Origin of the sequence: Flavobacterium sp., assembly GCF_032153895.1 — a bacterium.
Lineage (GTDB): Bacteria > Bacteroidota > Bacteroidia > Flavobacteriales > Flavobacteriaceae > Flavobacterium.
In genome coordinates this window covers 57,672-115,342 of the sequence record NZ_JALDYN010000003.1, presented here as the reverse complement: position 1 = coordinate 115,342, position 57,671 = coordinate 57,672, and the positions used below count along the sequence as shown (strand labels likewise).

At 38.9% G+C, this 57,671-nt stretch carries 54 protein-coding genes and 1 riboswitch (2 of these 55 cut by a window edge); of the genes, 19 read left to right on the top strand and 35 right to left on the bottom strand.

Annotation, left to right across the window (positions count from 1 at the left end; genetic code table 11):
* The 3 genes from aat to RUH60_RS02540 all read right to left on the bottom strand — a co-directional run.
* Positions 1-280, bottom strand: the beginning of a protein-coding gene (gene aat / locus RUH60_RS02550; protein WP_409559645.1) for a leucyl/phenylalanyl-tRNA--protein transferase. Its footprint begins 377 nt before the window's first position; 280 of the gene's 657 nt are visible here — the first part of the coding sequence; its start codon is at positions 278-280; its stop codon lies beyond the left edge, outside the window.
* 181 nt (positions 281-461) lie between these two features.
* Positions 462-839, bottom strand: coding sequence for a DUF3127 domain-containing protein (locus tag RUH60_RS02545; protein ID WP_313804935.1), 378 nt, complete (start codon positions 837-839; stop codon positions 462-464).
* 5 nt (positions 840-844) lie between these two features.
* On the bottom strand, positions 845-1,720 hold the full coding sequence (locus RUH60_RS02540; RefSeq protein WP_313804932.1) for a flavin reductase family protein: 876 nt from the start codon (positions 1,718-1,720) through the stop codon (positions 845-847).
* A 138-nt stretch (positions 1,721-1,858) separates the two neighbouring features.
* On the opposite strand from RUH60_RS02540, the gene RUH60_RS02535 reads away from it, so the two are divergent.
* Positions 1,859-3,019, top strand: a complete 1,161-nt coding sequence (locus tag RUH60_RS02535) for a HAMP domain-containing sensor histidine kinase (RefSeq protein ID WP_313804928.1) — start codon at positions 1,859-1,861, stop codon at positions 3,017-3,019.
* Here RUH60_RS02535 and RUH60_RS02530 read toward each other — a convergent pair.
* From RUH60_RS02530 to greA, 3 genes are read right to left on the bottom strand one after another with little or no spacing between them, the layout of a single operon-like run.
* Entirely contained in the window at positions 3,008-3,736 is a 729-nt protein-coding gene (locus RUH60_RS02530; RefSeq protein ID WP_313804926.1) for an FkbM family methyltransferase, read from the bottom strand. The two genes, RUH60_RS02535 and RUH60_RS02530, sit on opposite strands and share 12 nt — an antisense overlap.
* 22 nt (positions 3,737-3,758) lie before the next feature.
* Positions 3,759-4,148, bottom strand: a complete 390-nt coding sequence (locus RUH60_RS02525; protein ID WP_313804924.1) for an HIT family protein — start codon at positions 4,146-4,148, stop codon at positions 3,759-3,761.
* An 18-nt stretch (positions 4,149-4,166) separates the two neighbouring features.
* Entirely contained in the window at positions 4,167-4,643 is a 477-nt protein-coding gene (greA, locus tag RUH60_RS02520) for a transcription elongation factor GreA (RefSeq protein ID WP_313804921.1), read from the bottom strand.
* A gap of 163 nt (positions 4,644-4,806) precedes the next feature.
* Between greA and RUH60_RS02515 the strand changes: the two genes are divergently transcribed.
* Complete coding sequence (locus RUH60_RS02515) at positions 4,807-5,232, top strand: hypothetical protein (protein ID WP_313804918.1); 426 nt, start codon at positions 4,807-4,809, stop codon at positions 5,230-5,232.
* Positions 5,233-5,291: 59 nt separating this feature from the next.
* Here RUH60_RS02515 and RUH60_RS02510 read toward each other — a convergent pair whose 3' ends face one another.
* The 5 genes from RUH60_RS02510 to RUH60_RS02490 form a co-directional block, all read right to left on the bottom strand.
* Entirely contained in the window at positions 5,292-7,451 is a 2,160-nt protein-coding gene (locus RUH60_RS02510) for a TonB-dependent receptor domain-containing protein (RefSeq protein WP_313804915.1), read from the bottom strand.
* A gap of 91 nt (positions 7,452-7,542) precedes the next feature.
* Positions 7,543-7,637: riboswitch (TPP riboswitch) on the bottom strand.
* Positions 7,638-7,685: 48 nt separating this feature from the next.
* The gene (arfB, locus tag RUH60_RS02505; RefSeq protein WP_313804912.1) at positions 7,686-8,087 is read right to left on the bottom strand and encodes an alternative ribosome rescue aminoacyl-tRNA hydrolase ArfB; all 402 of its coding nucleotides are present in this window, start codon (positions 8,085-8,087) and stop codon (positions 7,686-7,688) included.
* 1 nt (position 8,088) lies between these two features.
* Positions 8,089-9,630: a DUF4301 family protein gene (locus RUH60_RS02500; protein ID WP_313804909.1), complete on the bottom strand. Its 1,542-nt coding sequence runs from the start codon at positions 9,628-9,630 to the stop codon at positions 8,089-8,091.
* Complete coding sequence (pnuC, locus tag RUH60_RS02495; protein WP_313804907.1) at positions 9,600-10,214, bottom strand: nicotinamide riboside transporter PnuC; 615 nt, start codon at positions 10,212-10,214, stop codon at positions 9,600-9,602. Before pnuC ends, RUH60_RS02500 begins: the two co-directional genes overlap by 31 nt.
* A 3-nt stretch (positions 10,215-10,217) precedes the next feature.
* Positions 10,218-10,937 carry a geranylgeranylglyceryl/heptaprenylglyceryl phosphate synthase gene (locus RUH60_RS02490; RefSeq protein ID WP_313804905.1) on the bottom strand — a complete coding sequence of 240 codons (720 nt, stop codon included), beginning with the start codon at positions 10,935-10,937 and terminating at the stop codon, positions 10,218-10,220.
* Positions 10,938-11,031: 94 nt separating this feature from the next.
* Between RUH60_RS02490 and RUH60_RS02485 the strand changes: the two genes are divergently transcribed.
* Positions 11,032-11,388 carry a hypothetical protein gene (locus RUH60_RS02485; RefSeq protein WP_313804902.1) on the top strand — a complete coding sequence of 119 codons (357 nt, stop codon included), beginning with the start codon at positions 11,032-11,034 and terminating at the stop codon, positions 11,386-11,388.
* Here the strand turns inward: RUH60_RS02485 and RUH60_RS02480 are convergent.
* Positions 11,385-12,017 (bottom strand): 4'-phosphopantetheinyl transferase family protein, encoded by a 633-nt coding sequence (locus RUH60_RS02480; RefSeq protein ID WP_313804899.1) that lies wholly within the window; start codon positions 12,015-12,017, stop codon positions 11,385-11,387. The genes RUH60_RS02485 and RUH60_RS02480 overlap by 4 nt on opposite strands.
* A gap of 141 nt (positions 12,018-12,158) precedes the next feature.
* Between RUH60_RS02480 and ahcY the strand changes: the two genes are divergently transcribed.
* Positions 12,159-13,475 (top strand): adenosylhomocysteinase, encoded by a 1,317-nt coding sequence (gene ahcY, locus RUH60_RS02475; RefSeq protein WP_313804896.1) that lies wholly within the window; start codon positions 12,159-12,161, stop codon positions 13,473-13,475.
* 119 nt (positions 13,476-13,594) lie between these two features.
* Positions 13,595-13,990 (top strand): hypothetical protein, encoded by a 396-nt coding sequence (locus tag RUH60_RS02470; protein ID WP_313804893.1) that lies wholly within the window; start codon positions 13,595-13,597, stop codon positions 13,988-13,990.
* Positions 13,991-14,057: 67 nt separating this feature from the next.
* On the opposite strand, the gene rpmA is transcribed toward RUH60_RS02470, so the two are convergent.
* Both rpmA and rplU read right to left on the bottom strand, forming a co-directional pair.
* Entirely contained in the window at positions 14,058-14,318 is a 261-nt protein-coding gene (gene rpmA / locus RUH60_RS02465; protein ID WP_026980284.1) for a 50S ribosomal protein L27, read from the bottom strand.
* A 26-nt stretch (positions 14,319-14,344) separates the two neighbouring features.
* A complete protein-coding gene (gene rplU, locus RUH60_RS02460; protein ID WP_313804887.1) occupies positions 14,345-14,704 on the bottom strand; it encodes a 50S ribosomal protein L21 in 360 nt (119 codons plus the stop codon).
* A 187-nt stretch (positions 14,705-14,891) separates the two neighbouring features.
* Here rplU and RUH60_RS02455 point away from each other — a divergent pair, with 187 nt between their 5' ends.
* Complete coding sequence (locus RUH60_RS02455) at positions 14,892-16,217, top strand: pitrilysin family protein (protein ID WP_313804884.1); 1,326 nt, start codon at positions 14,892-14,894, stop codon at positions 16,215-16,217.
* 18 nt (positions 16,218-16,235) lie between these two features.
* A complete protein-coding gene (locus tag RUH60_RS02450; protein ID WP_313804881.1) occupies positions 16,236-18,290 on the top strand; it encodes an insulinase family protein in 2,055 nt (684 codons plus the stop codon).
* 44 nt (positions 18,291-18,334) lie between these two features.
* On the opposite strand, the gene RUH60_RS02445 is transcribed toward RUH60_RS02450, so the two are convergent.
* Complete coding sequence (locus RUH60_RS02445; RefSeq protein ID WP_313805055.1) at positions 18,335-19,201, bottom strand: DMT family transporter; 867 nt, start codon at positions 19,199-19,201, stop codon at positions 18,335-18,337.
* A 98-nt stretch (positions 19,202-19,299) separates the two neighbouring features.
* On the opposite strand from RUH60_RS02445, the gene RUH60_RS02440 reads away from it, so the two are divergent.
* The gene (locus tag RUH60_RS02440) at positions 19,300-19,677 is read left to right on the top strand and encodes a heavy metal-associated domain-containing protein (RefSeq protein ID WP_313804878.1); all 378 of its coding nucleotides are present in this window, start codon (positions 19,300-19,302) and stop codon (positions 19,675-19,677) included.
* 83 nt (positions 19,678-19,760) lie between these two features.
* On the opposite strand, the gene gldD is transcribed toward RUH60_RS02440, so the two are convergent.
* The 3 genes from gldD to mutY form a co-directional block, all read right to left on the bottom strand.
* Positions 19,761-20,333 carry a gliding motility lipoprotein GldD gene (gene gldD / locus RUH60_RS02435; RefSeq protein WP_313805052.1) on the bottom strand — a complete coding sequence of 191 codons (573 nt, stop codon included), beginning with the start codon at positions 20,331-20,333 and terminating at the stop codon, positions 19,761-19,763.
* Positions 20,334-20,413: 80 nt separating this feature from the next.
* Positions 20,414-20,860: a single-stranded DNA-binding protein gene (locus tag RUH60_RS02430; RefSeq protein WP_313804875.1), complete on the bottom strand. Its 447-nt coding sequence runs from the start codon at positions 20,858-20,860 to the stop codon at positions 20,414-20,416.
* Between the two features lie 42 nt (positions 20,861-20,902).
* Complete coding sequence (mutY, locus tag RUH60_RS02425) at positions 20,903-21,943, bottom strand: A/G-specific adenine glycosylase (protein ID WP_313804872.1); 1,041 nt, start codon at positions 21,941-21,943, stop codon at positions 20,903-20,905.
* Positions 21,944-22,031: 88 nt separating this feature from the next.
* On the opposite strand from mutY, the gene RUH60_RS02420 reads away from it, so the two are divergent.
* Together RUH60_RS02420 and RUH60_RS02415 are read left to right on the top strand one after the other, a co-directional pair.
* Positions 22,032-22,370, top strand: a complete 339-nt coding sequence (locus RUH60_RS02420; RefSeq protein WP_313804870.1) for an HU family DNA-binding protein — start codon at positions 22,032-22,034, stop codon at positions 22,368-22,370.
* 405 nt (positions 22,371-22,775) lie between these two features.
* Positions 22,776-24,326 (top strand): ribonuclease E/G, encoded by a 1,551-nt coding sequence (locus RUH60_RS02415; RefSeq protein WP_313804868.1) that lies wholly within the window; start codon positions 22,776-22,778, stop codon positions 24,324-24,326.
* A 143-nt stretch (positions 24,327-24,469) separates the two neighbouring features.
* Here the strand turns inward: RUH60_RS02415 and RUH60_RS02410 are convergent, their stop codons facing one another.
* Complete coding sequence (locus tag RUH60_RS02410; RefSeq protein ID WP_313804866.1) at positions 24,470-24,910, bottom strand: nucleoside deaminase; 441 nt, start codon at positions 24,908-24,910, stop codon at positions 24,470-24,472.
* A gap of 132 nt (positions 24,911-25,042) precedes the next feature.
* On the opposite strand from RUH60_RS02410, the gene RUH60_RS02405 reads away from it, so the two are divergent.
* Positions 25,043-26,812, top strand: coding sequence for a 1-deoxy-D-xylulose-5-phosphate synthase (locus RUH60_RS02405; protein WP_313804864.1), 1,770 nt, complete (start codon positions 25,043-25,045; stop codon positions 26,810-26,812).
* A 40-nt stretch (positions 26,813-26,852) separates the two neighbouring features.
* Positions 26,853-27,806 carry a DUF3078 domain-containing protein gene (locus RUH60_RS02400; RefSeq protein WP_313804861.1) on the top strand — a complete coding sequence of 318 codons (954 nt, stop codon included), beginning with the start codon at positions 26,853-26,855 and terminating at the stop codon, positions 27,804-27,806.
* A gap of 57 nt (positions 27,807-27,863) precedes the next feature.
* Here RUH60_RS02400 and RUH60_RS02395 read toward each other — a convergent pair whose 3' ends face one another.
* The 9 genes from RUH60_RS02395 to RUH60_RS02355 all read right to left on the bottom strand — a co-directional run bounded on the left by RUH60_RS02395 (position 27,864) and on the right by RUH60_RS02355 (position 38,372).
* Entirely contained in the window at positions 27,864-30,551 is a 2,688-nt protein-coding gene (locus RUH60_RS02395; RefSeq protein WP_313804858.1) for a T9SS-dependent M36 family metallopeptidase, read from the bottom strand.
* 78 nt (positions 30,552-30,629) lie between these two features.
* Positions 30,630-31,970 (bottom strand): deoxyguanosinetriphosphate triphosphohydrolase, encoded by a 1,341-nt coding sequence (locus tag RUH60_RS02390; RefSeq protein WP_313805050.1) that lies wholly within the window; start codon positions 31,968-31,970, stop codon positions 30,630-30,632.
* Positions 31,971-31,985: 15 nt separating this feature from the next.
* A complete protein-coding gene (locus RUH60_RS02385) occupies positions 31,986-32,432 on the bottom strand; it encodes a GNAT family N-acetyltransferase (protein ID WP_313804855.1) in 447 nt (148 codons plus the stop codon).
* 1 nt (position 32,433) lies between these two features.
* A complete protein-coding gene (locus tag RUH60_RS02380) occupies positions 32,434-33,138 on the bottom strand; it encodes an ATP-binding protein (protein WP_313804852.1) in 705 nt (234 codons plus the stop codon).
* A 27-nt stretch (positions 33,139-33,165) separates the two neighbouring features.
* Positions 33,166-33,393: a hypothetical protein gene (locus RUH60_RS02375; RefSeq protein ID WP_313804849.1), complete on the bottom strand. Its 228-nt coding sequence runs from the start codon at positions 33,391-33,393 to the stop codon at positions 33,166-33,168.
* Between the two features lie 101 nt (positions 33,394-33,494).
* Complete coding sequence (locus RUH60_RS02370; RefSeq protein WP_313804846.1) at positions 33,495-33,998, bottom strand: RDD family protein; 504 nt, start codon at positions 33,996-33,998, stop codon at positions 33,495-33,497.
* Between the two features lie 87 nt (positions 33,999-34,085).
* Positions 34,086-36,488: a ribonucleoside-diphosphate reductase subunit alpha gene (locus RUH60_RS02365; RefSeq protein ID WP_313804843.1), complete on the bottom strand. Its 2,403-nt coding sequence runs from the start codon at positions 36,486-36,488 to the stop codon at positions 34,086-34,088.
* Between the two features lie 72 nt (positions 36,489-36,560).
* Positions 36,561-37,538: a ribonucleotide-diphosphate reductase subunit beta gene (locus RUH60_RS02360; protein ID WP_313804840.1), complete on the bottom strand. Its 978-nt coding sequence runs from the start codon at positions 37,536-37,538 to the stop codon at positions 36,561-36,563.
* Between the two features lie 267 nt (positions 37,539-37,805).
* The gene (locus RUH60_RS02355; protein WP_313804837.1) at positions 37,806-38,372 is read right to left on the bottom strand and encodes a DUF3109 family protein; all 567 of its coding nucleotides are present in this window, start codon (positions 38,370-38,372) and stop codon (positions 37,806-37,808) included.
* Positions 38,373-38,501: 129 nt separating this feature from the next.
* On the opposite strand from RUH60_RS02355, the gene RUH60_RS02350 reads away from it, so the two are divergent.
* From RUH60_RS02350 to RUH60_RS02340, 3 genes are read left to right on the top strand one after another with little or no spacing between them, the layout of a single operon-like run.
* Positions 38,502-39,077, top strand: coding sequence for a MarC family protein (locus tag RUH60_RS02350; RefSeq protein ID WP_313804834.1), 576 nt, complete (start codon positions 38,502-38,504; stop codon positions 39,075-39,077).
* A 47-nt stretch (positions 39,078-39,124) separates the two neighbouring features.
* On the top strand, positions 39,125-39,322 hold the full coding sequence (locus RUH60_RS02345; RefSeq protein ID WP_313804831.1) for a hypothetical protein: 198 nt from the start codon (positions 39,125-39,127) through the stop codon (positions 39,320-39,322).
* 39 nt (positions 39,323-39,361) lie between these two features.
* Positions 39,362-39,970, top strand: a complete 609-nt coding sequence (locus RUH60_RS02340; protein WP_313804829.1) for an FAD-dependent oxidoreductase — start codon at positions 39,362-39,364, stop codon at positions 39,968-39,970.
* 1 nt (position 39,971) lies between these two features.
* On the opposite strand, the gene RUH60_RS02335 is transcribed toward RUH60_RS02340, so the two are convergent.
* From RUH60_RS02335 to fbp, 4 genes are all read right to left on the bottom strand, one after another.
* The gene (locus RUH60_RS02335) at positions 39,972-41,543 is read right to left on the bottom strand and encodes a S41 family peptidase (protein WP_313804827.1); all 1,572 of its coding nucleotides are present in this window, start codon (positions 41,541-41,543) and stop codon (positions 39,972-39,974) included.
* Positions 41,543-41,971 carry a dCMP deaminase family protein gene (locus RUH60_RS02330; protein WP_313804825.1) on the bottom strand — a complete coding sequence of 143 codons (429 nt, stop codon included), beginning with the start codon at positions 41,969-41,971 and terminating at the stop codon, positions 41,543-41,545. The genes RUH60_RS02335 and RUH60_RS02330 overlap by 1 nt, the downstream gene beginning before the upstream one ends.
* 3 nt (positions 41,972-41,974) lie before the next feature.
* Entirely contained in the window at positions 41,975-42,568 is a 594-nt protein-coding gene (locus tag RUH60_RS02325) for a HupE/UreJ family protein (protein WP_313804823.1), read from the bottom strand.
* Between the two features lie 153 nt (positions 42,569-42,721).
* A complete protein-coding gene (gene fbp, locus RUH60_RS02320) occupies positions 42,722-43,729 on the bottom strand; it encodes a class 1 fructose-bisphosphatase (RefSeq protein WP_313804820.1) in 1,008 nt (335 codons plus the stop codon).
* Between the two features lie 144 nt (positions 43,730-43,873).
* On the opposite strand from fbp, the gene RUH60_RS02315 reads away from it, so the two are divergent.
* The 4 genes from RUH60_RS02315 to RUH60_RS02300 all read left to right on the top strand — a co-directional run bounded on the left by RUH60_RS02315 (position 43,874) and on the right by RUH60_RS02300 (position 50,392).
* Positions 43,874-44,347 carry a GNAT family N-acetyltransferase gene (locus tag RUH60_RS02315; RefSeq protein ID WP_313805048.1) on the top strand — a complete coding sequence of 158 codons (474 nt, stop codon included), beginning with the start codon at positions 43,874-43,876 and terminating at the stop codon, positions 44,345-44,347.
* Positions 44,348-44,383: 36 nt separating this feature from the next.
* A complete protein-coding gene (locus RUH60_RS02310) occupies positions 44,384-45,637 on the top strand; it encodes an aspartate kinase (protein ID WP_313804818.1) in 1,254 nt (417 codons plus the stop codon).
* Between the two features lie 3 nt (positions 45,638-45,640).
* Complete coding sequence (gene chrA, locus RUH60_RS02305; RefSeq protein WP_313804816.1) at positions 45,641-46,741, top strand: chromate efflux transporter; 1,101 nt, start codon at positions 45,641-45,643, stop codon at positions 46,739-46,741.
* A gap of 246 nt (positions 46,742-46,987) precedes the next feature.
* Positions 46,988-50,392 carry a hypothetical protein gene (locus tag RUH60_RS02300; RefSeq protein WP_313804813.1) on the top strand — a complete coding sequence of 1,135 codons (3,405 nt, stop codon included), beginning with the start codon at positions 46,988-46,990 and terminating at the stop codon, positions 50,390-50,392.
* Positions 50,393-50,457: 65 nt separating this feature from the next.
* On the opposite strand, the gene RUH60_RS02295 is transcribed toward RUH60_RS02300, so the two are convergent.
* The 3 genes from RUH60_RS02295 to RUH60_RS02285 all read right to left on the bottom strand — a co-directional run.
* Positions 50,458-52,317, bottom strand: a complete 1,860-nt coding sequence (locus tag RUH60_RS02295) for an OmpA family protein (RefSeq protein WP_313804810.1) — start codon at positions 52,315-52,317, stop codon at positions 50,458-50,460.
* A 24-nt stretch (positions 52,318-52,341) separates the two neighbouring features.
* The gene (locus RUH60_RS02290; RefSeq protein WP_313804807.1) at positions 52,342-53,274 is read right to left on the bottom strand and encodes a type IX secretion system membrane protein PorP/SprF; all 933 of its coding nucleotides are present in this window, start codon (positions 53,272-53,274) and stop codon (positions 52,342-52,344) included.
* 72 nt (positions 53,275-53,346) lie between these two features.
* A protein-coding gene (locus RUH60_RS02285) for a choice-of-anchor J domain-containing protein (RefSeq protein ID WP_313804804.1) crosses the window boundary here: on the bottom strand, positions 53,347-57,671 show its 3' portion. Its footprint extends 2,194 nt past the window's final position; 4,325 of the gene's 6,519 nt are visible here — the last part of the coding sequence; its start codon lies beyond the right edge, outside the window; it ends in the stop codon at positions 53,347-53,349.

Genomic DNA, 57,671 nt, shown 5'->3' with positions numbered 1-57,671 from the left:
AATTCTGATTGAACGTCACTTGGAAAAGATTGCGATTCAAAATATTCCGCATGCTTTTGGAAGGTTTAAAATCTTGCGGAAAAAGTACCATACGCCATTCGGGTGCCCACCAAGTAATCGGTTCGCCGTCTTCAAACCACGGAAAAATCCCAGAATTGTACGCTAAGAGCAAACGTTCTGTAGACAAATCACCGCCAATAGCCAATATTCCCGAATCGTGGGTTTCGGAAACGGGTGGAAACCAAAGTTCCTCATTGAGCATGTAGATTGTTCCAGACATTCTTCTTCGAAAGTTTACAAAGATGCGAAAAGTTTTTCCAATAGCCCCGGGTGAAGCAACTACCTTGTAGTGCGGAACACGGGAACACGGATTCCAAAAAAGCCCGAGCCCTTCGCTCCAACAAAAAAATCAGAAATTCAAGTTGCCTCAAACTTCTGATTTCTAAATTCTAAATTTTATATTAGAACGGTAAATCGTCGTGCTCTTCTTCATTAAAATTCGTAGCCGGTTCGAACGCCTGACTTGCCTGCATTGGCGGCATTTGTGGCGCTGCCGGTGCTTCTGCCTGCATTTTCTCGATTCTCCAACCTTGGATAGAGTTGAAGTATTTGGTTTCTCCTTGCGGATTCACCCACTCTCTTCCTCGTAAGTTGATGGAAACTTTTACAGCTTCTCCCGTGCGGTAGTTGTCCAACAAATCACATTTGTCCTGCGTGAACTCAATCATGATGTGCTGCGGATATTGCTCTTCCGTAGTTACTACCAACTCTCTCTTTTTAAAACTCGCACTTACTTGTTGCGCAGCGTTAATCACTTTAATTTTCCCTGTAACTTCCATACTGTTTACTGTTTTGCTAGAAGGACTTTCCATGCGGTGGTCACTTCGTTGTTGTCTAAATGTTCTTTGGCTTTTATGAATTGTTTTTCGATATCATCGGCGCTTAAAACGGCTTTAATCGCGAAATCTTCTTTTACAAATATAGCAATTTCTTCGTCGGTTGGTAAGGCTTCGACATTTCCTAATTTCCCTAAATCATTCCCGTCGAAAATTGGGCTTTCTTTTACAAAATCCGGTATAGCATCTACCCCGATTCCTAAAGTTGTAAGTGGTTTTTCGACCTCGAACAAGCCCTGATTTGCTCTGGAATACCAATTCCCACCCATACGCGCTACCAAGTCGATTTTGTGCTGGTCGATGGTTCCGTTGGCATCTAAAACAGCTTCACTAACGTGCAATTTTACCACTTCACAAATGATTAGGTTTCCGGCTCCGCCTTCTTTTCCTAACGCAACAATATCATTTACTTTGCATTCGAATTGCACCGGACTTTCTGCCACACGAAATGGTTTTATTTTATCCGAAGGCAACATGGTTAACCCCGATTTTACAAATTCGTTTACACCATCGCCATATTCGGTGCTCGATAACGAAGCTTGCTGCACGATATCATAATTCACAACATTGATAACTACTTCTCGAGTTTTATCAGCATTGATTAATGTATGCTTTATCGTATTATCTCGCACCCGACGCGCCGGTGAAAAAATTAAAATCGGCGGGTTGGAACTGAACACGTTAAAAAAACTGAAAGGCGATAAATTCGGATTTCCTTCTTCATCCATCGTACTGGCAAAGGCAATTGGTCTTGGTCCAATCGCACCTTGTAAATAGGCTTGTAATTTTACGGGCGTTACCTCTTTCGGATCAATGCTAATCATGATAAAATTCGTTTTGACAAAGATACTTGATTGCCAAGAAAATTGTAGCCGAAAAAGCATTTTAAATTATGAAAGTTTGAGCATCCGAATAAACTTACTACCTTAGCTACTTAGTAACATCGCTACTCAAAGCCAACTATGACTTTTTCTTCCGACAGACGCAATTTAGTACGCTGGGTGGTTATCCTTGCCGCGTTCAATTTATTGGTACTCATTCTGTGGAACACCTATACTTTTTTTCAGACCTTCAAAAACGAAGAGCGTTTGAAAATGGAACTTTGGGCAGCCGCCTCCAAAACCCTGAACAATGCAGATGAAAATACCGATGTGGAATTGCCATTTCAGATTTTGAGCAATAACACTACCATTCCGATTATTCAAACTACGGAAAAAGACAGCATTCTGAACATGACCAATGTGGAAGAGGAAATCGCGAAAGACAAGATCAAAACACTTGCTTTTTTCAATCGGTTAAAATCAGAAAACCAACCGATTGTTATGAATATTGGCGGAAAGAAACATTTGTACTATTACGGCAACTCTTCTTTACTAACTAAACTAAAATACTATCCGTTGGCACTTGTTTTAGTCGCTCTGTTTTTCAGCGGCATGATTTTCAATTTTTACCGCGCCAGCAAAATGGCTACGCAAAATCGCTTGTGGGCCGGAATGGCAAAAGAAACCGCACATCAGATTGGAACACCATTGTCTTCGTTAATTGGCTGGTTGGAAATCCTAAAACTGGAAAATGTAAACGAAAGTATGGTGGAAGAAATCGAAAAAGACATCAACCGCTTGCAAACCATCACCGATCGTTTTTCTAAAATTGGTTCGGAACCGGTATTAGAAGAACGAGATTTGGTAAAAGAAACCGAACAATCCTTCGAATATTTAAAATCAAGAACCTCCAAACAGGTGGAATTCTCTTTTACGGCACCTCAACATCCAATCCCTATCAAATTGAACCCAATTTTGCACAGCTGGACTATCGAAAATCTGGTAAAAAATGCCATCGATGCTATGAAAGGAAAAGGAAAATTGGCCGTTAGCATTGAAGACAACGAACGCTTTGTCAAAATAAAAGTAAGCGACACCGGAGCCGGAATTCCGAAAAATCAGTTTAACAGTGTTTTTGAACCCGGATTTACCACCAAAAAACGCGGTTGGGGATTAGGTTTGTCACTAACCAAAAGAATTGTAGAAGAATATCACGATGGTCGCATAAAGGTCGCCCATTCCGAAGTTGGGAAAGGCACTACGATGCAGGTGACGTTTAAAAAGTCAGCATCAATAACTTAATCCTTTTTTTAGAAAAACACCGTTAAATTGTATCATACGCCCAGAACGAACGCTCTCTGGTTCTACATATACTAAATCGTAATCGTATTTTTTTAGTAAATTACAAATAAACAAGTAGTCTTCCTGCTTATCATATAGTTTAACCAAGGATAATTCAATATAAAAACCTACAATATTATAATTAACTTTATCAAGCATTGATAAAACAAAATGCTCAAATCCTTGAATATCCATTTTAACAAAAACATTTTTTGCTTTTATTAGATCTTCATCGGTATTCAAAGTAGCTAATGTGATTTGTTTTACAGTTTCTTTAGCAACATAATGACTGTTTTTAACATTAAAATCTGTCGATTTAATATCTAATACAGAACTATTACCGACTAAATTAGAAACATTAATTACGGATTCCCCTTCATGATCTCCAATACAGCATTGTTCATAAACCCTCCAATTAGGATTTATTTTTGCAGCCTCATTCAGTTTTTCATAAACCGAAGAAACAGGTTCAAAAGACATTATTTTTCCTTTATATCCAATAACACCAAGTGATTTTCCAAATTGGCCTTTATTGGCCCCTACATCCAGTATTAAATCAACTTTCGCTTCATTTAATATAGCGCTAAAACGTTCAGCAAATGAATTCTTATGAGGATATCTAATTACATCAAAACCATAACCTCGAATCAGGTTTCTTATTCTTTTCTTTAAACTCATACTTTTGAAACTACTAGACAAATTAAATATTTAGGCTTATAGCTTTGGCCAACTCCTCAAATTCTTCTTTAGAAAGACTGGTTTTGCGCTGAAAACGCATATCATCCATATCATGTAATGGAATCAAATGTACATGAACGTGTGGCACTTCCAAACCAACAACGGCAACTCCGATACGTTTGCACGGAACGGTTTTCTCAATCGCTTTAGCTACTTTTCTGGAGAATTGCATTAAGCCTAAATAATGCTCTTCTTCCATGTCGAAGATTTTATTGATTTCTTCTTTTGGAATACAAAGCGTGTGGCCTTTCGCATTCGGATTTACATCCAAAAAAGCCAAATAGTTGTCATCCTCAGCAATTTTATACGCCGGGATTTCTCCGTTTACTATTTTCGTGAAGATGGAAGCCATACTAAATCAGTTTACTAGTTAATCGCGGGAAATTTCAAGAATCTCGAATTTCAAGGTTCCGTTCGGCACATTGATTTCAGCAGTTTCACCTACACTTTTTCCTAACAATCCTTTCCCAATTGGAGAAGTCACAGAAATTTTACCGGTTTTTAAATCGGCTTCGCTTTCGGCTACCAAAGTGTACTTCATTTCCATACCGTTGGTCTGATTTTTTATCTTAACCGTAGACAACACCAATACTTTGGAAACGTCCAACTGTGATTCGTCAATTAAACGGGCGTTGGCAACCAAATCTTCCATTTTAGAAATTTTCATCTCTAATAAACCTTGTGCTTCTTTCGCCGCATCGTATTCTGCATTTTCAGACAAATCTCCTTTATCACGAGCTTCTGCAATGGCTTCAGACGCTTTCGGACGCTCTACACTTTTTAAATAATCTAATTCTTCCTTCAGTTTTTTCAACCCCTCAGCAGTGTAATAGGATACTGTACTCATAATTTTATCGTTTTTATATAAATAGAAAGAATCCCATCGAAACGGGATTCTTTACAAAAAGATATTGTTTTTTACTAAATTCGCTTTTCAGATGCACGGATGCATTTGTCAAAGTTAAATAATTTAATTTTGTTTATCAATTCTTTTATCAAAAATATCATTCATGAAAAAAATATTGTTTTTACTGCTTTTCGGACTACTATTAGCCTGCAATAAGGATGACAGTGTCGCCAACGACAACAATCCATATCTTCCGAATTATCCGGTTAACAAGACCATCAACATGAGTTTACCTTCATACAGTCAATTACAATTCGCAGGAAATTCGGTTTATGTTTCGGGTTCTGATGCGGGTATACGTGGTATCATTGTATTTAATACTGGAAGCGGTTATACGGCTTTTGACGCAGCTTGTCCAAACCAAGAATTAAGCAGCTGCTCTACGATGACCAACAATGGTGCAATTGCCACTTGTCCTTGCGATGACAAAGACTACAATTTATTCTACGGAACTGCAGAAGGTATGACTTACACCATGCGAAGATATAATGTCGAAGTAAACGGAAGTTATATTACGATATTCAACTAAAAAATCCCTGTCGAAAGTTCCGAACAGGGATTTTTGGCATTCTATATTAACTAAACATTTTAAAATTTAAGGGTTACCCCAGCGAGGAAATTAATTCCGGCTTGCGGATAAAACCCGGCGCCTTCTATCGTAGTAACGCTTCCTGGATTTGACCAATCATCATCGTAAGTATAGAAATATCCGTTGGACTCGTATTCTTTATTGAAAATATTGTTTACTAATGCCGTAAAGACTACTGACTTCAGCCCTTTATTCAGTTTCCATTCGTAGTTGGCATTAAAATCACAAACATTATAGGCTTCCAAAGCCGATTGTTCCGAATCAATATTCCCCATATACTGTTTTCCAACATACTTCCCTAACAAGCTCATTTGAAGTGCTTTCACAGGACTAAACGTAACATTGGACGCTGTAATCAAACTTGGCGAAAAAGCGATATCTGTATTTCCAAGGTTTTTCAATTCTCCATCACGTTGAAAATAAAAGTCTTTGTTTTTATTCTGACTCACGGTTACATTTCCACTCAAGGTCCATTTTTCATGCGGTTTTACCATAACATCGGCCTCCAAACCAACTCGGTAACTTTTTCCGCTATTGGTAAACACAGGTGCTCCCACGTCATTTAAAGCACCAGTCATCACCAATTGATCTTTATAATTCATGTAAAAAGCATTCACATTCATTCTGATATCTTTCACTTCATAACGCCAACCTAACTCATAATCAAACAAACGCTCCGGCTTTGTACTTCCGTTCTCGTAATCGTCACGACGCGGTTCTTTATTAGCCACTCCGAAATACGCATAAAAAGCATTTTTAGCATTCAACTGATAATTCAAACCTACTTTTGGGTTGAAAAAACGGAAAGTATCGTTAACATCATCGGCTTGCACACCTGTGGCTTGATAATAAACCAATCGGTATTGCATGTCTGCAAACGCACTGATTTTATCATTTATTTTTTGGGTCGCTTTGGCATAAAAGTTGACATCATCTTTGTTACCATAATTGCTATAATAACGGTTGAAATCTGGCGTATAATATTGCGTCCAAATCACTTCCCCATAATGATCTCCCAAATAACGATTGGCTGCTCCACCGAAGATAACCGTAGCATTTGCCGTAGTGTAATTCATCGAAAAAGTGGCTCCAAAAAAATCATTGTCCAACCATCTTCTACGCACCAAATCCGTAATAGTATTTCCACCAAAAGTGGCTAATCCGTAGTCTGCAAAAGCCTCATCCTCTTTGTATTGCTCGTAATACCCTTTTCCTAAAGTATAATGTAAGGCCGCGTTGGAAGTCCAATTCGAGGTCCATTTTTGACTCCAATGCAACTGGAAATGGTTTTGCCAGTAATTATCTGATTCATTATCATAAAAGCGCATGGTTCCATCGGCATCAAAATACATTCCTGCCGGATTGAACGTTCGGTCGTTTTGTAACTTCTCCGGATCCTCCAAACCATACCAAGCCTGATACGTTCTTTCTTTTCCGCCAAAGGCAATCAATTTAACCAAGGTTTTCTCGGTTACATAATTGGCATTGAAGAAATAACCGAACATTTGCGAAGTGGCGCGGTCAATATAGCCGTCGGAATTTAATTGCGACAATCTTCCGTTGAATTCAAAATTATCGTGAAGACCTGTTCCGAAAGACAAAGTGTGTTTTCTAGTAGCAAAACTTCCGAAAGAATTGGCAATTTCAGCATATGCTTTCTCCTGATACGCTTTGGTTTGCATGTTCAAACTCGCTCCAAAAGCACCAGCTCCGTTTGTAGAAGTTCCAACACCGCGTTGCAACTGAAGGCTTTCCAAGGAAGAAGCAAAATCCGGTAAGTTCACAAAAAACGTTCCTTGACTTTCACTGTCGTTAAAAGGAATTCCGTTTAAAGTTACATTGATACGAGAACCATCGGCACCACGAACGCGCATCGAAGTGTATCCTACTCCATTTCCGGCATCTGTGGTCGAAACAACTGAAGGCAAATAATTCATCAAAACAGGAATGTCTTGACCTAAATTGCGAGGTGCAATCTCTTGTTTACTCATATTGGTAAACGTTACTGGCTGTTTAGAACCTGCTCGCACCGAAGAAACCACAACTTCTTCAAGTTCATTAACTTTAACCGAGTCCTGAACTTTGACTTCCTGTGACAATGCTGTAACGGACATTTGCAGACAGGAAACCACAAGTACCGTTTTGAATAAAGTTTTCATTCGTAAAAAACATTACGAATAAAAGGGGCAATTATTCTTTGTTAATAATTAAAAATAATGATTGCAATGACTTTTTACGGCGTGCACTCCGTTACTTCTGTCATCTCTCCCTAAACAGCATTACCTGTTCCAGGTTCATTGGGTATGATCTCAGCTCGTTATTTAGAGCACCCCTTTGAGACGGGGCAAAGGTAGTATTATCGTTTGCAATTATCCAAGCAAAACGAGAATTATTTACAATTTCGGTTTTTGACGGGATTGTTTGATGTCCGATTGACTTCGTTTTGCTTTCAATCGTTTCTCGATGACTGCTTTGGGAATTTTGGTTGCTTTTCTACTTTTAGGCACTTCCAATGCAGCTTCCATTACTTGAAAAAAACGAGCGATTACCAAAGTTTTATTGTTGATTTGGCTTCGACTTTCATCACAACTTAGGGAAAGCAATCCGTCTTTGGAAAGTTTTGGTTGAAGTTTGTTGACAAGTCTATCCTTTTCTTCCTCCGAAAAAGCTTCTGAAGCAGGCAAATCAAAAGTCAACACCACTTTGGACGACACTTTGTTGACGTGTTGTCCTCCGGCACCGCCACTTCGTACGGCTTTAAACTGTAGTTCCGTTAGCAGTTTTTCCTTGTTCATCTTATTTTTCTAATTCGCTTGGCTGATGCGCTGGTTTTAGCAAATCGTTTATGGTTTTCACCGGATTGAAAGTGGAAAGCGGCACTTCAACAAAAATAGTACTCCATTTGGCCATGGCACCATTCCAAAGTCCGGGTAACTCAAAGGCCTTGATGGGTTTGCCCAATTTGGTTTTCTCTGTGATAAAAGCAGCTTCCGGATCGACGAATTTCGTTAAATCGAATTTGTTACCTTTAAAATCTTTAACGCCGCAAACGATATCGACCGGATTAAAATGGGTTGCATTACTGAAAATCAGTTTCTGATTCTCGTTTTGTAAGTCAATTTGAGAAGATTCCACAATTTGAAGTGTCAAACGTCCTTTTTTATCTTTTACCCAAAACGGTCCTCCACCAGGTTCTCCTTCGTTTTTCACCATACCGCACACCCGAATTGGACGGTTTAACAACTTGATGAAATATTCTTTCTGATAACTTTTTTTGAACATGGCAAATTCATCCGGTAACAGAAAATTGAGTTTGTTTTCCGCAAAGCTTTTGATTTCATCCAATTTCTCCTGATTGACCTCATCGGTTTGCAACAAATTCAAATAGTTAAAAACCTGATATTGAGTTTGCAACAAAACACCGCCCAACATTTTTTTGTAAGCTGCCAGCACCTTTTTTTCGTTTTGAGCAACATTATCAATGTTTTTAACAAATATGATATCCGAAGTAAGATGGTTTAAATTATCAATTAATGCGCCGTGTCCACCAGGCCTGAAGAACAACTCGCCATTTTCCAAACGGAAAGGTTTATTATCACTGGCAACTGCAATGGTGTCACTGGTTAAATCCTGATAGGAAAAAGAGGCTTTGATATGCGGATAACGAGCCAAAACAGCTTCGAAATCTTTTTTAAATTCTTCCGTTATGGTGAAATGGATTTTGGCTTCGCCGTTTGCATTTGTATAAAAATCGGCTTCGGAAACATGTTCGTCAATGGGGGTCAAAATCGCTTCTCCTTTTTTATGAAATGGCAAAATTCCTTTGGGTTTGCTAGCAAAGTTCAACCCATCAACCGTTAACAATGTAGCAATGATGGCGTGAATTTTTCTGTCGGAAGTATAATTGGCATAGTCGGGAAACAAGAATTTGGTCTTCTCTTTCAGTTCAGCATGAAACGGAAAATTGCGAATTCCTACCACAAACACATTGATATTCGCATCGTTGTATTTGTTGACATAACTGGTAATCGTATCGGTTTCGGGATTAAAACGGTCTAAAAATTCGTTCAAAAACTGAAACATTCGCGTTGCCGCACCCGAAGCCGGAACAAATTTCTCAATTTCGTACTTCGATTTGTACTTGTCAAAATAGGCTGCAATTTCCTGAACTTCTTCTTTCGAAAAAACTAAAATTCCGTCGTTTTTGGTCGCCGAACGCTCCAAGTTCATTTTGGAAATTCCATTGCTGAAATAATGCAGTTGCTGCTGAATTTTATCCAACGAATTCCCTCTTGCTTTTATATAGGCTAAATCCTGTTCTGTAAATGCTTTCTCCATTCTAAATATGCCATTGTCGCTAATACCGTGAAAATCAGATACTGTAAGGCCAGCATTCCTAATCCGCGGTACGCATAAATTGGGGTTACAATAAAATCCCCGATAATCCAAAGTGTCCAGTTTTCAATTTTTTTCAAAGCCATGTACCACATTCCTGTAAAAAAGATGCCAGACGCTACTATGTCGATATAATTTTCTTTTTTAATCTCCTGACCAAAAAACTTATAGACGCCGAAAACTACAACAATTGTGAGTAAGAACAATACGATTCCGATTATTTTTTCTTTAACATTGGTTCGGGTGATGGGTAACTCGGTTTGGCCTTCTTTCTTTCTTCCCCAATTCCACCAACCATAAACACTCATGATGGAAAAATACAGGTTAATCATCATGTCGCCCAAATAACCGGCTTTCCACAAAAGAAAAGTACTGAGTAGTGTCGCCAAAAGTCCTGTCGGATAGACTAAAATATTTTCTTTTTTAGCGTACAGTACACTGGCAATTCCAAACACAAAAACGATAGCTTCAATAACAATCTGATATAACGGCGCATTTTTGTAGGCGTTCAGAAAAAAATCAATCATGGCTTATAGGGTAAAAAAACTGTTATCATTTTCAAAAGCGGTTCCGATGACCACCAAATCGGCTCCGGCTTGATAGGCTGCATCGATTCCTTCTTTAGAACGGATTCCGCCACCCACAATTACCGGAATGGTTACATTTTGTGAAACTTTTGCAATCATTTCAATTGGTACCGATAATTTAGCACCACTTCCGGCTTCCAAATAAATCAATTTGTTCCCGATAAATTCTCCAGCTTGAGCAGTTTGCACTACATAAGCTGCGTTATCACGATTTAACGGCTCGGTTTTACTCACGCGTTCTACCGCTGTTTGTACGCCACTTTCGATTAAAATATATCCGGTGGAAATGATTTCCAAATTGGTCTTTTTTAACATCGGAACGGCATTCACCTGATGTTCAATCAGATAATCAGGATTTCTTCCGGAAAGTAAGGTCAGAAATAAAATCGCATCCGCTTCAGCAGAAATTTGGGACGGATTACCCGGAAATAAAACCACCGGCAAATCGGTATCCTTTTTAAGCTGCACAATCAATGTATCAATGATGTTGGTTTCCACGATACTTCCTCCCACAAAAATATGCGTAGCCGGCGACTGCTTGATTTTCTGAATCAAAACAGGCAAGTCGTCCAGCGTGATTTTATCCGGATCGAGCAAAATGGCTAAAAGCTTTCGCCCTTCTCTTTTGGCAGTTACAATATCGTGATAATACATCGGTTTCATTTGATTCGGTAAAAATAGGCTTTTATTTTTTCTGTAAAAACCCTGATTGTCTGAAAATGCATCAAAAGTATCTGAAAATCTTTTTTAGCAGAACATGATTTTTATCATAAAACCATCGCTGTTCACCACCGTAAATTTGTACTATAAAACCATAGAAATCATGACATTATATCAAAAAACATTAGAGGATTTTCAAAAAGGATATTTAGGATTTGCTACGTTAGCCATCATCGGGCAAAGTTGTTTGGGCGGCGCTGCAGCGATGTATATTTTACAAAAAGGAACGTCATTTTTTCAGATGTTTCAACTTGCCTTGGTTGTAATTGCGTGTAGCTTTGTAAACGGCGCCATTTTATCACAACAAAAACCGAAACTGGTCTTCAATTTAATTTGGACAAGTGTATTTATTAGCTGTTTTGCGATTATTTTGAATCAGTTCATTTTAAGCTAACTGAACAACTCTTTAACACAAACCAACATGTAATTCTCAACTTCTTCGAAGAAAAACGAATACTGTTCAATTGTATTATTAAAGTGCAATTGGGCAGTTCCTTCTTTATCGGTCAACTGAAATTGATCTTCAAAAATATGTTCTGGGAAACTGATACCAACTTCGTTTTTGAGTTTAAAAACAGCTTCTTTTACACCCCAGACTACCGTGGCTTTTCTCATTTGTTCAGCTTCCGATAAATTTTCCAAATGGGAAACATCCATAAATCGAGGCGCAATTCGAAGTACTTTTTCTTTAATCTGCTCGATATCCAATCCGATGTTGGCATCACTCAAAACAATCGCCGAAAAATCGAAAGAATGGGAAATAGAAATATGTGTTCCGTCATTTAAATGTGGCTTACCTAATTCGTCATAATACAAGTCAAAATCCGTGTAACCGCAATGTTGCAACAGCATCCGAACACAAATAAATCCTTTCTGATGACTTTCGGATTTCATTCCTTCTAACCTAGCCAGCGAAACATCTTTCAAAGAAACCGCGCGAAATAGCACGTTAAAATCTTCCTCGATTTTCCAGAGTAAAACCCGAGCACAACCGTCGATGATAATTTCTTTAAAAAAAGGCATTTGGTATCGTCTTGTTTATCAAAAGATTATAATCTTAAACTTTTCAAAATTAAGTAAAAAGCAATAGGAAAATAAAAGGAAATCCGTAAATTTGCAATCCGAAATTCATCGGACAATTATTAAATCAAATATACAAAATAGATGAGTACAACAACCATTCCATTTGTAGCCTACAAAGTAAAAGACATCAATCTTGCGGCTTGGGGAAGAAAAGAAATTGAATTAGCAGAAGCTGAAATGCCAGGATTAATGGCGCTTCGTGCAGAATATGGTGCAAGCCAGCCTTTAAAAGGAGCGCGTATTGCAGGATGTTTGCACATGACTATCCAAACTGCGGTTTTAATCGAAACATTAATCGCTTTAGGAGCTGAAGTTACTTGGTCTTCTTGTAACATTTTCTCTACGCAAGATCAGGCTGCTGCTGCGATTGCTGCTGCCGGAATTCAGGTTTATGCTTGGAAAGGTCTTGATGAAGAGTCTTTTGACTGGTGTATCGAGCAAACTTTATTCTTTGGTGAAGACAGAAAACCATTGAACATGATTTTGGATGATGGTGGAGACTTAACCAACATGGTTTTTGACCGTTACCCAGAATTAATTCCTGGAATTAAAGGTTTATCAGAAGAAACTACTACAGGAGTTCACCGTTTGTACGAAAGAATGAAAAACGGAACTTTGTTCATGCCGGCTATCAACGTAAACGATTCAGTTACGAAATCGAAATTTGACAACAAATACGGTTGTAAAGAATCTGCGGTGGATGCCATCCGTCGTGCTACTGACGTAATGTTAGCAGGTAAAAGAGTTGTAGTTTGTGGATACGGTGACGTAGGTAAAGGTACAGCGGCTTCTTTCCGTGGTGCTGGTTCTATCGTAACGGTTACTGAAATCGACCCAATTTGTGCTTTACAAGCAGCTATGGATGGTTTTGAAGTTAAAAAATTAGATACTGTTGTAGGTAATGCTGATATCGTTATCACTACTACAGGAAACAAAGATATCGTTGTTGGAAAACACTTCGAGGCAATGAAAGACAAAACTATTGTTTGTAACATCGGTCACTTCGACAACGAAATCGACATGGCTTGGTTGAACAAAAACCACGGTGCTTCTAAAATCGAAATCAAACCTCAGGTTGACAAGTACAACGTTAACGGTAATGACATCATCATCTTAGCTGAAGGACGTTTAGTAAACTTAGGTTGCGCTACAGGGCACCCATCTTTTGTAATGTCTAACTCGTTCACAAATCAAACTTTGGCGCAATTAGAGTTATGGAATAACAGTGCTGCGTACAAAAACGAAGTATACATGTTACCGAAACACTTAGATGAGAAAGTAGCTGCGTTACACTTGGCGAAATTAGGCGTTGAATTAGAGACTTTAAACAACGAACAAGCAGCGTACATCGGTGTAGAAGTTCAAGGTCCGTTCAAACCGGAATATTACAGATACTAATTCTGAAGTTAGAATTTAGAATAGAGAAACCCTTGCAGTGATGTGAGGGTTTTTTGTTTAGATTTAATACATTTGAAAAAAGATAAATAATGCTGAATTACTAAGCAAAAAACCTCATAATGAGTCATCTTGAAAAACTTAAGTCCTATTTAGAAGAGTATGGAAAATATATAATTATAGCAGCCTTCCTCCTAATAACAGCATCTATTATCAAACAGTTTTTTTATTTTAAAGAGATAAAAGAGAATAAAAAAGAAACAGTAGGAACCATTGAGAAGTTCGAATATAGTAGCAGAGGCTCATATTCGCTCTATTTTAAATATAACATAGACGGAAAAACCTACTCAAACAGCATTGGAACTAACGGTTTTTACGGCTTCAATAAAAGAAAAGGGTGTGTAGGTTGTGAATTCAAAGTTTTATATTCTTCGAAAGACCATCGTAAAAGCAGTATAAGATTAGGCAAATATGAAAAACATAAAAGAACTGTAGAATTTGTCAATTTAGATGAATAATCCATTCTAAAAACAAAAAACCCATCCTGAATCAGAATGGGTTTTTCAATATTATTAAGAGTATTTCTTATGCTTCGAATGGAATTACAGAAACGAAAGACTTGTTGTCTCCTTTTTTCTGGAATTTTACCACACCGTCAACTTTTGCATGTAAAGTATGATCTTTACCCATGTAAACGTTTTCACCGGCATTGTGCTTAGAACCTCTTTGTCTTACGATAATGTTTCCTGCGATAGCAGCTTGACCACCATAAATCTTAACGCCTAAACGTTTCGATTCTGATTCTCTACCATTCTTGGAACTACCGACACCTTTCTTGTGAGCCATGACGTATTGGTTTTAAATGTTAATAATTATTCTTCTGTAGCTTCCGCTTTTTTAGTCGCTTTTTTCTTTGCTCCACCACCAACGATGTTCTCGATAACGATTTGAGTCAAAGCTTGTCTGTGACCGTTTTTCTTTTGGTAACCTTTTCTACGTTTCTTTTTGAAAACGATTACTTTGTCACCTTTTAAGTGTTGTAACACTTTGGCTTCTACTGAAGCACCTTCTACAGCTGGGGCGCCTAAAGTAACGTTTCCGTTATCGTCTAACAAAAGAACTTTGTCGAAAGAAATTTTCGCACCTTCTTCTGCAGCCAAACGGTGAACATACACCTTTAAGTCTTTGCTTACTTTGAATTGTTGCCCTGCTATCTCTACGATTGCGTACATAACAATAATGTTTAATTAATTTTTTAAGTGTACAAATATACAACTATTTCTTTAGTTCGCAACTTCTTTCGTGAAAATATATCGTAAAATTCTAAATATCAGCTTATTTGAAAAAAATTTATGCTATTTGTAACAAAATCACGAAATTGCACACTCATTGATGAATTATAAACAACTATTAATCCTTATGAAAAAATCTTTAATGGCTTTGAGTACAGCGTTAATGCTAGGAAGTGTTGCTTCAGCTCAAAAAGTAACCTTTGAAGAGTACAATCTGGACAACGGCTTGCATGTAATCTTACACCAAGACAAATCTGCTCCGGTTGTAATCACTTCCGTAATGTACCATGTGGGTGCTAAAGACGAACAGCCAAACCGTACTGGTTTCGCTCACTTTTTCGAACATTTATTATTCGAAGGAACTAAAAATATCGCTCGTGGTGATTGGTTTAAACTTGTAACTGCTAATGGCGGAAACAACAACGCTAACACTACTGACGACAGAACGTATTACTATGAAGTTTTCCCTTCTAACAACTTACAACTTGCTTTATGGATGGAATCGGAGCGTTTAATGCACCCGGTTATCAACCAAGTTGGTGTTGATACGCAAAATGAGGTTGTAAAAGAAGAAAAACGTTTACGTGTTGACAATCAGCCTTACGGAAACTTAATCAAAGCCGTAAAAGAAAACATGTTCAAAGTACACCCGTACAAATGGACAACTATTGGCGAAATGGAACATTTGGATGCCGCTACTTTAGAGGAATTCCAAGCGTTCAACAAAAAATTCTACATTCCGAACAATGCGGTTTTAGTAGTAGCAGGAGATTTCGATTCAGCACAGGCTAAAACTTGGATCAGCAATTATTTCAGTGCAATTCCAAAAGGAACTCCGGTAACGCGTCAGAAATTTGAAGAAGCGCCAATCACGTCGCCAATCAAAGCAACATGGCAAGATCCGAACATCCAGATTCCGATGATGGTAGCTACATACAGAACACCATCAATGAAAACTCGTGATGCTCGTGTATTAGACATGATTTCTTCGTATTTATCAGACGGTAAAAGTTCTAAATTGTACAAAAAAGTAGTAGATGACAAGAAAATGGCGTTGCAAATCGGAGCGTTCAACTATTCTCAGGAAGACTACGGAATGTACATTTTATACGGACTTCCAATGGGGCAAAACACTACTGAAAGTTTGTTGAAAGAAGTGGATGAAGAAATCGTGAAAATCCAAACAGAATTAATTTCTGAGAAAGATTTCCAAAAACTTCAGAACAAATTCGAAAACCAATACGTAAACAGCAATGCAAGCGTAGAAGGTATTGCAGAAAACTTAGCTTCTTACTATTTGTTGTACGGTGATGTAAACTTAATCAATACTGAAATTGACATCTTCCGTTCTATCACAAGAGAAGAAATCAGAGAAGCCGCTAAAAAATATCTAAACCCGAACCAACGTTTGATTTTAGATTATGTTCCAGCGAAAGACAAAGCACAAAACTAAGCGTAACGGATCAAGAATATGAAAAAATACATTTATATAGCAGCAAGTTTATTTTTAGCAATAACCATGCAAGCACAAGACAGAACACAACCAAAACCAGGACCTGCACCTGTTGTGAATGTTGGAAAACCAACTACGTTCACGCTTAAAAACGGTTTAAAGGTATTGGTAGTGGAAAACCACAAATTACCAAGAGTTTCTTACAACCTTACCATCGACAATGCTCCTTATGCAGAAGGCGATAAAAAAGGGGTTGCCGATTTAGCAAGCGCTATGATTGGTAACGGAACTAAAAAAATGTCGAAAGACGCTTTCAACGAAGAAATCGATTTTTTAGGAGCAAACATCAGCTTTAATGCTAATGGTGCATTCGCGAGCGGATTGTCTAAATATTCCGGAAGAATTTTAGAATTGATGTCAGACGGAGCCTTAAACCCTGTTTTCACTCAGGAAGAATTCGACAAAGAAAAAGCAAAACTTATTGAAGGCTTAAAAGCTGACGAAAAAAGCGTAACTTCTGTTGCGGGTCGTGTAGAAGACGTTTTGGCTTTCGGTAAAAACCACCCTAATGGTGAATACTTAAGCGAAGGTACTATCAACAACGTAACGTTGAACGATGTGGTTTTAAACTACAACACCTACTATGTGCCAGGAAATGCTTACTTAGTTATCGTAGGTGATGTTAAAGCAAAAGATGTTCAGAAAATGGTTGAAAAACAATTCGGTTCATGGAAAAAAGCTACAGCTCCAGCTTTAACGTACTCTGACCCTAAAAACTTACAGTACACGCAAATTAACTTTGTAGATATGCCAAATGCGGTTCAATCTGAAATCGCTTTAGTAAACACTGTTAATTTAAAAATGACTGATAAAGAATATTTCGCTGGTATCTTAGCCAACCAAATTCTTGGTGGTGGTGGAGAAGGTCGTTTGTTCTTAAATTTACGTGAAGCACACGGATGGACATACGGAGCTTATTCTTCTTTAGGTTCTGGAAAATATGTTTCTAAATTCCGTTCTGGAGCTTCAGTTCGTAATGCAGTTACGGATAGTGCTGTTGTGGAATTCTTAAGCGAATTGAAAAAAATCAGAACCGATTTAGTTTCTGCTGAAGAATTGACAAATGCTAAAGCAAAATACGTGGGTAACTTCGTAATGCAAATCGAAAAACCAGCAACTATTGCTCGCTATGCGTTAAACACGGAAACACAAAAATTACCAGCTGATTTCTACGAAAACTACTTGAAAAACATCAATGCGGTAACTGCAGAAGAAATCAAAGCGGTGGCTAACAAATATTTCTTAGCCGATAACACTCGTATCGTAATTGTTGGTAAAGCTTCTGAAGTATTGCCAAACTTAGAAAAAATGAGTGCTAAACAAAAATTACCAATCATGTATTTCGACAAATTCGGTAATCCAACTGAAAAACCAAAAGTTAGCATTCCAATTCCTGCAGGAGTAACAGCTAAAACAGTTTTCACAAACTACATCAACGCAATTGGTGGTGAGAAAGCTTTGAAAGCAGTTAAATCGGTAATGACGGTTTCTTCAGGAACTATTCAAGGAACTCCGGTTGAATTGACCACTAAAGTTACTTCAGACAAGAAAATGGCTTCTGAAATGAAAGCTATGGGAATGTCTGTAATGAAACAAGTAATCGGCGACAAATCGGGTTATGCTGTAATGCAAGGACAAAGAAAAGATTTCACTGCAGATGAGTTCAAAGAGCAGAAAGAAGGCGCTATGCCATTCGAAGAGTTAACTTTGGCTTCAAACCCTAACGCTAAGTTGGAAAGTATCGAAACCATTAACGGAAACGATGCTTATGTGGTGAAAAATGACAAAACAAAATATTTCTTCGATGTAAAATCTGGTTTAAAAGTTGCAGAAGCTAAAGAAGTAGAACAAGGTGGTCAGAAAATGACACAAACAACTTACTACAGCAACTACAAAGAAGTAAAAGGAATTAAATTCCCACACGAAATCGACATGAACATCGGAATTGACCTAAAATTGATGACTACAGACGTAAAAATCAACGAAGGTATTTCTTCTGAAGACTTCAAATAAGATTTTCTGAAAATTATAAAGAAAGGCTGCCTTCGGGTGGCCTTTTATTTTTTGGAGGAAAGATAGACGCCTAATAAAATAATAATTCCGCCCACAAGCTGAATCCAACCCAAATCTTCTCCATCCAATACACCCCAAAAAATAGCCACTACGGGAAACAAATACGCAGAAGAAGCAGCAAAAACCGGCGACGTCATCTGGATCAGTTTGAAAAACAAAATGTTGGCAATTCCGGTTCCGACTATTCCTAAAATCGCAATAAACATAACGGAATGCTGCACATTACTTTCAGAAATCTGACCAAAAAAACCTGTTCCGCTCAAAATAACCAAAGCCGGAATCGCTAAAACCGCAAAATTCCCTGTCGTGATACTGATGGGATTTACATCGGATAAATATTTTTTAATAAAATTGACATTCGCTGCATAACATAAAGTTGCTACAACCACAAAAAGTGCATAAAAATAATTCTGATCCGGATTGTGGGATGCACCACTCAAAATCAACAGTAAACTTCCGGCTAAACCAATCACAACGCCAACAAACTGATTCCGCTGAAAAGCCAATCCGAAGAACATCACTCCTAAAATTAAGGCATTTAGCGGCGTGAGTGAATTTAGAATGGCACTAATCGAACTATCAATTTCACTTTGCGCAATCGCAAATAAAAAAGCCGGCACAAAGGTTCCGGTAAGAGCCGTCAGTGCAATATATTTCCATTTGTTTCGCGGAATCTGAGCCAGACTTTTAAAACAAAATAGCAAGAGAAAAGCAGCCGCAAACAACATCCGTAGCGAACCTACCTGAAACGGATTCAAACCTACCAAACCGCGTTTGATTAAAATGAAAGAACTTCCCCAGATTAAAGCCAAGGCAGCTAACAAAAGCCATTTCGTGTGTTTGGATTCCATATCGTTGAATTTGTTTGCCAAAATTCTGTTATTTAATTGAAATTCCGGATTTTTTTTAAATAATTTTGTCGGAAACAGGAAAAAATAAAATACACAATATGACTTTTTCAAAATCACTTTTCACAGTTATGCTGGCTGGTTTATCGTTAACCGCTTGCAAAAAGGAAGAAAGCAAAACAACTGAAACGGCTTCAGTAGCAACTCCTGTCGCTAAAAAAGAAATCGCTCCGGAAAATCTAGCTACGGCAAGTTTCCAAATCGAAGGAATGACCTGCGCTATGGGTTGTGCGGCTACTATCGAGAAAAAAATTACTGAAACCGAAGGAATCAAAGAAGCGAAAGTAGATTTTGAATCGAAAACTGCCACGGTTTCTTTCGACAAAACTATCAACAACGAAGCCTCGCTAACCAAACTAGTTGAAGGTGTAGCCGATGGTAAAACCTATAAAGTTGCCAATTACAAATCTGCTATTTGAACACAAAATGCACCAACTGATTGTTGGCCAGAACTAAAAAAGGAACTCAAATGAGTTCCTTTTTTTATAATTATTTTCAAAAATTACTTCCAGCGAATGCTCTCCATAATTTTACGCATATCGTTTTTAATATAAGCCGCAGCAGGTAAAATAGAATCGTAATTGGGTTTAGCATAAAAATAAACCGAACCAACAATGAAATTTCTCGTACTGTCAGTTACATAAAACTGGGCGTTGGTTGCCGCGTTTCCGCCGACCTGATAAAACATTCCGTATACTTTGTTAGCTGGGTTTAAGAACGGTTGTTCCGCTATATCATCGGCTTTCACTACGTGTTCATACGTTAGCTTTTGAGCATCGCGCAACAAATGGTCAATGTTTCCATTAACCGGTTTGTAGTTCAGATAAATGGTTGCTTTCATCTTCGGATATCCAATTTCCATCGAACAATCCTGTTTCATTTTCACTTTCGAGCTTTCATTTACTTCAAACGTAAACGAGCAGTTTTGCGAACTATTGGAAAACGAACTGTATTTTGCCATCGGATAATCCAAACGCAAATGACTTTCCGGTTTCGGAACAGTGTCGCCTTTACAGCCTATCATAGTCATCGCAAACAGAAAACCTGAAAAAATTAAAAATCTCTTTAAAATCATCATCTAAAACTTTACACGAATTGCGGGCAAAGATACAGTAGGAAACGGCGTTTCAGCAAGTTTATTTTCAACGGATTGTGTTAAAACGGCAAATCGTCACCTTCTAGATTGGTTGGTGGCGCATCATAAGACGAACCTCGCGACATATCACCCGATTGTGAAAAGCCAGAAGACTTGTTTTCCACTTCTTTTTTCACAGTTAAAAAAGTGAATTCGGTCACCTGAATTTCGGTAGTGTATTTGGTTACGCCTTCGTCGGTTTGCCATTGGCGGGATTTGATACGGCCTTCCACATAAATTTTATCACCTTTGGATAAATATTTTTCACAGATTTCAGCCGCTTTATTGCGCACAACCAAATTGTGCCATTCTGTAGAAGTAATCTTCTCTCCTGTAGTTTTATTGATATACACTTCGTTGGTCGCTAATGGAAAACGTCCGATGCAGTTGCCACCTTCGAAATAATGCATTTTTACGTCGTCTCCCAAATGTCCGATCAAAATTACTTTGTTTAAGGTACCGTTCATGGCTTGTAGATTTAAGTTTACTCAAATGTAATCATTTTCCTTTCAATTTGTCCAATATTGCTCCATAAAATTATGAATCACGATAGGAAAGGGAAATTCCTGAATCGCCGATAAACGCAAAGCCGACGGAAGAACCGCGTCGGTTTCCACTTCCCAAAACCGAATTCGCAGATGTTGATGTGATAATTTGTGTACGATAACTTCGTGATGCAATGGTTTGATATGCTTTACTTTAAATCCGAAATCGTAGTTTTGAATTAAGGCTTCAGTTGTCTCAAAATCAGTCTCGTTATCGGTTTCAAGCAACGGAAATTCGTAAAGATTATACCAGATTCCTTTTGCCGTGCGTTTCTGAATAATCGACTTCCCTTCACCATCTTTAACAATCAAATAGTTGAAATACCGATTGGTGACTTTTGTTTTTTTGGATTTAACCGGAAGTTGCGACACTTTTCCATCTTTCAAAGCTGAACAACTTCCATTAAAAATACACTCAGTACAATTCGGGTTTTTCGGAACACATTGCAAAGCGCCAAATTCCATCATAGCCTGATTGAATTCCGACGCTTTCCCTTTTGGCAACAACGAAGCTGCCAATTCAAAAAATTCTTTCTTAGCACCTGATGAGGCGACATCGGTTTCTATTCCAAAATAGCGCGACAAGACGCGAAATACATTTCCATCAACAACCGGAACACTTTCACCAAAAGCAATCGACGCAATGGCAGCAGCAGTGTATTCACCAACACCTTTCAACTGCTTCAAATCTTGAAAATTATCCGGAAAGCTTCCTTTGTTTTCAAAAGCAACATATTTAGCTGTGGCATGCAAATTTCGAGCACGAGAATAGTAACCCAAACCTTGCCATAATTTCAGTACTTTTTCTTCATCGGCAGTCGCTAAATCGTGCACTGTTGGAAAGGCTTCTCTAAATGCAAAATAATACGGCATTCCTTGTGCAACTCGCGTTTGTTGCAGCATAATTTCGGAAAGCCAAATATGGTATGGATTGTTCGTTTTTCGCCAAGGCAAATCGCGTTTATTCTGTAAATACCATGAAATTAACGAGTTAGCAAAATTCATGTTAAAAAAATTGGAAAACAAAAATAAAACTTTATGTGACTAAATTTTAATCATTTAGCTTGAAAATTTGTTTTTTTAATTGCTATATTTGCACACTCAAAAAAATACACATTATTCTAAAATAAAAAGAAAGAAAATGACGAAAGCAGACATCGTAGCTAAAATTTCAGAGAAATTAGGCTTAGAAAAAGGAGACGTACAGGCAACAGTTGAGTCTTTTATGGACGAAGTAAAAAGCTCACTAGAAACTGGAGACAACGTATATTTAAGAGGTTTCGGAAGTTTTATCATCAAAACAAGAGCTGAAAAAACAGGAAGAAACATTTCTAAAAATACTACTATTAAAATTCCGGCGCACAACATTCCTGCTTTCAAACCAGCAAAAATCTTTGTTGACGGAGTAAAAACTAACACTGAAGTAAAATAATTATTTATTAATCACTAAACACGTACACTATGCCAAGTGGTAAAAAAAGAAAAAGACATAAGGTAGCGACGCACAAACGTAAAAAAAGAGCGAGAGCTAACCGCCATAAAAAGAAAAAGTAGTCTAAAGCTACTTTTTTCTTTTTAAATTAAAAAGTTCATTGACAACGGAAAATCAGTTTCCAGTCTCAGTCTCAGTCAGCATTCTGGCTAAAAAACTGAAAACTGCGACTGCCAACTGAATATCCTTCGGGTAAAAATACCTGTAAAAAATGTTTAATCCATCTGTACAATTCAGGAATAAGGGATAAGAAATAAGGGATAAGTCATTCTTACTTTAAGAAACACCACTTTTCACTTTTCACTTTTCACTTTTCACTTAAAAGTATGGATAAAAATGTACCGCATGAACAAAGAATTAATTATTCGCTCGGGTTCAGACGCTGTAGATTTTGCCTTATTAAAAGATGGAAAACTGATTGAATTACACAAAGAAGAAGGCGGCGACGAAAAAGCCGGATTTTCAGTAGGTGATATTTTCATCGCTAAAATCCGTAAACCAGTGCCGGGACTGAATGCTGCGTTTGTTAACGTAGGTTTCGAGAAAGATGCGTTTTTGCACTATCACGATTTGGGTCCGAATCTTTCTTCAGTGATGAAATTCATCAAACTTGTAAGCGCAGGTAAAATAAAAGATTTCACTCTCAAAAATTTTCCTTTCGAACCGGAAATCAACAAAGACGGCGCCATCAGCGATGTGTTGAGTGCCAACCAGTCAATTTTAGTTCAGGTTGTGAAAGAACCAATTTCCACCAAAGGTCCCCGAATCAGTTCGGAATTATCCTTGGCCGGAAGATATGTGGTTTTAGTACCTTTTTCAGATCGTGTTTCGGTTTCTCAGAAAATCGATTCCAAAGAAGAAAAAGACCGCTTGAAACGCTTGGTTCAATCCATCAAACCGAAAGGATTCGGCGTTATTGTCCGTACAGTAGCCGAAGGCAAAAAAGTAGCCGAACTGGACAGAGACTTGCAGAATTTGCTCGACAAATGGTCAGCAATGTGCAAACGGATACCAACCGCTCATCATCCTTCGAAAGTATTGGGAGAAGTCAACAAAGCTTCTTCGATATTAAGAGACGTTTTCAACGATACCTTTACCGGTATTCACGTGGATGATGAGGATTTGTATTACCAGACCAAGGACTATTTGCAAGAGATAGCTCCTTCAAAAGTCAACATCGTCAAACATTATCAGTCGAAAGAACTTCCTCTTTTTGAGAAATATCACATTGAACGACAAATTAAAACGTCTTTCGGAAAAACGGTTTCGATGAGCAAAGGAGCATATCTGATTATCGAACATACCGAAGCTTTGCACGTTATCGACGTAAACAGCGGTAACCGTTCTAACAAAGCTACCAATCAGGAAGACACCGCTTTAGAAGTGAACATGATTGCCGCGGCAGAAATTGCCCGACAGTTACGACTTCGCGACATGGGAGGAATTATTGTAGTCGATTTCATTGATATGCAAAATCCGGAGAACCGTAAAACCCTTTACGATTTTCTGAAAGAAGAAATGAGTGACGACAAGGCCAAACACAAAATCTTGCCTCCTAGCAAATTTGGATTGATTCAAATTACTAGACAAAGAGTCAGACCGGAAGTATCGATCAACACAAGAGAAGAAGACCCTAACGAAAAAAACGGGGAAATCGAAGCTCCAATCTTGATTGTCGACAAAATAGCGGCTGATCTTGAACGCATTATCCGCGAACACAAAAAAGTCATTTTAAATGCACACCCTTTTGTGGCCGCTTACCTTACCAAAGGTTTTCCATCCTTACGTTCGAAATGGTTTTTCGAGCATAAGAAATGGGTGAAAATCATACCTCGTGACGCTTACACGTACTTAGAGTATCATTTCTTTGACAAAGAAGGAAATGAAATCAAATAACCTAAAACCGCCCGTTGTGAAATGAGGCGGTTTTTTTTATGCTTTTATGTTTCAGGAGCTTGTTCCCGCTGTACGCTATATCTTTTACGAAGCCTTCGGAAAACTCAGTCATCGTAAAAGGATGACGCTTCCATCGGGGCTAGTTACCGTCTTTTTTTGAAGAATTCTTTCATTAAAGCAGCACATTCTGTTTCGAGCACACCACTCACCACAACCGTTTTCGGATGCAATTGCGTTCCCATTTTTTTATAGCCGCGTTGTTCATCACTGGCGCCATACACAATTTTCGAAATCTGTGACCAATACAAGGCTCCCGCACACATCTGACACGGTTCTAAAGTCACATACAACGTGCAGTCTTTCAAATATTTTCCACCTAAAAAATTCGCTGAAGACGTAATCGCCTGCATTTCCGCATGAGCTGTTACATCGGTTAGCATTTCGGTCAAATTATGCGTTCGGGCAATTACCCGATTATCAATAACTACAACCGCGCCAACAGGAATTTCGCCTTTTCCAAAAGCTACTTCTGCTTCCTGCAAGGCTTTCTTCATAAAATATTCGTCAGTGAAAATATTTTCCATAAAAACAAAAATACAATTTCATATGCAAAGATTTCATTTTTTATAGGTGCATATGGTATCGCATATTCGTTTATTGATGTTTGCTTAAACAAACAATTTGCTAGTAGCGATTTCAAATCGTACATTTGCAGTATGTCGGAAAAACTCCTGCAAAATATCAACACTCCCAGCGATTTACGGAAACTCACTCCGGAACAATTGCCTTTTTTAGCCCAGGAACTCCGCGATTTTATCATCGATATTGTTTCGCAAAAAGAAGGGCATTTGGGCGCAAGTTTAGGAGTTGTCGAATTAACCATTGCTTTACATTACATTTTCAACACACCGCACGATTTATTGGTTTGGGATGTCGGTCATCAGGCTTACGGGCATAAAATCCTAACCGGACGAAAAGACAATTTTCACACTAACCGTCAGTTAGATGGAATCTCTGGATTTCCGAAACGCAGCGAAAGCGAATTCGATACTTTTGGTGTAGGTCACTCTTCCACTTCAATTTCAGCGGCTTTAGGGATGGCGATAGCTTCCAATTTAAAAGGCGAAACCGAAAAACAGCATATTGCCGTAATTGGCGACGCTTCGATTGCCTCCGGAATGGCTTTTGAAGGCTTGAACCATGCTGGTGTAACCGACGCTAATTTATTAGTCATCCTAAACGATAACGCTATCGGAATTGACCCCAGTGTTGGCGCTTTGAAAGATTATTTGACTTCGGTTAAAGAAGGTAAAAATCCGAAAGACAATAACATCATCAAGTCGCTTAATTTTGATTATACCGGTCCGATTGACGGTCACGACCTCAATGCCCTTTTAAAAGAATTAAAACGTTTAAAAAGCAAAAAAGGACCAAAATTCTTGCATATCATTACCACCAAAGGAAAAGGTATGCAGTTGGCCGAAGAAGATCAGGTAAAATACCATGCACCGGGAAAATTCAACCCTTCAACAGGAGAGATTTTACCCAAATCGGAAGCTAATTTACCGCCTAAATTTCAGGATGTTTTCGGATATACTTTAGTGGAATTGGCGAAACAAAACGATAAAATCATCGGTATTACTCCAGCCATGCCAACGGGTTCATCCATGAAATACATGATGGAAGCTTTCCCAGACCGAGCAATTGATGTGGGTATCGCCGAACAACATGCCGTAACCTTGGCTGCTGGAATGGCAACGCAAGGCGTGGTGGTTTTCTGCAATATCTATTCAACTTTTTTGCAACGTGCTTACGATCAGGTGATTCACGATGTTGCCTTGCAAAACCTACCCGTTATTTTCTGTTTGGACAGAGCCGGATTAGTGGGCGAAGACGGCGCAACACACCACGGGGTTTACGATTTGGCGTATCTGAATTGCATCCCAAATCTTATTCTTTGTGCCCCAATCGACGAAATTGAACTTCGCAATATCATGTTTACGGCGCAACTTGGACTTGAACATCCTATTGCGATTCGTTATCCGAGAGGCCGCGGGATTACTACGGATTGGCAAAAACCGTTTCAGAAAATTGAAATCGGAAAAGCGGTTGAACTCCAAAAAGGAAGTTCTGTCGCAATTCTTTCTACCGGTTTCATCGGCAATAATACAATTGAAGCGCTGCAAAAAATTCCAAATGCTGCAAAATTTTCACAGTATCACTTTCCGTTTGTAAAACCGTTGGATGCAGAAATGCTTCATGATATCTGTAAAAAACATTCCAAAATCATTACTATTGAAGACGGTACGATTATCGGTGGCTTCGGAAGTAGCATCAACACATTCGTAACGGAACATTCCTATTCCATTCCGGTTAAAAATTTGGGTATCCCCGACATTTTTATCGAGCAAGCTACTGTAACAGAACAACAACAAATTTGTGAGATTGACGTTAATAGTTTGACAACAATTTTTTCAAGTCATTGAAAATGCTGATTTTTGCACCAAATTAAACCTAACTACTATTATGAATTGCCTTAAATCCTTATGTTTAGGAATTCTTTGCCTATTCACTTACCAATACACTTTTGCCCAAGACATTATCCGCACTGAAGAAACCGACACCATCAAACGTTGGACTGGAAAAAACATCGTAGGTCTCGATTTGACCCAAGTTTCTTTTGTGAACTGGAACGCCGGTGGTGAAAACTCCATATCTGGAATAGTGAAAGGCGCTTTTATGCGAAAGTATACTAAAGATCGTTTTGTTTGGCACAACGAATTGATTGCCCGCTACGGTTTAAACAAACAGGATGGACGCGAATCAAGAAAAACGGATGATGCCGTTCAATTGAACTCTACCGCTGGCTTTAAAACAGATACGATTTCCAATTGGTATTATTCGGCGAAATTCAATTTTAATACGCAATTCACTAATGGTTACGCTTATCCAAATACCGATTTAGCGATTTCAAAACCTTTTGCTCCGGCTTATATTTTCTTAGGAGTCGGTGCGGAATACATCAACAAAGACGAAGGTTTCAAAGCCTATTTTTCACCTTTAACTTTGAAAAACACGTTGGTTCTAGACACCCGTTTGGCTAACCAAGGCGCTTTTGGAGTTGATCCGGCAATTTACGATATCAATGGGGAATTAATCCGAAGCGGGAAAAAGACCAGAACCGAAGTGGGGCTTTTGGTAACCAATCAAATTAAGAAAGAAATTTTTGAAAATATTATGTTAGACCATCGTCTTTCCCTGTATTCTGATTACATCAACCACTTTGGTAACATCGATGTAGATTGGCAATTACAGTTAGATATGACGGTAAACAAGTATGTTCGTGCCAGCGTCGCAACGCATATGATTTATGACGATGATATTAAATCAAAAGAAGATGTTGATGGTGTACAGGTAACCAGAGGTCCAAAATTACAGCTAAAACAAATACTTGGCGTTGGATTGAGCTATGCTTTCTAAAAAATAAAAAAGGAGATTCTGACGAATCTCCTTTTTTATTACACCCGATTAACGAATTTAATTTAAAATAATCTTTTCAGTATAGTTTAAATTCTCACCGTTCATCTTAATCATATACATTCCTGATTGTAAGTTAGAAAGGTTAATTGTGCTTTCTGCATTAAAACTTCCTACTTCTTGCTGATACACTTTTCTTCCATTCAAATCAAATACCTGAATATCTAATTTTCCAGTATAATTATGAATTGCAATATTCAACATTCCGTTGCTTGGATTTGGATATACACGGATAGCTTTTTCGTCATGGAACTGATTAACTGCCAAGGTACAATTAGGCCCTGCTGGCGGTACAACAAAACTCTCTGTTTGATCCTGAATTCCGGCTGCACCTGAGTTACTAGCACCTGAAGAAGCACCAACCCCTAATCCACGACGGGCGAAAGTTTCCCAAATCATACAGTAATCTTGACCTCCTGTTGTCGCCTGATCTGCAGCGATTAAAGCATCTCGACCTGTAATAAGTGTTGGGTTACAACCATCTAATTTAATAGCGTCTAATACTAAGCGCATAACCTTGTTATTACCTCCGGTTCCATTGTAAATATTTGAATTATAACCATACTTATCAATATAGTTCCAAGCCAAATCCCACAACACTACAGCCCAAACAGAACCCACTGAATGTGTATCAACAACATCCATAACACCATTATTGTAATACATTTGGTTAGTACTGCCATACGTATGAGGGTTTATAGCCATATCTGTAGAATATCTGTACTGTCTAATCCCACCTCCGTTTGTTGGTTGATTTGCTGCAAATGTTCCAATACCTCTGGCATCGTTTCTGGTATCACCCGGTTTGATTTGCATGATCAACCAAAACCAATCAGACCATCCCTCTCCCATTTGCTCAGATCCTCCTAAACAAGTACCTGATAATCGAGAAGAAATTCCGTGTCCATATTCATGTGCAATAATTCCATTGTCGAGATCCCCATCCGTATTCACAAATGCAGGAGCAGTCAAAGAAACATTCAAGGTTTCAGACCCCATTGCTGCTATCAATGCTTCTCCCTCAGCCATGTTAATACTAACTGCCGGAATAGTAACTGAAGCATCAGCTCCTCCCATAACAATTGTTCCATCCACGTTATTAACAACGATAACCGCAATAGCTCCAGCATTTTGAGCAAACAATACTTTTTCAATAAAAGTACAAGTTCCTCTTCGAATCACGGCAATTTTACCATTTAAAGCAGCTCCATTAATTGGTGCTGTACAAGCATCGCTGGTATCTGGTGCCGCATCAGCATAAAGTACTAGTTGTCCATTAAGAGTTGCCGGAGATACAGGCAATGCAACATGTCCTGGATTAAAATTATTATCTCTAATAGTATACAAACCTGCTACACTTGAAGGCGTAGCAACTGTTACAGTTGGTGTTGGACCTACATTCCATAAATACATTTGCATTCTTGGAGAAGTTCCATCTGTAGTTATTGAAAAATTAGCATTATTTATATTGGGATCAACACCTCCACCATCTTGAGCATCTGCTTGAACAGCATCATTTCCTAAACCACCTCTTCCATAATTGGCAACCTGAAAATTTTTATTGGCTTCATCAAAACCATACTGATACCATAAATCGTGCATGATGTTATTCATGTAAAACAAATTTGTAATTGCTGCGGGCAAGTAAGTGTTTGCTGCCACAGAAGTCCCCGGATAAGCAAAATCAAAAGTAAGATTCGGATAGGCTCCAGCCCCTATTGCAAATGTTCCCCCTCCATTATTACTATCTACATCATCTCTAGCTAAAACATTATTTCCTCTCGTATTATTAAATTGAGTACCAACACCTCCTCCACCAATAGTATTATTGGTGTTATGCCAGCCATTAGGAGATGCAGCGTTTGTATTTGGCGGCAAGGCAGTTGTTGATTCCGGGTTAGTGATTAAAACCCTAGGACTATGGTTAGGACTTTCATAATTCCAAGGAATGACACGGTAATTTGTAGTACCTGGCGTCAACATTTCTACTCCAACAGTATTTTTAAAAGCTAAATCGGAAAAACTAACCGATTTCAATACCCCGTGAGAGTGATTACTGTGATTTCCGGAAAAATTACAGGAAATTACCAAATCCTGCTTTTCCAACAGAATACCGGTTATAGCGTCGACTTTCAAATTCCACAAATGCTTAGTGTTTTGAGAATAGAATTCATAATCCCATGCCAATTTCAATGTGCTTTCGGCGGTTTGAAAATAAACTAATTCTGCACGGATTGCATCTTCTGTCAAAACACCATTCGTCAGCTTAAAATCATATCCCTTGGATTCTAAAATCTGAACATCGGTGAGTTGTTCGTTTCCAATTTGGCTCATAACACCAAGCAAAGCCTGCTCAACATTTTTAGTAGGTGCAGTCCCGCTAATTTTTGCAGCAATGTTGGAAATAAATTCTTCACCTCCATTAATAACTTCTCCGTTTTTAATCCAGAAATTCGCATCCGAATTAAACACCTCGATTCCATTATGGCGTTGTTTAACGTGGTAATTGTTGATCCCTGTAGATTCCGAACTGAATTCATTCACGATAACCAAATCGGAAACATCCTGATTCGTTAACGAAAATTTGGCCCGGTTTTGAGAAGCATACGTTTTAATTTTTTCCAGCGGCTCTTGGGCAAATCCCAATAACGGCAATATAAAAAGCAAAGAAAAAGTAATTCTTTTCATGGGTTGTTTGGTTAGCTTGTTTAGTTAAGTCTCACAAAATTAACATTTTAGTTGAATTAACAAAAAAATAACACTTTTTTAACTACCTCCATTAATTATTTTGAAAAACTGAACCGCTTTCCCATCCGTAAGCATCGAAACAAAATGACAAATATGCATTAGTCGTTCGTACAAACTCATTTTTTCGGTGACAAACTTTTCGGGCAACAATTTGAGAATCAATTCGTCGTAATTGCTTGATTTTCCATCAAATTTATTGTTGTAAGCCGTACAGAATTTATCCAAAAGCGTATTGATTACCTGATAACCAACTACTTCTTTTTCAATTACTTCTTTGCTTTGGTATATATTTTTAATACTGATTTTGATGATATCGTTCATTTGTGCCTTAAACTGACTTTTATCCGTCAGAGCGGAATGAAATTGACCTCTCAAAATCGCTTCTTCGTTTTCCAGAAACACATTGACAGCATCGTTAATCAAGCTTCCGATGGCTAAAGCGCGCAAGTAACTGATACGGTCTTCTTTGGTGGTAAGCGATTTGTATTTATCCGAATCGATACTGTTTTTAACAAGTTTAATCAGATATTCCAGCGCGAACTCTTCCTGAATCAGACCTAAGTTAATACCATCTTCAAAATCGATAATAGTGTAACAGATGTCGTCTGCGGCTTCCACTAAAAAGGCCAACGGATGGCGTTCAAAACCAATATCATCTCCGGATTTATTGGAAATCATACCTAATTCGGAAGCCACTTCTTTAAAAAATGTTTTGTCCTGCTGGAAGAAACCATATTTTTTATCGGCAATATTCGAGGTTGGCTTTTTAGGTAAACTTTCTTTAGGATATTTCATAAAAGTGCCTAAAGTAGCATAGGTTAATCGCAAACTACCTTCCACGCCTGGACGTGATGATGTCACCACCGAAAAACCATTGGCATTGCCTTCAAAATCGATTAAATCCTGCCATTCTTTATCGGAAAGCAGTTCTTTATACTGATTCCCTTTTCCGGTTTTAAAATATTCCCCAATCGCTTTTTCTCCCGAATGTCCGAACGGCGGATTACCAATATCGTGCGCTAAAGCAGCAGCAGCCACAATTGCTCCGAAATCGTTCATATGATAGCCGTGTACTTCTTTCAGGTATGGATATTTTTCCAAAATCTTCTTACCGACTAAGCGTCCTAACGAACGACCAACCACCGAAACTTCCAAACTGTGGGTTAAGCGCGTGTGCACAAAATCCGTTTTGGAAAGCGGAATGACCTGCGTTTTGTCCTGCAGACTTCGGAAAGCCGATGAAAAAATAATTCGGTCATAATCGACTTCAAAACCCAAACGAGTATCGTCTTGTTCTTTTCGCAATCTTTTGCTTGTGTCGCCTTGTCGTTTTAAGGACAAAAGTTGTTCCCAATGCATCATAGGGTATCGTATTTATTGTAGTTCTTTTTTCAGGCAGACCGAACTGGCCACACCAATATATTGTCCGTAATTTGGAATAGGTTGATATCCAAACTTTTGATATAACGCAATCGCATTTACTAATTTATGAGAAGTTTCCAAAATGCAGCTCGTAAATGCCAATTCTTTTGCCCAAGTTTCCAATTCTTGTAGAACCGACATCGCAATTCCTTTGTTTCGGTGTTCCGGATGGACAAACATGCGCTTGATTTCTCCGGTTTTTTCATCGTACGTTTTAATGGCTCCGCAACCAACCGCAATCCCGTCTTCATAACAGATTACCACATTAGGAATGTAAATCTGGTTGTATTGGGCGAAAAAATCTTTTTCATCACCATCAATATCGATTAAAAAAGTATCGAACAATTTCGTCAGATATTGAAAATCAGGGCTGTCAGAAGTTGTTCGAACAAGTTGCATATTAATGTAATTTATTGATTTCGGCTTGAATAATATTGTTTTTCACTTCTCGGAAAACGTGATTTTTAGCTTCAGCAAAGGAAACCTCGTACATCCGTTCCAATTTCGTGAATTCTGATGGATATTTAACCAACAACTTATCGTAATAGTTGTCTAAAACTTCCTTGGACGGCGAAGTAAATTCCAATTTCAGTTCGAAACGACGTACCAAAGCTTCGTCTATCATTTGAATTTGATTGGTAGCCGCGATAAGAATGGATTTCTTCGGAAAATGGTCAATCAACTGTAAAATCGCGTTCACGACACGTTTCATTTCGCTGTTGTCTTTGTTGTCGTAATCCCGAATTTGTCCTAGCGAATCGAATTCATCAAAAAACAGAACGGCACTTTCGTAATTCACTTCTTTGAACAAGCCTTCGATATTTTTCGCCGTTTCGCCCAATTTCGAAGACACAATACTCGCCAGATTCACGATGATGATTTTCTTATCGAGTTTTTTGGCAATCGCCTTCGCTGTCATGGTTTTACCACAACCCGTTTTGCCGTACAACAGCATTTTATTGATAACCGGAAGCTCGTATTTTTCCAAAACTTCCCGAAACTGGTATTCTTTTAAAAACTGCTCAATCTGTTTGGACACGGCTTCGTTGAAAACCACATCTTCCAGATTAACGTTGCTTCGGTCAGTGAAATATAAAGTGCTCAAGAAATTTAATTTAAATGCAAAAATTACTTATTCTTTATCGTTAGCCAAAAAGAAATTACGGGATTTCTTCGGATATTGATCATAGCTTTTATCACTCGGATTTTCAATAACAGACTTAATATTCACTTCATCGCCTACTTTGAAATTTGCAACCGTATACTGGTAATCCAACAGGTATTCTCCACAGAAATAATTACCGTTTTCATCTTTTTCGATGATTCCGGTATAAACCCCTTTTTTCTTGTCTTTTGACATAAACTTTAATTTTAAAATACAAAGGTACAAAGACCGAACGATTTGCTACAAAACAAAAAACAGTCTTCATAACGAGGACTGTTTTTGTATTTCATTACGTTCTATTCCTCTCTTTGACCAATTTCGTCAAACGAATAGAACAAGCGTTTTTTCTCTTCAAAAACTTTCTTTTGCACTACATAGGTATCCGAAATCGAGTCGTGCCAACCTCTTGCACCTCCTCCCAGAAAAGAAAAATGATTAAACGGAATCATACGACAAAGAGTTCGTTTTGCAATAGTGCTGGAATCCGGTTTTTCTCCAAATTGATCTACCACTACTGTTTGCGTTATATACTTCGCTATGGAACGGGAAAGAAAAATTTCTGTTGAAGCGTAATACAACAGCATTACCAAATAGCCAATGGCATAACTTTGAATTGTAGGGATATTTCCTAACCATTCCAAAATATCTGTATTCCCAATAGCAGTAGCAATAACCGCCAAAAGAACACCGAAAAGAAACAGCAAAGCATACTGTATAACTAAATCAATGATATAATTTCCGAAACGCTGTCCCTGAGTCGCCCACAGATCAGATGTTACTCTAAATGTTTTATTTTCCATTCTGTACCTTATTTTTTTGCTAATATAAAAAAACAGCCGCCAAAACTGACAGCTGCTTCCTATTTAAAATTACAAATCAAATTCTCATTAAGATCCGCACATTTCGCAATCTTCCGGTCCGGCGTTTTTAGAACGTTCTAACATCGCACGGAATTCTTCCGGAGTCATTTCTTCGTTTTGCGCTTCAACTTCCGCTGCTACTGCAATTGGTTCTGCTTTTTTGTCGTTATTCAACGTAAACTTGATGGCATCCACCGCAGATTTCGTTCTCAAGTAATACATACCCGTTTTCAAACCAGACTGCCAAGCGTAGAAGTGCATCGACGTTAATTTCGCAAATGTAGCGCCTTCCATGAACAAGTTTAACGACTGCGATTGATCGATAAAATAGCCTCTGTGACGTGACATATCGATGATATCTTTCATACTCATTTCCCAAACGGTTCGGTACAATTCTTTGATATCTTGTGGAATTATGTCAATATCCTGAATCGAACCGTTGGCACGCATGATTTCCTGTTTCAGGTTCTCGTTCCACAACCCTAAGTTTACTAAATCCTGTAACAAGTGTTTGTTTACTACGATAAACTCTCCTGACAATACACGACGTGTGTAAATGTTGGACGTATACGGTTCAAACGCTTCATTGTTTCCTAAGATTTGCGAAGTCGAAGCCGTTGGCATTGGTGCCATTAACAACGAGTTGCGCACTCCGTTAGCCATTACTTCTTTACGAAGCGAAGTCCAATCCCAACGTCCGCTTAAATCGTTGTCGTTCAAGCCCCAAAGATTGTATTGGAATTCCCCTTGAGAAATCGGTGATCCTTGGAAGGTTGAATATGGTCCTTCTTCTTTTGCCATTTCCATCGAAGCTGTTACCGCTGCAAAATAAATGGTTTCGAAGATTTCCTGGTTTAATTTTTTAGCTTCATCCGAGGTAAACGGCATTCTTAGTAAAATAAACGCATCCGCCAAACCTTGTACACCCAATCCTACCGGACGGTGGCGCATGTTGGAGTTTTCCGCTTCTTTAACCGGATAATAATTTCTGTCAATTACCTTGTTCAAGTTACGAGTAACACGTTTCGTTACATCATGCAACAATTGGTGGTTGAACTCGCCATTTTCCACAAACATTGGTAAGGAAATTGAAGCTAAGTTACATACCGCAATTTCATCTGCAGAAGTGTATTCTAAAATCTCCGTACACAAATTCGAAGAACGAATCGTTCCTAAGTTTTTCTGGTTCGATTTACGGTTCGCCGCGTCTTTGTACAACATGTATGGCGTTCCCGTCTCGATTTGTGACTCTAATATTTTCTCCCAAAGCTCACGTGCTTTGATGGTTTTTCTTCCTTTTCCGGCTTCTTCGTATGCCAAGTACATTTTGTCGAACTCATCGCCGTATACATCGTACAATCCAGGGCATTCGTTCGGACACATTAACGTCCAGTGTGCGTCTTCCTGTACACGTTTCATGAACAAATCGTTCATCCACATCGCATAAAACAAATCACGCGCTCGCATTTCTTCTTTACCGTGGTTTTTCTTCAGGTCTAAGAAGTCGAAAATATCGGCATGCCATGGCTCCACGTAAATTGCAAAACTTCCTTTACGTTTACCGCCACCTTGGTCTACATAACGTGCGGTGTCGTTGAATACACGTAACATCGGTACAATTCCATTAGAAGTTCCGTTTGTTCCGCGGATGTAAGAACCTGTCGCTCTTACGTTATGGATAGACAAACCGATTCCTCCCGCCGATTGCGAGATTTTTGCCGTTTGTTTTAGCGTATCGTAAATTCCGTCGATACTATCGTCTTGCATTGTTAATAAGAAACATGAAGACATTTGCGGTTTAGGTGTTCCCGCATTGAAAAGTGTAGGCGTTGCGTGCGTGAAGAATTTCTTCGACATCAACTCGTATGTTTCAATCGCGGCAGGAATATCGTTCAAGTGAATTCCAACCGAAACACGCATTAACATATGCTGCGGACGCTCTACAATCTGCCCGTTGATACGCAACAAATACGAACGTTCCAACGTTTTAAATCCGAAGTAATCGTAGTTAAAATCACGGTTGTAGATGATGGACGAATCCAAAGTTTCCGCGTTTTCCATGATTGCCTGATATACTTCTTCCGACAACAAAGGCGCTTCCTGTCCTGTTCTTGGATTCACATAGTGGAACATGTCCGCCATAGTTTCCGAGAAGGATTTTTTGGTGTTTTTATGCAAATTGGAAACCGCAATACGCGCTGCCAATTGCGCATAATCCGGGTGCGTTACCGTCATGGAAGCTGCGGTTTCTGCCGCTAAATTATCCAATTCGGAAGTAGTCACACCGTCGTATAAACCTTCAATAACACGCATGGCTACTTTTACCGGATCGACTAGGTCGTTTAATCCGTAGCATAAAATTCTCACTCGGTCGGTAATCTTGTCGAACATTACCGGCTCTCTTCTTCCGTCTCTTTTTACTACATACATACTGTTACTTTTTTGAAGGTTATCTATTTGTTGTTGGCACTCGGCCGTGAATTGTCGAAATTTTAGATCCGATTAAAAATCAGCGTCGAAGCTAATTTTTTGCGAATCGGTGTCTTTGTTTAAAACACCTGCTTTTTGATATTCGGAAACGCGTTTTTCGAAGAAATTCGTTTTCCCTTGCAATGAAATCATGTCCATGAAATCGAACGGATTCGTAGAATTGTACACTTTAGAACAACCTAATTCCACTAATAATCTGTCCGCTACGAACTCTAAATATTGCGTCATTAAAGTGGAGTTCATCCCAATTAAACTTACCGGAAGAGATTCTGTAATAAACTCTCTTTCAATAGTTAAGGCATCGGTAATGATATCCGTAATTCGCTCTTTAGAAACTTTATTTACCAAGTGATTATTGTGTAAGTGCACCGCAAAATCACAGTGTACTCCTTCATCTCTTGAAATCAATTCGTTCGAGAAGGTTAACCCTGGCATCAAACCGCGCTTCTTCAACCAGAAAATAGAACAGAAAGCTCCCGAGAAGAAAATCCCTTCCACTGCAGCAAACGCAATCAAACGCTCAGCAAACGAATCCGATTCAATCCATTTTAATGCCCATTCCGCTTTTTTCTTAATCGCCGGAAATACTTCAATCGCATGAAACAACTGACTTTTCTCTTCTTCATTTTTCACATACGTATCAATCAACAACGAATAGGTTTCACTATGAATGTTTTCCATCATGATTTGGAATCCGTAGAAGAACTTTGCCTCAGGATACTGTACTTCATTCACGAAGTTCTCCGCTAAATTCTCGTTTACGATTCCGTCAGAAGCCGCGAAAAATGCCAAAATATGCTTGATGAAATATTTTTCGTCGTCGTTCAATTTACCATTCCAGTCGGTCAAATCCTGATGCAAATCAATCTCTTCCGCTGTCCAGAAACTAGCTTGTGATTTTTTGTACCATTCCCAAATATCATGGTGTTTGATAGGAAAAATTACGAAACGATCTTTGTTTTCATGTAATATTGGTTCAACTACCGACATAGTATCTTGACTTTTATAGGATTAAAAATTGATTATTTAACTCGATTGGGGTTTACAAAGATTGTCATTTGAAATGTAAAAAGAAAGTCAAACTTATTCACAATTCAAGCGAGTTTTTAACAATGTTAAAATTTCAGGAGAAGAAAAATTATTTTAACAATAAACTGAAAATCAGTAAGTTATAAATTATAAATTTCTTACAAATCTACGCTGAACAGCAGTAAAATCATTGGTTCAAAGCGGTTTAAAAACAGCGTGCGGAAAGTGCTATTTTTTATGTTCTTCGGCAATTTTTTCCAATTCGGCATACCACTCGGCTCCGAACTTTCTGGTCAGTGATTCTTTCAAAAATTTGTACACCGGAACTTCCAATTCTTTTCCTAACGAACAGGCGTCGTCACAAATATGCCATTTGTGGTAATTAACTGCCGCAAAATCGGAATATTCTTTCACACGAACTGGATACAAATGACAGGAAATCGGTTTTTTCCAATCTACAATTCCTTGATTATAGGCTTGTTCAATACCGCAAAGCGCGGTTGGTCCGTCGAAAATTACGTAAGCGCAATCGGCTCCGTCTATTAAAGTAGTTTCAAAATCTCCGTCTTCGCCCAAAACCCAAGTACCTTGAGCTTCAATAGCCGCAATGCCTTCCGGACGTAAAAACGGTTTTACTTTTGGAAAAATGTCTTCTAAAATCTTCGTTTCTTCTTCAGACAAAGGCGCACCAGCATCACCATCTACACAACAAGCACCTTTGCAGGCCGACAGGTTGCATACAAACTCTTTTTCTAAAATCTCTTCCGATACGATGGTTTTACCTAACTGAAACATACTTCTATTCTTAAGAACTCTGCAAATTTACGAAGATTCGTTCGAGAATTTTCAAAACGATATAAATTAACGATTTATTAGCTAACTTCGTGTTAAAATTGAATAATTTCGCACCCTAAAATAAAAGCTATGAATCTGGATTTAAAAGAAATACTGACCGTTGGCATGGTTTTGTTTGCTGTAATTGATATCGTGGGTACCATTCCGATTATTGTCGATTTGCGTAGTAAAGTAGGCCATATTCAATCGGAAAAAGCTTCTGTGGTTGCCGGTATTATCATGATTGCTTTCCTTTTTGTGGGGGAAGAAATTTTGAAATTTATGGGCGTGGATGTAAAATCGTTCGCCGTGGCCGGTTCTTTCGTTTTATTCTTTTTAGCCTTAGAAATGATTTTAGGCATCACACTTTACAAAGATGAAGAACCCAGCACAGCATCCATCGTTCCGATTGCTTTTCCGTTAATCGCAGGCGCCGGAACTATGACTACATTATTGTCTTTAAGAGCTGAATACCATACGATTAACATTGTCATTGCGGTTATCATTAATATCATAATTGTATATGTAGTACTGCGTTCTTCCGCAAAAATTGAAAAAGTATTAGGGAAAAACGGCTTAGGGGTTATCCGAAAAGTATTCGGGGTGATTTTATTGGCTATCGCTGTTAAATTATTTGCCGCTAATGTTAAAGGTCTGTTCGTTTAACATAGTTTTTACTAGTTTTACACCCTGTTTGATTAATTACAATGACGATGAAAACTTTTACTTATGTTCTGATTGCCCTTGCAGCAGGCTTGATTATTTTCAATATAACCTTGTTAGATTTCAGCAATCTTTTTGAAGGAAACAGCATGGTGGCGCTTATCGGAATTGCAGCTTCGTTGTGTGCGATTTGCATTCTTTTGATTTTCAGAATGTCTAAAATTATCGACGAAAAAACCAGAGATTAATTCTCAACTTATTCCTTTCAACTTTTCAAAAAAACATACATGTTTGATGTTCTGATTATTGGTGGTGGTGTTTCTGGGATGTCTTGTGCCCTCATCTTAGGTTCTGCCAAACAAAAACCTTTTGTAACCGAAAAGAAAATCGGAATTATCGCGCATCAGAAAGCTTCTTCGCTTCAAGATGCCCTTTTCAACAACGCTTACGGAATTCCTGCCGGCAAATTAGGTTCGGAATTGTTAACGGAAAGCATCAGTCATTTAGAAGAAATCTATCCTCATATCGAACAAATTGAAAACGAAAAAGTGCTTGCTGTTAGTGGCGCTTTCGGGAACTTCATTGTAACTACCAATAAAAATACTTATCAAACAAAAATTGTGGTAATTGGCATTGGCGCTTCGAATCTTTTTGCGATTGAAGGATTGATGGACTACATTGAACCGCACAAAAAATCCATTCCGGAAAAGAACCGCATTCAATTAAAAAACCAGGATCACAAAGTAGCTGACGGCATTTACGTTTGTGGAACTCTAGCCGGACACAGAAGTCAATTGTCTATTGCTGCTGGTAGTGGTGCCGCTGTAGCAACTGATATTTTGGTTTTGTGGAACGACGGAAAAGAAACGCATTCTCACGACAGTATCCGAAAGTAAGTTATTTAGCTTTCAAGACTTCCTTAACCATCGGATCTTCCTTGAGTATCAACTGAAAATATTTCGTGTCATCAAACAATTGACGCACAAATTCTGCAGCGAGGTATTTTTTTACGGTTGATTTGTTTCCGTCTAAATTCAAGAGCAAACCACTTCGGGCAATGTAACTTTTAAAAGCATTGAAGTACAAATCTGTTTCGTTGAGTTTGTTTAGCAGTGCATTAAATTCAAGTCCTTGAAATGCTTTTCTTTCTTTGTCCAGCTGTTCAAAAACAAAGTAACTCGCCACACCGGATTGCATTAACATGGCAATAGAACCATCGCCGTGGTTGTTTTCAATCGGTACAAAGGTATCGGGTATGATGCCACCGCCACCATAAACAATACGCCCTTTTTTGGTTTTATATTTCAAGCTGTCGGCTACTTTAATGCTGTCTGCCGCAAAGAGTTCTCCGTTTACAAAGCGTTTGTCGAATTCACTAAAATATTCCTCGGCTCCATTATCATAAGGCTTTTGAATCGAACGACCTGATGGTGTATAATAACGAGCAACCGTCAACCGAACAGCAGAACCATCGCCCAAAGGCATTTCTTTTTGCACCAAGCCCTTTCCGAAAGAACGGCGACCAACCACAGATCCTCTATCGTTATCCTGAACAGCTCCGGCTAAAATTTCACTAGCAGAAGCCGAATTTTCATTGATTAAAATATAGAGTTTTCCGTTTTCGAAATTCCCTTCGCTGGTGGCAAAAGTCGTCTCGGTTTTACCTTTTTTATTTTTGGTTTTGACGATTACTTCTTTATCCTTTAACAATTCGTCGGCAATCTGATCGGCCATTTCCATATAACCGCCGCCGTTATCGCGCACATCAATGATTAAAGTGGTCATCCCCTGACGTTTCAGCTCTAAAAGTCCTTTTTTGAACTCTTTATAAGTCGTTTCGGCAAAGCGATTGATTTTAATATAACCCGTTTTCACATCCAGCATCGTAGCAATATCGACACTTTTAATCGGCACCAAACCTCGGGTAACAGTAACTTTGAATTTTTTATTGGTGGATTTACGAAACACCGTAAGTTCCACTTTTGAACCTTCGATTCCTTTCAATTTGGCAAACAAGCTGTCTGTAGGCAATTTTCTTCCGAATAGTTTTGAATTGCCTGCGTAAAGAATACGATCGCCTGCTTTTAAACCTGCTTTTTCGGATGGTCCGTTGGCAACCGGTTTGATGACAGCCACCGAATCTTTGTACATATAAAAATTCACACCGATGCCTACAAAATCACCTTTCATGCTTTGGGAAACTGCCTCCATATCGCTTTTGGCAATATAAACCGAATGCGGATCGAGTTTTTCCAAGATTCCGTTAACGGTTAAATCGACTATGGAATCCGTATTGACATCATCGACATACTCGCTCTCAATCAATTCCATGAGTTTGTTGAGTTTGCTTCGGTTGGAAGTCGCTGCTACTCCTTTTGGTGCGGAAAAATTCAAATAACCGCCAATAAGAAACCCAACCGCTAAGGCGGAAGCAATCACAATCGGCAAGTATATTCTTTTGATTTTCATTAGTCCAATTCCGTAATATTGTCAACCTCAACACCGGCTTTTTCTAAAAAACGCAAACCGGAATCGTCTTTATAACCTTCAAAATACACCACACGTTTTATTCCGGATTGGTGAATTAATTTACTGCATTCTTTACAAGGCGACAACGTAATGTACAAGGTTGCTCCTTCACAAGATTGTGTGGAACGAGCTACTTTTGAAATCGCGTTCGCTTCGGCGTGTAAAACGTACCATTTTGTTAAGCCTTCATCATCTTCACAACAGTTTTCAAAACCAGAAGGTGTTCCGTTGTAACCGTCTGAAATAATCATGCGGTCTTTTACTATAATGGCGCCTACTTGTTTGCGTTTGCAATAAGACAACTGTCCCCATTCTTTGGCAATGCGCAAGTAGGCTTTATCGTATTTTAATTTTTTCTTTTCTTTCATCAATTATCGGTTCCAGATTTCACTCTCTAAAATCATCGGCAACACCACTCCTATTACAAAAGCGGAAATCACCAACGTCCAGTCGCGTTTGGAAAAACGGAAAAAAGTTTGAACTATATAAGACAGTATTAAAACTATCAAAACTACTATAATCTGAGCCACCTCAATTCCTAGGGCAAACTCTAACAACGGCACCATTTTATCGGAAGCATCGCCAGGTAAAATCGCTTTAAAATAATTGGAAAAGCCTAAACCGTGGATGATTCCGAAGAACAACGTTACCAACGCCACAAACGTAATACTTTCATTTTTTCCAGATTTTCCAGCTGTAAACAAATGAAACAAAGCTGTTACCAAAATGGTTATCGGAATTAAGAACTCAATCAAACTCGCTTTAATCATCACGATTCCGTAAACCGAAAGCATCAAAGACAAAGTGTGTCCTAAAGTAAATAAGGACACTAAAATCAAGACGCGTTTCCAGTCTTTAAAAGCATAGGGCGTTACCAAGGCTATTAAAAAAAGAACGTGATCGTACGCATTAATATCCAATACGTGACGCAAACCGATGTTGAAATACGTTAAAAATTCAGACATTACCTTTTAGTTTTTAGATTGGGTTCTCAAACTTACAATTATTTTTCGAATGTGATTTCGTTCCTTAAGAAAAGCTTATCACATCACGCTTCAAAATTGATATAAAAAAACCGGAACTTAAAAATTCCGGTCCTTATAGCTTTTAAAGCAATCTTATTTGTATTTCGCCATGAACTCTTCCGCTTTGGCAACCATATTTTTGCTACCGCAGAAGAACGGTACACGTTGGTGCAATTCCGTTGGTTTGATTTCCATAATTCTTCCGTAACCGTCTGACGCTTTTCCTCCGGCTTGTTCTGCAATGAATGCCATCGGGTTGCATTCGTACAACAAACGCAATTTTCCTTTTGGCGCTTTGGAACTCGTCGGATAAAGATAAATTCCACCTTTAATCATGTTGCGGTGAAAATCCGAAACTAAACTTCCGATATAGCGAGAAGTATACGGACGATCGCCTTCTTCCAACTGACAATACTTGATATAATCTTTTACACCTTGCGGAAAATGGATATAATTCCCCTCGTTTACCGAATAAATTTTACCGTCAGGAGCGTATTGCATGTTCGGATGCGACAAATAAAACGTTCCGATAGCCGGATTGAGTGTGAATCCATTAACGCCATATCCGGTTGTATAAACTAACATGGTAGACGTTCCGTAAATCACATAACCAGCAGCTACTTGCTGATCTCCGGGTTGTAGAAAATCTTCCAAAGTAACCGGAGTTCCCACTGGAGTTACGCGTCGGTATACCGAAAAAATGGTCCCAACAGATACATTCACATCAATATTGGAAGAACCGTCCAACGGATCCATCAGTACTACATATTTACTGTTGTCGTTACCGTCTTTTCCGTGTACAGCAATGAAATCGTCGTTTTCTTCGGAACCGATTCCGCACACAATTTCACGATTGATTAGCGTTTGAATGAAGACTTCGTTGGCATAAACATCCAACTTCTGCTGATCTTCTCCCTGAATATTCTGTTCTCCGGCCGCTCCTACGATATCCACCAAACCAGCTTTGTTTACCTTGTAGCTTACAACTTTAGCCGCCAAACGAATCGCGTTGATAATACGAGACAATTCTCCGGAAGAATACTTAAACTCTTCCTGTTTTTCAATTATAAATTCGCCTAAAGTTTTATTGCGTTGCTCCATGATTGTTTTGTTGTGTTATTCTAGTGCAAAGATGCGTTTAATTTTCGATTTTCGGTAAATCTGATAGAGAAAAACACATTCCGTGATAAATCTACCGCAAACTTGATTTATCTTTGAATCGATTAATAACCAATGCTTTTTACCATGATTATCCGTAAAGGAAATCCCAACGATATGCCGGCTGTTCTGGAATTAATCCGTGAATTGGCTGTTTTTGAAAAAGAACCCGATGCTGTTGTCATTACAACTGACGATTTGATTCGGGATGGTTTCGGTAACAATCCGCTTTTTCACACTTTTATAGCTGAAGTTAACAATGAAATCGTCGGAATGGCACTTTACTATTACCGCTATTCTACCTGGAAAGGAAAAACCATTCATTTGGAAGATTTAATTGTAAAGGAAAAAATGCGCGGAACCGGTGTTGGTATGGCTTTGTATACCGAAATCATGAAGCAGGGAAAAGCAGATGGTGTGCGACGCATCGAATGGAATGTACTGGATTGGAATCAAAACGCCATCGATTTCTATGAAAAATCCGGCGCTAAAATTTTAGCCGATTGGCGCGTGGTACAAATGACCGAAGAAGGATTAATTACATTTTTAAACAACAAATAACAACTCGAAACCCAACGGTTTTGACATTTCAACACCATGAGAATTTTCAAATTTGGAGGTGCATCGGTAAAAGATGCAGATGGAATCCGAAACGTATTCAGCGTTTTAGAACAGGTAGGTCACGAAGATGTGTTACTGGTAGTTTCCGCTATGGGAAAAACCACCAATGCACTGGAAGTAGTCATCAAGAATTATTTTGAAAAATCTGCCGAACTGAAGGCTTCCATTCAGGAAGTAAAAAAGTACCACAATCAGATTTTACTGGATTTGTTCGACGATGAAAAGCATCTTGTTTTCGCAGCCGTTACCAAACATTTCACCGATTTGGACACTTTTTTGGCCACCAACAAATCGCCCAACTACAATTATGTTTATGACCAGATTGTAAGTATGGGAGAAATTATTTCGACGACCATTTTAAGTCATTATTTCAATCACGTTGGATTAAAAAACACTTGGGTTGATGTTCGAAATTTAATCAAAACCGACAATACCTATCGCGATGCTATTGTGGATTGGGATTTGACGCAGAAAACCATTTCCAAAAACATCAAAAAGAAAGCACTGAACATTACACAAGGGTTTTTAGGTTCCGATGAGAATGGATTTACGACAACTCTAGGCCGTGAAGGTTCCGATTATACCGCAGCGATTTTCGCCTATTGCTTAAATGCCGAAAGCGTTACGATTTGGAAAGACGTTCCCGGTGTTTTAAATGCCGATCCGCGTTATTTTGAAAATACGACTTTGTTGAATCAGATTTCGTACCGCGAAGCGATTGAATTAGCGTTTTACGGTGCATCGGTTATTCACCCGAAAACATTACAGCCTTTACAAAGCAAGGAAATTCCGTTGTATGTAAAATCGTTTATTAATCCGTTGTTACCGGGAACCAGCGTTTCAAAAGGTGCGCATTTGGAACCGGAAACTTCCTGTTTCATCGTAAAGAAAAACCAATTACTGTTATCGCTTTCCTCAATTGATTTCTCCTTCATCATGGAAGAAAACATCAGTGAAATTTTCGCCCTGTTGCACAAATACAAAATGAAAGTGAGTTTGATTCAGAATTCTGCGATTAGTTTTTCGGTTTGTATTGAAGATAAGTTTGAGCACTTTAATGATTTGAAGAGTATTTTAGCAAAGAAATTCAAAATCTCGTACAATGAAAATGTTTCGTTGTACACCATTCGTCATTTTAGCGACAAAGCCATCAAAATGGTAGAAAAAGACAAATCGGTTTTGGTGAAACAGATGAGTCGAGAGACGATACAAATAGTAACCAAAGAATAAAAAATGCAACAAGGTTCGCTGAAGGACATCGGAAAACTGTTTTTAAAACTTGGTCTGATAGCTTTCGGCGGACCGGCTGCTCATATCGCGATGATGCGCGATGAAGTGGTTCGGAAACGTCAATGGATGAATGACAGCCATTTTCTCGACTTGGTAGGCGCCACCAATTTAATACCAGGTCCTAACAGCACCGAATTAGCCATTCACTTAGGAAAAGAAAAAGGAGGTTGGAAAGGCCTGATTATAGCAGGTTTGTGTTTTATTCTACCTGCAGTTTTTATCACACTGGGTTTCGCTTATCTGTATAAAAATTACGGACAACTTCCCGAAATACAAGCTTTTACCTACGGCATCAAACCGGCAATTATTGCCATTATTCTTTCGGCTGTTTACCCTTTGGCGAAGACTTCCTTAAAATCCAGCCTATTAATTCTCATCGGGATACTAGCTTTAACCGCTTCTTTTTTTGGTGTAAATGAAATTATCGTTCTTTTCGGATTTGGTTTTTTGGCATTGTTAATTCAGTATTTTAAAACGAACAACAATCAGGCAAACAGCGTTTTACCTTTAAGCCTCGCAACGGTTAGCCATTCCAAACTCTTTTTTGTTTTTCTGAAAATCGGTTCGGTTTTATACGGCAGCGGCTATGTCTTGTTTGCTTTTTTAGATTCCGAACTGGTTCAAACCGGCTTATTACCGCGTCAAACCTTACTTGATGCTATAGCCGTGGGACAATTTACCCCGGGACCGGTTTTTTCTTCGGTGACCTTTATTGGGTATCAAATCAATGGCGGCATGGGCGCTTTCGTTTCGACGATTGGCATTTTTCTGCCTTCCTTTATTTTTGTCGCCTTGCTGAACCCGTTGGTTAAAAAGATGCGGGATTCTCAGGTTTTTGCAGCCTTTTTAGATGCGGTGAATGTAGCTTCTGTGGCTTTGATTATTGCTATTTGTTTCACTATGGGCAAGGATTCCGTTACGGATTGGAAAACAGTCCTCATCATGATTGTAAGTCTGTTCATCACCTTTGGTTTCCGGAAAATCAACAGTGTCTGGGTGGTTTTGGGCGGTTCTTTGTTGGGCTACCTGCTCACCCTACTCTGACTTCTGTAAAAATTTTAACCAATTAAACCAGTTTAACCTGTTGCATTTTTAAATAAAAAAACAATTTGCAACAAAAGTTGTGTCAATTTTAAAGAAAAATAATTTTTAACACAAGATTTTCTAACTTATGAAATATAACATACCTGCTTGATGATTCATCACCGGAGCTGTTGTTTACAACTACTTATATCGGAAAGAAAATCTCAATTAATTACACTACTTTTGAGTTTTCGGAGTTATTGCATTATGCTGAAAAAGTTAGGCTTCTTTCTATTGCTTCTTTTTGCGTCCGGGGTTTATGCTCAGGATGACAACCAGCTCTATCATTCCAAAAAAATTACAACAACCGATTCCGTCATAACAATTGATTCGGTCAGCATCAACAAAGAATTCTTCAGACTAACAGACAAATCCGGCTCTGTTATCGACACAAGTTATTACGCTGTTGATTTTCAAAAAGGTACTTTACAATTCAAAAACGGTTTTTCCGCTTCTGATACATTAACAGTAAGCTATCTAAAATTACCTCAGTTTCTAACCAAAAAATACACGATTTACGACCCAAGTCGCGTGGTAAGCAACGAAGCTGGACAAAACCTGTATCAAGTTTCCCGCGAACCAATTTCTACTTTCAAACCTTTTGATGGCTTATCGACTTCCGGAAGCATCACGCGTGGTGTAACCGTCGGAAACAATCAGAATACCGTGGTGAATTCTAATTTGGATTTGCAGATTACCGGAAAAATTTCCGACAAGGTCAGTTTACGCGCCTCGCTTCAGGACAGCAATATTCCGTTGCAGGAAGGTGGTTATTCTCAGAAATTAGACGAATTCGATCAAATATTTGTGGAATTGTTCTCCGATAAATGGGCCATTCGCGCAGGCGATTTATTTCTCGAGAACCGACAGTCGCGTTTTCTGAATTTCAACAAAAAAGTACAAGGCTTATCCACCCATTTCACCTTCGGAAAACCAGATAACAAAACCGATGTGTTTGCTGCCGGCGCCATCGTTCGCGGACAATATGCCCGAAGTACATTCATCGGTCAAGAAGGTAATCAGGGACCGTATAAATTGAAAGGCCCTAACGGCGAGCTGTTTGTATTGGTTATTTCCGGCTCGGAACGCGTCTATGTGAACGGAATCTTGCTAGAACGAGGCGAAAACAACGATTATATCATCGATTACAATGCCGGAGAAATTCGCTTTACATCTTTATTTCCGATTACTTCCGAAATGCGAATTAATGTAGAATACCAATATTCCGACCGAAACTATACGCGTTTTGTAACCTATGGTGGTGTTACCCATCAGCAGGAAAACTGGAGCATTGGCGGTTTTGTCTATTCGGAAAACGATGTGAAAAACCAACCGTTGCAGCAAAATCTTTCGTCGGAACAAGCTCAGATTCTAGCTCAAGCGGGTGATAATCCGGATTTGATGACCGCTCCATCTGCCTACGAAGACAGCTATTCCGAAAATAAAATTCTGTACCGAAAAATTGACATTGGCGGTGTGGAAGTGTTTGAATATTCGAACAATCCAGACGAAACACTGTTCAATGTAAAATTTACGTTGGTCGGCAATAATCAAGGAAATTATGTTTTAGCCAGCAACCAAGCGGTTGGAAAAATTTACGAATATGTTGCGCCAGTTTCCGGAGTTCCACAGGGAAATTACGAACCGATTACCCGTTTAATTCCACCCACTAAAATTCAGATTGCGACGGTTTTAGGACGATTCAACCCCAACGAAAAAACCGATATCAATTTTGAAGTAGGACTCAGCAACAACGATCTAAATCTTTTCTCTGGCACTGACGACAACGATAATAAAGGAATTGCCGCTAAAATTAACGCAAAACAACGCTTGTTTACCGGTAAATGGAACATCGACGGCTACGGAAATTTTCAGTTCATACAAAAAGAATTCAGAACCATCGAACGCTTGTTTACCATTGAGTTCAACCGCGACTGGAACTTGACGAATCCGCTTGGCGACCAGAGTTTGTTGGTTTCGGGTGTGAATTTTGAGTTGCCCAACAAAGGATTTGCCAAATACCAGTTGGAAAAATTAGACTTTTCGGAAAGTTTCTCCGGAACACGGCATGTTTTGGATGGCACTTTCAAGTTAAAAAATTGGGTTTTCTCAAGCAATTCCAGCGCATTGAACAGCGATGGCAATTACGCCAAATCCCGTTTTATTCGAAGTCAGTCGCGAGCGAAATACCATTTTACGAAAAACTGGGTGGGCGGAAGTTATCGTTTGGAAGACAACGAGGAAAAAATTAAAGCTACCAATGAATTTTCAGCATTGAGTCAACGTTTCAAAGAGTTTGGCGCTTTTATCGGACGCGGAGACAGTACCAAAGTATATGCGGAAATCGGCTATTTAAACCGCGTGAACGACAGTTTGCAGAATGGTTTCATCCAAAAAGTAAACACTTCTCATTCCTACTACTTAAAGTCGAAATTGATTCAGAACGAAAAAAGCGATTTATCGTTGTTTGTCAATTATCGGAACCTGAAATTTGAAGATAAAACCAGAGCCGATGAGCCTTCTTTAAATTCGCGTTTGTTGTACAATGACCGATTTTTCAATCAGTTGATTCAGACTTCCGTGGCTTTTGAAACCTCATCCGGAACCATTGCACAACAGGAATTTACCTATCTCGAAGTGGAACCCGGCCAAGGCGTTTACATGTGGAACGACTACAACGGCAACGGAATTCAGGAATTGCAGGAATTTGAAGTAGCGCAATTTTCAGACCAAGCGAAATATGTTCGGGTATTTCTTCCGAATCAGATTTTTGTAAAAACGCATCAGAATAAATTTTCGCAATCGGTTACCTTAAATCCTTCGCAGTGGCAAAATGAATCGGGCTTTAAAAAAACGCTTTCCTATTTCTATAACCAGACTTCGTTTTTAATGGATCGGAAGATTTTTCGCAACGGAAGCAATTTCGATTTGAATCCGTTTTCGGGCAGCGAAGAAGATCTGTTAGGATTGAACGCCACCTTTCGCAACAGTTTATTTTATAATCGCGGTAAACAAAATCATTCGGTAACGTACACCTATCTTACGGCGCGAAACAAAAATCTTTTATCTTCGGGAAGTATCGAAAACACGAGTCGTTCACATCAGCTGCAATATCAGCATTTGCTTAAGAAAAGTTGGCTGTTCGATATAAACGGACGCACTATTTTTTCGGAAACTTCCACTGAAAATTATGCCAGCAGAAATTACAAAATTGAAGGTTTTATGGCCGGACCGAAGATTTCATATTTGTTCTCCAAAAACGCGAGCTGGGATTTGTTTTACGAATTGCAGCAGAAAGACAACCAAATCGGGAGTTTAGAAACCCTGAAACAACAACGTTTGGGAACTTCCCTTACTTATTCGGGCAAAAAACAATTTACAATGAACGGTGAATTTTCGTTGTATGATAATGCTTATGACGGCAATCCGCTATCACCAGTGGCGTTTCAAATGCTGGAAGGTTTACAACCCGGAAAAAATACGACGTGGCGTTTGTTGGTTCAGAAAAACTTAACGCAATATCTGGACATCAATGTGAATTATCAGGGCAGAAAGAGTGAAACGAGCCAGGCGATTCATACGGGGAATGTTCAGTTGCGCGCTTATTTTTAGCCAAATAAAAAGCCCGATGCCATAAAGACACCGGACTTCTTCCCATACAAAAAACCTAACTAAAACTATTTTTTTACAATCAAAAATTCAGAACGACGATTGATTGCATTTTGTTCATCGGTACAATTTTCACCACAAGAAACTTTTGGTTCAGATTCTCCAAATCCTTTTCCTGAAATTCTTGCTTTCGAAATTCCTTTGGAAACCACATAAAAAACCGTTGCCTGAGCACGTTTTTCAGACAAACGTAAGTTGTAAGTAGCACTTCCTTTCGTATCGGTGTGGGCTTTAACATGAATGACCATATTCGGATATTCGTTCATAATCGCCACCAACTTATCTAACTCCTGAGCACCTTGTTTGGTAATTTCACTTTTATCGTAAGCGAAATTAATTTCAGCTAAGTCGATATGTGTTTCTTTAATCAACACATTGACTGGTTTTAGTGCTACTGGAAGCGTCATACTTCTTTCCGTTGTTGCCGGAATGGAAACTACTTCGGTCTCGTAACCTGTTTTAGAAACTTCTAACGAATAGACTGTTTCACAGTCCAGATTGTGTGTAGCAGTTCCGTTGGAAGAGGTAACTGAACTTGTAATCACATTGAGTTTTGCATCCAATACTTTTACGGTAACCTCAGCTAAAGGACTACCTGTTTTACTATCTGTAACTGACGCCAATGCTTCTAAATGACAAACCGGAATTGCGGTGTAGATATCATCATAACCCGAACGATTCGACGAAAAATAACCCACATTCGCTTTCGTATTGAAACTGAATGCAAAATCATCCTTTTCACTGTTTACCGGTTTCCCGACGTTTTCAGCCTTAGTGCCTTTTCCTAAATCTGCTTTGAACACATCAAAACCACCAAATCCTTCACGAGCAAATGACGAGAAATAAAGTACGTTATCTGCTGTAATGAATGGAAAATTCTCTTTTCCTGGAGTATTCACGGTTGCACCCAAATTAACTGGCGAACCATAACTTCCATCGGTATTAATGCTTACTTTCCAAATATCTGTGTCGCCTAAACCACCCGGCATGTTAGAAGCGAAATACAAGGTTTTTCCATCTTCGCTTACACTAGGACTACCCACAGAATATTCTGTGCTGTTAAACGGAAGCGCAGTAATTTGCTGCCATTTTCCATTCACTTTAACGGCTTTGTACAAACCAACTTGTCCTAACTTAACTTTACTGGTACTTGCATAACTTTTAGCGGTGTGACCGTCGCGGGCAAAATACATAGTACTTCCATCAGCACTCAAGGAAACCGGTCCATCATGAAAACGGCTGTTCAGTTCGCTTAAAGCGGTTGGTTCGGCAAAAGTTCCGTCTGCATTACGTTGTGCTGTAAAAATATCAATGTACGCCTGACCGTAATTGTCTTTCGAAGAAACACCACGTGTACTTACGAAATAAAGTGTCTCGTCATTAGCTAATACAGCGCCAAAATCACTTTTATCCTTATCATTTACAGAAAGCGCTGTTGCATCAAATAATTTATTTTGATTGTTCAACACCGGTATATAATTCGGATTTGCTTTATGTGAAAGCGCACGCTGATCGTTTGGCATTAAGGATGAAAAAGTATCCATCTGTTTGTTGGATTCTGCATATTTCCCCTGGGAACGCAAAGCCATCGCATATTTGTAATACGTTTCGGCATCTTGCTGCTGACTTATTGCTTTACCATACCAACTCGCCGCTTCATCCATATTGAAAATTGCATAATACGAGTCGGCAAGCTTTTTATAGGTTTGCGTATCTGCGGCTTTGTTTTTAGCGAGTTTTAAATATTCTTCAATGGCAGAAGTATACTGCGCATTTTCAAAATAAACATCGGCTTTTTGACTATTACTGGTTTGTGCATTACCGTACAATGCCAAAAACAAACCTGCTGTTAAAATTATTTTTTTCATAAGTTTCGTTGCTTAGTAATCAGATTAGAAGAATCGTGGAGAAATAGATGCTTTCTTTTTAGAATTGATATCAAACAGAAGCATAAACTCATGCGAAGAACGTCCTACTTCACCAAGATCAGAAATTACGTGATCATAGGCATACCCAACACGGATGCTTGGTGTTACCGCATAATTTACCATCGCTCCGAAGGAATCATCTAAACGGTACGTTCCGCCGATTTCAAATTTGTCAAAAAACAAAAAGTTAAGGGAACCATCTAAAGATGTTGGTGCATTAAACGCAGATTTCAACATGAAAGATGGCTTCATCTTCGTGTTTTCGGATAAATCAAAAATATAACCTCCTGTTAAGAAATAATGGGATACTTCCGAGCCAAATTTTCTTTCTGAACCGTCTTCTGTAACCACTAAATGTTTACTTTTCAACATGTTTGGCACTGAAAACGCTACATAGTATTTGTTCGTATAATAAAATAATCCGGAACCGATATTAAAATAAGTGTTACTAGAATTCTCATTAAATGCAATATCTCCAGGTGAAGTCACATAACCGTTACCGATATCGGAAAACAACCCAACATTGTGAAACGTAGCTCCTGTTTTTAAACCTAAAGCTAATTTATGCTCACCGCCTAAATTCAAGGTGTATGAGAAATCAGCATAGATATTATTTTCTTCAACCGGACCGATTTTATCGTTGATAAACGACAAACCAAGCCCCACGTTTTTACCCACCGGACTGTGTAAGGAAAAAGTTCCGGTTTGCGGAGCGCCTTCTACATCAACCCATTGCGCACGGTATAGCACACCTCCGGAAATACTTTCTTTAGACCCGGCATAAGCAGGATTGACCACATTCATATTATACATATACTGCGTATAATGTGGATCTTGTTGCGCATTAGCCGAAAAAACCCCTGCTAAAGCAATTAATAGTAAAGCTATTTTTTTCATAATTTTTTGGTAGTTAATAATCAAGTAACTGCCTTTCTGTGAATTCACAAAAAGGCAGTCCCTGACAAAATATTAATGTTGTCTGTTAATATAAACCCAACCTGTTTTTTGGTCGCCCTCAGCGTTTGTTAAGCTGTAGAAGTATGTTCCGTCTGGCAAATCACGATTGTTTTTATCCTGACCATGCCATTGGTTGGTATAACCACTAGTTAACTCATATACTTGTGTACCATATCGGTTGAAAATCGTGATTTCACGAACTCCAAGTCCGGACAAGTCAAACGTATCGTTGTCACCATCGCCGTTTGGAGAAATTCCACGTGGGATGAAGCACATCATCGATTCTAAAGTATAAGTACCTACAGTAGCACAATTTCCGGACGTAACCGTTAGTGTAAATCCTAAAGGCAAGGTTAAAGTGGTGCTTCCGTAAGCCGCTGATACATTTAACTCTGGACTATTAGTTCCTACAATCATTCCGTTGGCATCTTCCCATTCGAAAGTTTCTGTAGCCGTATCGAATGTTCCGCTTACCGGAGTTGCCACCAACCAAGTTTCAGTACCGCGACATTCCTGAGTTACCACAACTGGAGTTCCAGGTTCAGTAACCGTTACAGTAATTGCAACACGAGGACCCGCACATCCGTTGGCATCCACTAAACTTACATAATACGTTGTTGTTCCTACTACACTGGTATCTGGTGTTGGAGCAACTGAAGAACCTGTTCCTCCTACCGCTGTAGTGAACCACAATAAATCCAATCCGTTTACCGGAGTAGCCGACAATGGAGCCGCCACATAATGCTGGCAATATTCCAAAGCAGTATCGTCAACAACTGGTATATCAGCAATACCATTATATACTAAAGTGATGGTGTCTTCACAGTAACGCGTTTTCCATGTAAATGTATAAGTTCCCGGATTCATAAATCCGTTGATGGTGATTGCGCTCGCATTAGGGTCTGAAATAACTACCGGACCAGGATTAGAAGCATCCTGAATCCAAGTTCCTACTCCTTCTGCAGAAACCTGAAATGATGGATTCTGGCAGTCTAAATTCGTATTGGCCGCGTTGTCGTTAATACGGTTATTCGGCACAAAATTAGCAGCGTCAACTACACTAAAGTTAGAATAGTTTTTACCTCTAAATATGAAACGTGTTACTGTTTGACCTGCTGGTACTTCATAAGTTCCTGTAATAAAATTCCAAGCATTAATTGAATCTACAGAACGGACAACTGTAAATGGACCTTGTGGCGGTCCTGCCAACAACTCCATACCGGCACCAAAACGACCTAAATGGGCAAAACTATAGTAGTACTCCGTAATTTCAGAACTGTCCATATCCTTATACATTCCCTGTACATTGTACATGTCATTAGGATCTGGCGCTACAAAGCCTTCGCCTGTAGTAAGTTGAATACACTGACCTTGCGAATAAGCAGCAAAACCGGGTGCATTTAACGTTTCCCAAATCCAGATATTGTCGTTTAGTGGATAGTTCGTTCTCCATCCCGGAACAATGGTTCGAGCAACATTAGACTCCCAAGTTCCACTATATTGTGGTAATCTTGGTTCTTCAAAATCGAAATTCTGAGCACTCATGTTACACAAATCCTGAGGCGTTGTAATACTCATATTGAACATACGTGTATTTACTAAAGGCGCATTAAGCGTCAGACGCACTTTGTATGCTTGTCCAACCTCTAATTCTGAAGCATAACTTGCTACCAATACGTTATTGTTTACGCAGGTAATTTCCTGTAAAGTTCCATCTGTATTGGCTTTGTAAAGCGTTAAGGTAAAATCTGGATATTTCTCCAAACCGAAATTGTTAGACAAGGTCGCAAAACTGTTTTCAGTGGAATAAATGTACTCCTCAAAACCATCCGCTTTGATAATATGAACTCTTGAAGTTGCTGTAAAACCAAACCAAACATCACTTTGATTCGTACCAGGACATGTTAATCCTTGCGTGGAAAGTGTTGCGTTTCTGAAGCTTACACGCTTAATTTTTTCGGTAGCTACAGTAGTGGCATTAATTGGTAACTCAATAGCATTGTTCGATCCGTTGTTTCTAACGAAATCATAAGGTCCAGACCAATAGCTGGTCACTCCACCACCACAAACTGCTCTTACAAAATACTCATAAGTAGCATGATTCGGATTGTTAAAATCAGACGCAACCGGTGTATAAGAAGGCGTCGTTACTATAGTTCCTGATTGTGGCAAACTCTGATTGTCTACAGGCTGTACAGCTACTTCCCATTGTGTTTCCGATCCGCCGGCTGTCCAAGTGAACTGTCCGTTTTCATTAGCAAACAAAGCTGTAGGCTGAGGACAAGTAACTGGTCCACAATTTGCAACACCAGTAAACACAATAGTTTTCGGCATTCCAACTCCCATCGGGCTTGACCAAACCGTTTCGCCCGCTCCGTTCAAAATAGTTACATGGAAAGCGTTATATTGAGACGGGTTGAAACCATACGTATCAAAGAACAATTCAAATTCACTACCATTACATAAGAATACCGGAGTAGAAACCGCCTGATTTCCTCCAGTGAACGGAATGTATTGTGTAACCATAGAGTTCTGATAAATATTAATTCCCGCAGTAATATTGTAATCGCTTGTTAAAACGAAAGTGTATTCACACATATCGTTAAAATTACATTTTGTTACAATTTCAATTGGCGTGGTCCAAGTGCTGTTGGCAGCCGTACAAACCGCACGAACTAAAACTTTATAGCGAGTACTTGCCGTAAGGCCTGTCACTACGAACGGACTACCGGTAGCGGCATGAATGTACTCTGATGGGATACCACTTGTAATGTCAACATCATAAGGCACTACAGCTACTTCCCAAGTAGAACCCGCAGCGGGAATTTCCCAGCTAACTGTAATTTGTGTATCAGCAATGGTATTAGGATTAACCGTTACATTGAACGCTTCAGAACAAGCTGGTACATCTTCAATATTCACATTATCGATGATGATCATCTGACCACGATCGTTGTTCGTCGCGAAATACGGAACGTGGAACGCGATGTGGATATCACCTGTAATTCCAGCAGGTAAATTGATGATTCTCTCTTTGTAATAAGTATTGTTGATAATTACCGGATCTGCATCAGAATCATACAAAATCGTAGTAAAATCAGCAGGATTAGTTCCTGTAGTAGACAAAGCAACTTCTAAATCTTCGATGTATCCTGCTTCATAAACTCTGTAATAATAACGCAAACGCTGGTTGGCTCCAATTGTAATTTTAGGAGAAATTAACCAGTCATCGTTGTTACCGTCAGTTCCTGTAAACATGGCAGCAGCCTGATTTCCTTCATAAGGATAAATTCCGCTGTCCATATTCCAGGTTTCCGGTGTTAAACCGTTCACAATTTTCCAACATGGCTCTGATGGCGAGTTGGTGTTGAACGTTTCGGTAAACGGAGCCGTATAGGTATAACAAAGCGTTGAAAAGTATTTTGGTCCGATCCACTCACTGTTGGAGTCTCCACACAAAGCTCTTACAAACACTTCATAATCCGTTCCGGGAACAAGATTTGTCACCTGATAGGAATTGGTATTTACCGTTTGTGCATAAAGGTTTGGATTACCTGAACCTGCTGGCTGCACACTCACCTGCCACTGTGTTTCCTGGTTTCCTGCTGCCCAAGTTACATCAACACTGTTCAGAGTAACATTATTGATGGCAAGATTTAACGGTTGTGGACAAGCCGGTGCATCTTCAATTTTTACATTATCAATATTCAATACCGTTACAGCCGGAGGCAATGTCAATTGCGGCGGAACACGGAATGCAATATATACTGGTCCGGTAGCCGGGAAGTACACTGACTCTTGTAAAACCGTCGTATTGGTCACTTCAAAATGCGGAATCAATACCGAAAAACTAGATGGATTTGTATCGGTTGTCGAGATAAGTACTTCTACTCCAAAACGAGCCGCTGTACTCATTACCGTCTGACTTGAATAATCAAAAGTAAGTTTCGCATATCCTGAAATCATGACAGGAGGTGAGATTAACCAATCGTCATAACCTGTCGGAGCGTTCAGTAACGGAGCAGAAATAGAAGCATTGGTAGTTCCGATGGTAAACTGCCTGTTATCATTATTAGCATTATTTACTGTCCAACAGAATTTCACTGTTTCAGGATCTGTGTCGTTAAAGGTTTCAATAAATGGAAGTTCCGTAACAACATCACAATCCGTTTGGAAAGGAACTGACCCAATCCATTGACTTGTACCAAATTCATCACAATTCGCACGAATGAAAACTTCATAACGTGTAGAGTGATCCAAATTCGTAGCTGTATAAGGGTTTGTTGTAATTAACGTTCCGCTTTGTGTTGGAAGCGGGGAAGCTAAATTCTCTTCCT

What these genes read in the sequence shown, in the direction of transcription:
- RUH60_RS02545 (WP_313804935.1), bottom strand. Translation starts at nt 839, where the DNA reads ATGGAAGTTACAGGGAAAATTAAAGTGATTAACGCTGCGCAACAAGTA.
- RUH60_RS02540 (WP_313804932.1), bottom strand. Translation starts at nt 1,720, where the DNA reads ATGATTAGCATTGATCCGAAAGAGGTAACGCCCGTAAAATTACAAGCC.
- RUH60_RS02535 (WP_313804928.1), top strand. Translation starts at nt 1,859, where the DNA reads ATGACTTTTTCTTCCGACAGACGCAATTTAGTACGCTGGGTGGTTATC.
- RUH60_RS02530 (WP_313804926.1), bottom strand. Translation starts at nt 3,736, where the DNA reads ATGAGTTTAAAGAAAAGAATAAGAAACCTGATTCGAGGTTATGGTTTT.
- RUH60_RS02525 (WP_313804924.1), bottom strand. Translation starts at nt 4,148, where the DNA reads ATGGCTTCCATCTTCACGAAAATAGTAAACGGAGAAATCCCGGCGTAT.
- greA (WP_313804921.1), bottom strand. Translation starts at nt 4,643, where the DNA reads ATGAGTACAGTATCCTATTACACTGCTGAGGGGTTGAAAAAACTGAAG.
- RUH60_RS02515 (WP_313804918.1), top strand. Translation starts at nt 4,807, where the DNA reads ATGAAAAAAATATTGTTTTTACTGCTTTTCGGACTACTATTAGCCTGC.
- RUH60_RS02510 (WP_313804915.1), bottom strand. Translation starts at nt 7,451, where the DNA reads ATGAAAACTTTATTCAAAACGGTACTTGTGGTTTCCTGTCTGCAAATG.
- arfB (WP_313804912.1), bottom strand. Translation starts at nt 8,087, where the DNA reads ATGAACAAGGAAAAACTGCTAACGGAACTACAGTTTAAAGCCGTACGA.
- RUH60_RS02500 (WP_313804909.1), bottom strand. Translation starts at nt 9,630, where the DNA reads ATGGAGAAAGCATTTACAGAACAGGATTTAGCCTATATAAAAGCAAGA.
- pnuC (WP_313804907.1), bottom strand. Translation starts at nt 10,214, where the DNA reads ATGATTGATTTTTTTCTGAACGCCTACAAAAATGCGCCGTTATATCAG.
- RUH60_RS02490 (WP_313804905.1), bottom strand. Translation starts at nt 10,937, where the DNA reads ATGAAACCGATGTATTATCACGATATTGTAACTGCCAAAAGAGAAGGG.
- RUH60_RS02485 (WP_313804902.1), top strand. Translation starts at nt 11,032, where the DNA reads ATGATTTTTATCATAAAACCATCGCTGTTCACCACCGTAAATTTGTAC.
- RUH60_RS02480 (WP_313804899.1), bottom strand. Translation starts at nt 12,017, where the DNA reads ATGCCTTTTTTTAAAGAAATTATCATCGACGGTTGTGCTCGGGTTTTA.
- ahcY (WP_313804896.1), top strand. Translation starts at nt 12,159, where the DNA reads ATGAGTACAACAACCATTCCATTTGTAGCCTACAAAGTAAAAGACATC.
- RUH60_RS02470 (WP_313804893.1), top strand. Translation starts at nt 13,595, where the DNA reads ATGAGTCATCTTGAAAAACTTAAGTCCTATTTAGAAGAGTATGGAAAA.
- rpmA (WP_026980284.1), bottom strand. Translation starts at nt 14,318, where the DNA reads ATGGCTCACAAGAAAGGTGTCGGTAGTTCCAAGAATGGTAGAGAATCA.
- rplU (WP_313804887.1), bottom strand. Translation starts at nt 14,704, where the DNA reads ATGTACGCAATCGTAGAGATAGCAGGGCAACAATTCAAAGTAAGCAAA.
- RUH60_RS02455 (WP_313804884.1), top strand. Translation starts at nt 14,892, where the DNA reads ATGAAAAAATCTTTAATGGCTTTGAGTACAGCGTTAATGCTAGGAAGT.
- RUH60_RS02450 (WP_313804881.1), top strand. Translation starts at nt 16,236, where the DNA reads ATGAAAAAATACATTTATATAGCAGCAAGTTTATTTTTAGCAATAACC.
- RUH60_RS02445 (WP_313805055.1), bottom strand. Translation starts at nt 19,201, where the DNA reads ATGGAATCCAAACACACGAAATGGCTTTTGTTAGCTGCCTTGGCTTTA.
- RUH60_RS02440 (WP_313804878.1), top strand. Translation starts at nt 19,300, where the DNA reads ATGACTTTTTCAAAATCACTTTTCACAGTTATGCTGGCTGGTTTATCG.
- gldD (WP_313805052.1), bottom strand. Translation starts at nt 20,333, where the DNA reads ATGATTTTAAAGAGATTTTTAATTTTTTCAGGTTTTCTGTTTGCGATG.
- RUH60_RS02430 (WP_313804875.1), bottom strand. Translation starts at nt 20,860, where the DNA reads ATGAACGGTACCTTAAACAAAGTAATTTTGATCGGACATTTGGGAGAC.
- mutY (WP_313804872.1), bottom strand. Translation starts at nt 21,943, where the DNA reads ATGAATTTTGCTAACTCGTTAATTTCATGGTATTTACAGAATAAACGC.
- RUH60_RS02415 (WP_313804868.1), top strand. Translation starts at nt 22,776, where the DNA reads ATGAACAAAGAATTAATTATTCGCTCGGGTTCAGACGCTGTAGATTTT.
- RUH60_RS02410 (WP_313804866.1), bottom strand. Translation starts at nt 24,910, where the DNA reads ATGGAAAATATTTTCACTGACGAATATTTTATGAAGAAAGCCTTGCAG.
- RUH60_RS02405 (WP_313804864.1), top strand. Translation starts at nt 25,043, where the DNA reads ATGTCGGAAAAACTCCTGCAAAATATCAACACTCCCAGCGATTTACGG.
- RUH60_RS02400 (WP_313804861.1), top strand. Translation starts at nt 26,853, where the DNA reads ATGAATTGCCTTAAATCCTTATGTTTAGGAATTCTTTGCCTATTCACT.
- RUH60_RS02395 (WP_313804858.1), bottom strand. Translation starts at nt 30,551, where the DNA reads ATGAAAAGAATTACTTTTTCTTTGCTTTTTATATTGCCGTTATTGGGA.
- RUH60_RS02390 (WP_313805050.1), bottom strand. Translation starts at nt 31,970, where the DNA reads ATGCATTGGGAACAACTTTTGTCCTTAAAACGACAAGGCGACACAAGC.
- RUH60_RS02385 (WP_313804855.1), bottom strand. Translation starts at nt 32,432, where the DNA reads ATGCAACTTGTTCGAACAACTTCTGACAGCCCTGATTTTCAATATCTG.
- RUH60_RS02375 (WP_313804849.1), bottom strand. Translation starts at nt 33,393, where the DNA reads ATGTCAAAAGACAAGAAAAAAGGGGTTTATACCGGAATCATCGAAAAA.
- RUH60_RS02370 (WP_313804846.1), bottom strand. Translation starts at nt 33,998, where the DNA reads ATGGAAAATAAAACATTTAGAGTAACATCTGATCTGTGGGCGACTCAG.
- RUH60_RS02365 (WP_313804843.1), bottom strand. Translation starts at nt 36,488, where the DNA reads ATGTATGTAGTAAAAAGAGACGGAAGAAGAGAGCCGGTAATGTTCGAC.
- RUH60_RS02360 (WP_313804840.1), bottom strand. Translation starts at nt 37,538, where the DNA reads ATGTCGGTAGTTGAACCAATATTACATGAAAACAAAGATCGTTTCGTA.
- RUH60_RS02355 (WP_313804837.1), bottom strand. Translation starts at nt 38,372, where the DNA reads ATGTTTCAGTTAGGTAAAACCATCGTATCGGAAGAGATTTTAGAAAAA.
- RUH60_RS02350 (WP_313804834.1), top strand. Translation starts at nt 38,502, where the DNA reads ATGAATCTGGATTTAAAAGAAATACTGACCGTTGGCATGGTTTTGTTT.
- RUH60_RS02345 (WP_313804831.1), top strand. Translation starts at nt 39,125, where the DNA reads ATGAAAACTTTTACTTATGTTCTGATTGCCCTTGCAGCAGGCTTGATT.
- RUH60_RS02340 (WP_313804829.1), top strand. Translation starts at nt 39,362, where the DNA reads ATGTTTGATGTTCTGATTATTGGTGGTGGTGTTTCTGGGATGTCTTGT.
- RUH60_RS02335 (WP_313804827.1), bottom strand. Translation starts at nt 41,543, where the DNA reads ATGAAAATCAAAAGAATATACTTGCCGATTGTGATTGCTTCCGCCTTA.
- RUH60_RS02330 (WP_313804825.1), bottom strand. Translation starts at nt 41,971, where the DNA reads ATGAAAGAAAAGAAAAAATTAAAATACGATAAAGCCTACTTGCGCATT.
- RUH60_RS02325 (WP_313804823.1), bottom strand. Translation starts at nt 42,568, where the DNA reads ATGTCTGAATTTTTAACGTATTTCAACATCGGTTTGCGTCACGTATTG.
- fbp (WP_313804820.1), bottom strand. Translation starts at nt 43,729, where the DNA reads ATGGAGCAACGCAATAAAACTTTAGGCGAATTTATAATTGAAAAACAG.
- RUH60_RS02315 (WP_313805048.1), top strand. Translation starts at nt 43,874, where the DNA reads ATGATTATCCGTAAAGGAAATCCCAACGATATGCCGGCTGTTCTGGAA.
- RUH60_RS02310 (WP_313804818.1), top strand. Translation starts at nt 44,384, where the DNA reads ATGAGAATTTTCAAATTTGGAGGTGCATCGGTAAAAGATGCAGATGGA.
- chrA (WP_313804816.1), top strand. Translation starts at nt 45,641, where the DNA reads ATGCAACAAGGTTCGCTGAAGGACATCGGAAAACTGTTTTTAAAACTT.
- RUH60_RS02300 (WP_313804813.1), top strand. Translation starts at nt 46,988, where the DNA reads ATGCTGAAAAAGTTAGGCTTCTTTCTATTGCTTCTTTTTGCGTCCGGG.
- RUH60_RS02295 (WP_313804810.1), bottom strand. Translation starts at nt 52,317, where the DNA reads ATGAAAAAAATAATTTTAACAGCAGGTTTGTTTTTGGCATTGTACGGT.
- RUH60_RS02290 (WP_313804807.1), bottom strand. Translation starts at nt 53,274, where the DNA reads ATGAAAAAAATAGCTTTACTATTAATTGCTTTAGCAGGGGTTTTTTCG.